The following is a 57,671-nucleotide window of genomic DNA, read 5'->3' on the forward strand; positions in this document are numbered from 1 at the left end:
GTACGACATCACCACCAACCTGCCGCCCGGCGCCAGCACTTCAGCTGCCTGGGTAAGGAAATCCTTCAGGGCTTCCAATTCCTGATTTACCTCTATCCGCAAAGCCTGAAAAACCTGCGCCAGGTATTTATTTTCTTTACCGCGGGGAATTAACCCCGAGATGGCATTTTTTAAATCTGCAACCGTATTTATCGGCGTGTTTAACCGTGCAGTTGCAACAGTACGGGCGAGCGATTTTGCATTTTGTATCTCGCCGTAAATACCGAAGATGCGATGCAGATCTGCTTCTTCGTAGTTGTTTACCACTTCTTTAGCCGTCAGGCTATCGGCCTGGTTCATCCGCATATCCAGCTCTGCATCAAAGCGGATAGAAAAACCGCGGTCGGGCTGATCGAACTGGTAAGACGAAACCCCCAGGTCTGCCAGGATACCATCTACCGGAACAGCGCCATGTAGACGGCAGAAGTTTTTGAGGTAACGAAAGTTCTGATCTACAAAAACAAAGCGCTCATCCTCAATGATATTCCGCTGCGCGTCTGCATCCTGGTCAAAAGCCAGCAACCTGCCTTTAGCGCCCAAATACTTCATAATCTCGCGCGAATGACCGCCGCCGCCAAAGGTTACATCTACATAAGTACCATCAGGGCGAATATTCAACCCCTCGATGCACTCCCGCAGCATTACCGGAACGTGATAGTTAGTCATCATTCCTCCTTCCTAAACCACCCATTACCTCTTCGGCCAGGTTGGCAAAGTTTTCCGGCTCGGCATCCATCTGCTCGTCATAAGCTTTCTGATCCCACACCTCTATCTTATTAAACTGGCAAGCCAGTACCACTTCACTACCAATGCCCGCATATTCCAGCAAGGCCTTCGGCAACAGGATGCGGCTGTTGCTATCCAACGTCAGCTCTGTAGCACCACGGGTAAAGTAGCGGATAAACTCACGCGTACGTTTCTCGTACTGGTTTAGCTTGCTTAGATCGTCTATGATTGCGTTCCACTCTTTGCGGGTATAGATCACTAAATGCTTTTCAAAGCCACGATTGATCACAAGGCCCTCACGCTCAGCTTCTGGAAGCTGTTTCTTGAGGCCCGAAGGGATCATCATCCGCCCTTTGGCATCCAGTTTACACTCAAATTCTCCTAAAAAGTGGGACATCTATAGTCTTTCGGCAAAATTCCTATGTAAAAGTAAAACACATTTTCCACTTTGTACCACTTTTTCCCACCAAAAAGTTTTCAACAATTTTAACTAAACAGAAAAGCCCCACCGTTTCCCACAGTGAGGCTTGTACTTAGGTTTATTCAATACTTTTTAAAAAGGCAAAACGGCCTTTAAGCATATATTACGGCCCATATTATAAATTCCGGTGCGTCCGTTTGGCGACTGACTATAGTATTCGAAATACTTAAGGCGGTTTAAATGAGATTGGTACGGTGTATCAAAAATGTTATTGACCTGCAACATCAGCTGTAGGCAATGTTGCCTGGTATAACGTATTTCTGCACCGGCTGATAAATCGATCAGCGTATAACCTGCCGTGGCTGTCTCGGTATTATTTAAAGCCAAAAAACGGTTTTGAGCGCCGTTAAAATCAGCTTCTGCTTTAAACTTAAAAGAATTAACCCACCCCTGTTTTAGCTTAAACTCCTGCTGAATACTACTAAGCAAACGAAAAGGGGGAATAAGTGGGAGAAACTCGCCCTGTATACCTGCCCCTTTATAACGCACGCTTCTGTTGAACCCATAATTGATAGTAAAAGCATTATCAAAGGAAAAGCCTGCCATTCCCTCGGGAATGATACTTAGCGTAGCTTCCAGGCCATATAATTGTGCCCGAGATTGCTGGTATTGGTAGGTTTTGTTACCCTGCGCATCGGTGATGGAGTTACCAGAGGCATCTGTAAGCTGGGTAAGATAGATGTAATTAGTTATGTTATTATTGAATACACTTAAAGAAGCCGATACGTATTGGTTGGAGAACTCGCCCCCCAGGTCTTCCTGCAAAGAAAACTCGGGCTCGAAGCTGCGGTTACCCAGGTAGACAATGTGCGCACCGGGGTCTAATCCGTTTGACGCATATTCCGTAATACTTGGCGCACGGTAACCACGGGCGATATTAGCCTTCAGGCTCAGTTGCTCGCTTACTTTATAGGTAGTACCCAGGCTTAAAGAAACGCCGTTGAATTGCTGATCGATCGTAGGGAATTGCAGGTAAGCATTATTTATATTTCCAGCCACACGGCGACTAAAACCCGTTACAGGATCGGTGGCTGTATAAAAATCTTTACCGCGTAAAAAGCGTTGATCGTATCTCAGGCCTCCGCCTACCGTCCATCGCTCATAGCTCCATTTTAAAAAGGCATACGCCCCGGCATCGAACAAACGGTAATCCGGGATCGGGAAGTCGGTTGCATCTTTGCTTTTATTATCCTGGTACATCCCATTGATTCCCGTCGAAAGCATGGTATTGTTAAAGAGCGGGACGTTATAATTAAAGGCATAATTGACGGTGTTCAGCCTCACATACATGCCGGCCTGATCTGGTTGCGTTGGGTGATTATACTCGCGGCGGATATTCTGCTGAAAGGCCACTGAGAAATCGATATCCCCTGCCCCTATCGAATATTGGTTTTTAGTATAAACACGGTAATGTTGAATATGCTGATGCAGCGGACTCAGCTGATAACTGTTCAGGATATTTTCCGGGACGATTGGCCGTTTCGTCACATCATCTGCTGCGCCTTCTGCTACCTGGTAGGTAAACCGGCGGGCAAGTGAATCACGGCTGCCATCGGGTATGCCCTGAAGGTTATTATATAAGGTAAGGTTGAGAGAGGAATAACCTTTTGCGGAGCTATACTTAACAGTACCCAACGCATTCATCTCCCTGAAGCCGGTATTATAAACCCGCCCGTCGATCTGGTTAGTATAATTTCTTGCTATGCGGTAAGAAGCAGCCGCAACGTAGCTCCACCTTCCCGAACGGTAAGTTAAACGCATCCCGTTACCGATAAGCCCGTTGTTGCTCTGGTATTCGCCAAAATATTTGCCGCGCAAACCACTATCGGCAACGCCAGCGGGAATTAAACCCACCACCCCTGCCAGCGCATCAGAACCATAGATCAAACTTGATGGCCCTTTAACCACTTCTGCCCGGACAATGTGATAGGCATCTACTTCTATCCCATGCTCGTCTCCCCACTGCTGCCCTTCCTGCCGTATACCGTCATATAAGGTAAGCACCCTGTTATACCCCAAGCCGCGGATAAATGGTTTGGAGATATTCGGCCCGGTTTTAACGGCATTCAAGCCCGGAACGCTTTTTACCAATACATCTACGATGTTACTTTCAGCAGCCTGTTCTATCTTTTTAGTGGATACCCCTACCACCGGGATGGGGTTTTCTCTTGCCAGCGTTGCCCGCGATACGCCGGTAACCACCACTTCATTAAGATGGCTTTTTACAGGTTCAAGTTTAAGGGTATAGAATTTCTTTTCGCGCATGAGCTTTAATGTATCTGAACGATAACCAATACAAGACGCTATTAGCACAGAGTTAAAAGCCTGCTCCGTCAACTTTAAGCTAAACCTTCCCTTACTTTCGGTTGTGGTTCCGTGCGGATGCCCTTTTACCGCGACGGTACCAAAAGCAATGGGCTGGTTAGTTTGCTTATCCAGGATAACTCCGGCAATTTCTAAGTACTGAGCCCATAAAACGTTACTATTAGCAAAAAGAAACAAAACAAGCAACACCAAACGTAAATGAATAACCATAAACATTTTTTAAGATTAACAATATTAATAAAATTAGGTATACCTAATTTTATTCTACAAAGTAAACAATGTTTATGTTTGTAAGGAATTAAAATTTCGAATGCAGACTTTATCTGAAGAGAACTACCTGAAGGCGATTTACCGGCTATCGCAACAAGGCGATAAAAAGATTACCCCGACAGCCGTCGCCGAACAGTTGAATAATAATCCGGCGTCGGTAATTGACATGATCAAGAAGCTGACCGATAAACAGCTGATCAGTTATGATAAGCGTAAGGGTATCAACCTAACTAAGAAAGGCGCTGATGTGGCAACTTTGGTTGTCCGCAAGCACCGGCTTTGGGAAGTTTTCCTGCTGGATAAACTAGGTTATCGCTGGGACGAAATCCATGACATCGCTGAAGAACTGGAACATATCAGCGATGATACCCTGGCAGACCGGTTGGATAAGTTTCTGGGGTTCCCGGAGTATGACCCTCACGGCGACCCTATCCCTAAAGCGAATGGTAAAATGCCGGAAAGCTATACCCTAACGCTATCAGCTGCACCGGTCGGCACGGTTTGCCGTGTGGCCGCAGTTAGGGACACCAGTGCAGAGTTTCTCCGATACCTTCATAAACTGAACATTAGTATCGGCACTGTTCTGGAAGTGAAAGAGAAGATTTCTTTTGATGATTCTATTATACTAGGTATTAATAACGAAAACGAGACTGCTGTTTCCAGTAAATTCGGTGAAAATATTCTGATCAGGATTTAATGCAATCCGAAATATGGTGTTTCATTTGGTGAATTGAACCTCGGCAGGGCCGGATAATTTTTCAATATGGCAACGGCACCCTCCGGCGATTTTAAAAGTGGTTGAAAGCGTTTGGCCTGAAGCCGGATTTTTTGCCGTTACGATGACTACGTCGCCATCCTGGGCGATATCTTTCAGGTTAGAATCATTCGCTACGGTATAATATCCTACATATCCTTGATTAGCCCCTGAGTAAGGTACCTTCGTTTTGGTACGCGCATTTACCGATGTAAAATCAGTTACAGCTGTGGCGTTCCCGTCCTTATCTAAGAATTTTACCGTTACACTCGCAAAGTTGAGGGTACAGGCCATCGGCTCGCAAGCGACTACCGGCTTAGTTTCGTTTTTATGGCAACCGGCAAATAATACTATAGCGATAAGTAGAAAGAAATAGGTTTTCATCTTTAAGGTTTATTATTCATACGCGGGTTTTACAAAAAGCGCTACAAGCATTTGTAAGTATTTAATATCTTCATCCCCACATGATTATTATTATTCAATGCAAAGACCAGGTGGGCCTTGTTGCGGGCATTACTAATGTAATGGCCAGGTTTGCGCTTAATATTGTTTCCCTGGGCGAGCATGTGGATAAAAGCAACAACCGCTTTTTCATCCGCCTGAATGTAGAACCCACCGCCGATGCCAATGCATTAAAACAGGAGCTTCAGCACGTCTTGCCTGACGATGCAGAAATTGCCATTAACCCACTTCCGGAAAAGAAAATCGTTGTCCTGGTGACCAAAGAATACCATTGCCTGGCCGATATCCTGATCAGGAATTACTTCAGTACACTTGGCGCACAGGTACAGGCGGTGATCGGCAATTACGACGTACTGGCCGACGTTTGCCGACGCTTTGACGTCCCCTTCTACCACATCAGCCATGAAGGGAAGGAAAAACCAGTATTTGAAGAAGAAATTAAACAGGCCATCGACAACTACCAGCCAGATTACCTGGTACTGGCCAAATTTATGCGGATACTTTCACCTGATTTTGTTGCCAGCTATCCTTTACAGATCATCAACATCCATCACTCGTTCCTTCCTGCCTTTATCGGAGCCAACCCTTATCGCCAAGCCTATGAACGCGGCGTAAAACTGATCGGTGCGACGGCACATTTCGTGACCAATCAACTGGACGAAGGGCCGATCATCACCCAGCAGATCATCCCTATCAACCATGCGCTGAATGTAACCGACCTGACTAAAGCGGGAAAGGAAATAGAAACTGCTGTACTGGCAAGGGCATTACAACTGGTGTTTGACGACCGTGTACTGGTATTCCAGAACAAAACGGTAGTTTTTGACTGATGATGATTGATCATCTGTATTTGCAGATTAACCTATATTTGAATGCGAAGCCTCGTTGCTTCAGGAATTATTAAGATTTAAGAAATTGGAAGAAATACCTGCTTTACCTAAATTAAATAGCGAAGAAATACGTGTACTGGGTGCGCTGATGGAAAAAAGCCGTACCACACCCGATTATTACCCCATGACGTTGAACGCACTGGTAGCCGCGTGCAACCAGAAGTCCGCACGGAAACCGGTGGTAGATTATGATGAGGATACCGTAATTAAAACACTGGACACCCTAAAACGCAAAGGACTGATCTCGACAGCAACAGGCGGGTCGAGCCGGGCGACTAAGTACAAGCACAATTTTGCGATCGTATACCCGCTAATCCCTTCAGAACTGGCAATTATTTGCCTGCTGCTACTCCGCGGGCCGCAAACCCCTGGCGAGTTAAATACAAACTCTGGTAGGCTATATGAATTTGAAACGCTGGAAGACCTGCAACAAACGCTGAACAAATTAAGCAGCGAAGAGCAACCTTATATTCTTCAATTACCGAAACGACCGGGGCAGAAAGAGGCGCGCTATATGCACCTTTTAGGCGAAAGCCTTGAAATACCTGAGGACGATGAACCGGTAGAAAGACCAGGAAACAACTCTGGCTTGGAAACGCGCGTAGTCCAGTTAGAAACAGAAGTAGCGCTACTGCGCGAGCAAATGGATAAGCTGTTGAAGGAGTTGTTAGGATAAGCAATGGCAGAAAATATTGAAATTACCATTGCGACCATCGCCGATCTCGCAGATTTAGAGGTGATCTTCTCGCTCTATAGAAGTTTTTACGGAATGCCTCATGACAAAGAGGCTGCGATTGATTTTCTAAAGGAGCGCATACAGCAACAGGAGTCGATCATATTTTTAGCCAGAAAAAACAGCGCAATTGTTGGGTTCACCCAGCTTTTCCCAACTTTTTCTTCTGCTTCGTTGAAAAAGGTTTTTATCCTGAACGACCTGTATGTACTGGAAGAGGAAAGAAACCAGGGAATTGCCCGGCTTCTAATCAATAGATCTATAGAGGAAGCGAAATATGCAGGTTGTGTAAGAATATCGCTAAGCACAGCGAAAGATAACCCGGCGCAGTTGCTTTACGAAAAGATAGGCTTTAAAGAAAGCGGCTTTAAATTCTATAATTATACGATATAAAAGGATAGGGTTGAGACAGCCGTAATACTTATAACTTGCTAAATCGGCCATTAGCTACTTTCTTTAAGCCGTTAAAATAACGCAACTAAATTAAGCTCGTCGCTGGCAACGTAGTTTAACCCCTCCTAAATCCTCCCCGATAGGGAGGACTTTTTTTCCCTCTCCGTTGGAGAGGGTTAGGGAGAGGTCCTCCCCAGAATACAACAATTTGGAACGCTCACGTTTGTTCGTTGCTATAGTTTTCTTTTTCTAACGTCGGCTTGATTTTTGAACACTTTGTCTTAAGATAAAAGCGACTATATCAACCTTTCCGCTTTACTGTATCTTCACATACATTACGTAATGCGGGCCGATGCCCGGTATATCAAATTCGTCGGAGATAATTTCGAATCCAAGGTTAAGGTAAAAGGTGGCTGCTTTTTTACGCGCATTACACCAGATGTAATTTGCCTTTTGGCCACGCAGATAAGTGATGGCGAAATTTACAAGTTGATTGCCGATTCCTTTTCCGCGATGGCTTTCTATGGTAGCCATTCCGCGCAATTGGTAACCCAGGCCTTCGAAGTTCCCATAACCTTTAATGTAAAAGGAAGCAATGCAAGCCAACTGCTCGCCGGCAAAGTAACCCAGGTGAAAAGAACCTTCGTCCGTATCGCCTGCCCACCGGCACTCATCAAGCATAAGTTTCCCTTCGCGTAACACTTCGTTACGAACAGGTAATACGTCGTCGGCGGTTATAAATTTTATCATGCTTCTTGCCTATCTATTCTTGAATCCCTTATCCGTTCAACCAAATCTGCCAGCCTGCTCGAATAGCCCCACTCGTTATCATACCAGCCCACAACCTTGGTTAGTCCGCCTACTACCGAGGTAAGTTGTGCATCAAAAATACAGCTATGCGGGTTATCAAGAATATCGGTCGACACAATGGGGTCTTCCGTGTATTCGAGTACCGTTTTCATTTCATTTTCAGCAGCAGCCTTAAACGCCGCGTTAATTTCTTCAACAGTGGCGTCTTTTTTCAACCGGCAGGTAAAATCTGTAAGTGAACCATTTAAAACGGGGACGCGAATCCCGGCGCCGCCAAGTTTGCCTTCCAAATGCGGGAATATCGTGGTAATGGCTTTAGCTGCACCCGTAGTGGTAGGAATAATAGATGCCGAAGCCGCACGGGCACGGCGTAAATCTTTATGCGGCGCATCGTGCAGGTTCTGGTCGCCTGTCATAGAATGGACGGTGGTAATGTAGCCTTCCATCACGCCCCAATGGTCGTCCAATATATTTACCATTGCAGCTACGTTGTTGGTGGTGCAGGATGCGTTGGAAAGAACCGGCGCAGCAAGATCTATCTCCTGATCGTTAACCCCTAATACCACGGTAGGTACCTCTTTTCCGCCCGGCGCAGAAAGGATCACCTGCTTGGCACCGGCCTGCAAATGCAATTGCCCTCCTGCTAAAGAGGCATACTTTCCGGTCGATTCAATCACCAGGTCTATCGCTAATTCTTTCCATGGCAGGTTAGATGGCTCGCGCTCATTCAGCACCTGTATCTGCTCGCCGTTGATGAACAGATTTTGTTCATCATGGGTAACGGTACCCTTAAAACCACGGTGTACGCTATCATATTTAAACAGATGCGCCAGTGTGGCGGTATCTGTAATATCATTAATGGCAACAACCGTAATACCGGGCTTTGCCAGGATGTTTCGAAGGAAGATACGGCCGATACGACCGAACCCGTTAATAGCTATCCTCATGGCAATAAAATAAGGCTGCAAAGCTAAGTAAAAAGCATAAACTTGACGGGGGCGGTATGTCATCCGCGCTCCATCAATAATTATTTTAATTTTGCAACCATCTAACCCCGGATGAATGACACTGACTGAAAAACAACTTCCGCGTATTGTACTTACCCTGCTGATCTTACTTACGCTGATCGCAGGCATTGTCACTTACCTGCGACCGATGGCCATTTTCCCCGACCCAAGTTGGGGCTTCCAGGTAATGAAAGCCATGGAACACGGGCACGGTTTTAATATGAAGGTGGTACCAGACCAGCAGGATATCAACGAAAATTACGCCGAATTCCTCAGCTGGTGGTCGCCGGGGCAATACCTGGTACCTTACGTTTTCCGTACCTTATTTCATTTAAATATCGGCCAGGCCAGTGCGGTTACCATTTTGGTATGTGAAATTTTGGGCCTGCTTGGGTTTTATAGTTTCTTCAGAAAAGCAGGCTTTTCCCGCAATATTTCTGCAATCAGCATTGCTTTTATTGCCTCGCAGCTTTTTTATGTGTCGCCCTATGTATTCTACAATGGCGGCGAAGTACTGTTGTTTGGCTTTATGGGCTGGTTCCTGTACGGCTGTCTCAGCTTTAGCAAGGCGAACGACTGGCGGCTGCTGCTCTTTATTTTACTAAGCGGGCTAATGGGCTTCTGCTGTAAATCGTCTTTCATGTGGATGTTTGGCGCGGCCCTATGTTTTCTGTGGATAAACATTTCTTTACCAGAAAAGAAGCCGGTTAAATGGATCGTAAACGGCATTTGGCTGGGCATACCGGCAGTAGCTGCGGTTGCCGTAATTTACCTGGGCTACCTTTCGCGCGGGTTGACGCCTGCTTCCGGCAATAACCCGTTAAAGCTGCTTTGGGAAACGTTTGGTTATCCGCTGGCTTCGCCGCTATTATCCGGATTTTCTATTGACGAACTTACGTTAGGTTTGCTCTATCACCCGGATGGGCCGATGTTCAGCTACGCTGTTTCGGTATTGATCATTGTACTGCTGGCCGCGCTTAGCGTTGCGATCTTCATCGCCATATTAAAGAAAGTACCGTATCAATCTTACAAAACACTGCTTACGGTATTCTACGTGGCGGCGGTATTGTTCTTTGGCTATTCGTATTTAAAGCAACTGGCTATCTCTTATGAAGGCCGGCACTTCCGCATCATCGGCCTGATCTTTATTCCTGGTGTGATCTACCTGGTGAGCCGCTTAAAGATTGGCTATCGCGTTTTGTTCGGCTTGTTATGGGCTGGCTTATTAATAGCCAGCCTGAAATATGTGTCGACGGGATACCGCGTGAACAGGGATGAAAATTCGCACGGAGTAAGTGGGATTACCCAACAATTCCTGGATCAGAAATCGCTGAACACACTGATCAACTTAGACCGTACACATACCAACGCGATATTTGTATTCACCAGCCCTGATCTGGGCCTTGAAGTGGAGCACAACAGGTATATCACGATTGATCCTGTACCTGTCGACCTGAAGTATAGCCTGATGGATAACCTGCATTGCGGACACGGCGGACCGTTGTATATTTTCCTACCTGCAGATTGTGAAGGTAAACGAGCTGAAACTATCCTGAAGTGTTTTGAGGACTATCACAACTTCAAGGAAACGAAAATCACCGGCGATTACATCATGTATTCCGCCGATTAAACAGCTCGGTTAATTTCTTTCCAAAGCAGGTCTTTTAATTCTAAAATACCTTTTTGCGCAATTGAAGAGATAAACACCGACGGGATATGCGCAGGGATCTCGGCTTTCATTTCCTGCTGTAATTCGTCGTCCAGCAGATCTGTTTTGGTAATGGCCAGTACACGTGGCTTGTGCATCAGTTCCGGGTTATACTCCTCCAGTTCGTTCAGCAGGATCTCGTATTCCTGTTTAATAGTGCGGTTGGTATCGGCGGGTATCATAAACAACAATACTGAGTTACGCTCGATATGGCGAAGGAAACGGAAACCTAATCCCTTACCCTTTGAAGCGCCTTCGATAATACCAGGGATATCTGCCATCACGAATGATTTATTGTCGCGATAAGAAACTATACCCAAGTTGGGAACAATGGTTGTAAAAGCGTAATCGGCAATTTCGGGTTTCGCGGCAGACACTACAGAAAGCAAAGTAGATTTACCCGCGTTTGGAAATCCTACCAGACCTACATCGGCCAGCAACTTCAGTTCCAGGATATTCCATTCTTCTTTACCAGATTCGCCCGGTTGGGCAAAGCGCGGTGTTTGCTGCGTAGACGATTTAAAGTGCCAGTTGCCTAAGCCGCCACGACCGCCATCTGTAAGAATTTTGGTTTCGCCATCCTGCGTAATTTCGAAAATCACCTCGTTTGTTTCGGCATTTTTGGCGATGGTACCCAACGGTACTTCCAGTATCTCGTCGCGGCCGGTCTTGCCGGTTTTTAAGGCGCTGCCGCCAGACTCTCCGTCCCCTGCGATCACGTGCTTTCGGTATTTCAAATGCAGCAGTGTCCATAACTGCGCGTTTCCTTTAACAATCACATGTCCGCCGCGACCGCCGTCGCCGCCATCCGGGCCGCCTTTTGCTGTATGCTTATCGCGGTGTAAATGCGCAGAACCTGCCCCGCCTTTACCAGAACGGCAGCAGATTTTTACATAATCAACAAAATTTGAACCCTGAGACATATCTTTTTAATTTCGGATTTCGAATCTTCAATTTCGGATTTACCCTGATCTCTGACACGAATCAACTTTTTAATTTCGGATTTCGAAGCCTGTCTTTGTTAAACAAACTCCTTTATTAAACTAAAAACCCCTAAACATAGTTTTAGAGGTCTTATTTGCCGTTATAAGCGGCATCGTATTTTTAAAACTTAACAGCTGTTATTTCTCAATAACCTTGCAGATGCTATCAAAAATTTCTTCGATAGAACCAATGCCGTTAATGCTGGTAAATTTATGCTGCGCTTTATAGAAGTCTGCCACCGGAGCGGTTTTCTCATTGTATTCGCGGATGCGTTTGCGGATCACATCCGGGTTTGCATCGTCCGGACGGCCAGAGCTTTGACCGCGTAATAAAAGGCGATGCTCCAGTTCCTCGTCATTCACCTCCAGGGCGATCATGCACGAAATTTTAGAACCTTTGCTTTCTAATAAAGTATCAAGCGCTTCTGCTTGTGCTACGGTACGCGGGAAACCATCGAAAATAAAACCTTTGGCGTCTTTGTTGCTGTCCAGCTTATTGCTGATCATCCCGATTACCACTTCATCCGGAACAAGCAGGCCCTGATCCATCAGTTTCTTAGCCTCCAGGCCAAGCGCTGTACCGTTTGCAATTTCGCTACGGAGAAGATCACCGGTTGAGAGGTGTATCAGACCGAACTTTTCGATGATGTTTTGCGATTGTGTTCCCTTGCCGGCTCCGGGAGGGCCAAACAATACCAAGTTTAGCATGCGTTGATCTAAAAGTTAAAAAGCCTTTCTGCACATAGACGGAAAGGCTTAATTTTTAATGTGGACTTGAAGGGAGTCGAACCCCTAACCTTCTGATCCGTAGTCAGATGCTCTATCCAATTAAGCTACAAGTCCGGACCTTAAATCTTTCAGTTGTTCTGCCGTGGCGTCGCTTCCGAAAGGGAATGCAAAAGTAGTAATTTATTTGAAAGTTGCGAAACAACTCCAAAAAAAATTTAATGTTTTTTCTGAAAAAGATATTTAACATCCTTTAAATCTGCATACTAATTTGCGCGGCTTTCTGCCAATTTCAATGCCTGATACGCGTTTACAATACCGCCGGTACGGCAAAGATCAGCAAAAGCGATGTGCTTTATTTTACCCTTCCGTTCGATATCCACGTTGTGATTCACCTTTACAACAGAAGCTATGATAATCTCTTTTACCTGTACGGCAGTTAGTTTCGGATAATACGAGCGGATAAGCGCCGCTAACCCGGCCACTACAGGCGAAGCCATGCTGGTTCCCCCATATTCTACATAAGCAGAACCCGGAACGGTAGAATTGATCTTTATCCCCGGTGCAAAAACATCCACGGTTTGCTTGCCATAATTGGAAAAGTCGGCCTTTAAGGTTTGATCATCCCTGAATCCGGATGCACCTACCGTTAACCAAGCATCCGCATGGCCCCCATCGTTGTAAAACGGGGTAGGATAATTTGCTTTCTTATCCAGGTCTTCATTGTCGTTACCCGCTGCATGCACCAGTAACACATCTTTGCTCATGGCGTATTTAATGGCTTCATCTACCACTGCCTTATCTGTGCAATAAGGCCTGCCGAAACTCATGTTAATCACTTTGGCGCCATTATCCACCGCATACCTGATGGCGTTGGCAATGTCTTTATCTCGTTCGTCGCCGTTGGGTACACAATTGACAGACATGATCTGTACGTTGTTTGCCACACCCTTAACACCGATGCCGTTATCGCGGCTCGCGCCGATAATCCCGGCCACATGCGTCCCGTGCGTGGTAGTCGGCCCGTTTACGGTAGGGTTGCCATAGTAATGTTCGTTGCTGTTGTTATAATCATCGCCAACAATATCGCGCGAATCATAATCCAGGTTAAGGTGGTAATTAATTTCCTCATTACAGAATTTAATGGGGTCTATAATAGATTGCGCATAGAATTCCTTAAAGTTCTTTGCCTTGGGCAATTCGCGCATGGTCACCATCTTAACCTGCGCTTCCATGGGGTTGTCGGGAATAAAATCGGCAAAGTCTTCTAAAGTCGGTTCCTGCTTGCCTATTTTTTTAAAGACACGCTCATATACTGTTTTTACCTTCGTATAAAGATCGAGGTTCTTACGGGCATCTTCCAGCTTATCGTTCAGCTCGCGCGAAAGCTTTTGCTGCTGGTGATACTTAGCTAGCTCGTCTTTGCTAAGTTTAGTCGTATCAGCGTAGGCATACTTATACCAGTCTTTTTTCAGGATGCGGGTAATCTCCAGGTTATCAAACTCTACATTCCCCTTTTTCGACCCTAAGAAATTCCATCCGTTCACGTCGTCGGCATAACCATTATGGTCATCATCTATGCCATTCCCCGCTATTTCTTTTGTGTTAACCCAAATCACGTTTTTCAGGTCTTCATGATTAATATCAACACCACCATCCAGCACGGCCACAATCACCGGTACCGGCTTTTTATCTTTCAGTAATTCGTTATAAGCCTTTTCTGTGCTGATGCCAAACATGCCATCGGCCTGCAAGTCCAGGTTTTGCCAGTTGGCTTTTGGTCGGACGGGCTGGGCGATAGCAGAAATGGAAAACAGCAGCGGCAGGCAGAGGCCAATGACTTTTTTTAGCGAAGGAGTAATATTCAAAACTTTTGCGGTTAACGAAATTAAGCAGGTATGGTAAAGTATCAAGTATACAGCATGCCTTTGAAATACAAAAGCACCTGTAATCTGCTAAAGATTAAAACAGGTGCTTTTTCAAATTTTATGTTGTTTATTTTACAATTTCGGCAATTGCTTCGAAGTTTGGCAGGTCGCCTGCTGATTCCAGTACTTCGGCGTAGATCACGTTCTGCTCTTCGTCAATTACAAAAGCAGCACGTTTAGAAACGCCTTTCAGCCCGAACACAAACTCGTTATAAATGGCACCGTATGCGGTAGAAACTTCTTTATTAAAGTCTGACAGCAGCGGGAATTGGTAGTTATTCTCTTCTTTAAACTTGGCCAGGGTAAAAGGCGAATCGACAGAGATCCCTAAAATTTGAGCATTCAGCCCGTCGTAATAACCAAAGCTATCGCGCATGGTGCATAGCTGTGTGGTGCATACACCGGTAAACGCCATCGGAAAAAAGTGGATAACTACTTTCTTGCCCTTAAAGTCTGCCAAGGAAACTTCTTTCAGTTCTGATGATACCAGGGTAAATTGCGGTGCTGGTTGTCCTGTTTGTAATGCCATGGATTGAATTAGTAATTTTAAATACTTAACGTTTATAAGATCGGTTACGATATAAAGCGTCGAAAGATAGATAAAATGAACAGAAGAATAAACCTCATCAGCCTGGTGGTGCACGATTATGACGAAGCCATTAACTTTTACACCTCCAGGCTGGGATTTAAACTGGTAGAAGATACGCCGCTTACGGAAAACAAGCGATGGGTGCGTATAGCCCCCACCCCGGATGCAAACTTCTGCCTGTTGCTGGCAAAGGCGGCGGACGACCAACAGCAAAGCCGTGTGGGTAACCAAACCGGAGGCAGAGTTTTTTTGTTCCTGGAAACAGATAATTTCCAAAGAGATTATCAACTGTATAAAAATAATGGAATCAAATTCGTGCGGGAGCCGAAACAGGAACCTTACGGCGTAGTAGCTGTTTTTGAAGACCTGTATGGCAACCTTTGGGATTTGATCCAACCAAATGAATAACGAATGAAAGCAGTAATTATAACGCAACCCGGCGGACCGGAAGTTTTGCAATTGCAGGAACGCCCCAAACCTCTCCCTGCAGAACATGAGGTGCTGATTAAAGTAGCCGCCGCTGCCATCAATCGCCCGGACGTAGCCCAGCGCAAAGGCAACTACCCTCCCCCTGCTGGCGCCCCTGTTGACATACCAGGGTTAGACATTGCCGGTACCGTTGCAGTAGTGGGCAGCAAAGTAACCCGTTGGAAGGTTGGCGACCAAGTTTGCGCCCTGGTAAGCGGCGGCGGTTATGCAGAGTATTGTACCGCGCCGGAAGGGCAGTGTTTACCCGTCCCCACCAACCTGACGATGATTGAAGCAGCTTCGCTCCCCGAAACATTCTTTACCGTGTGGAGCAACGTGTTCGACCGCGGCCAACTGCAGCCCGGGGAAAGCCTGCTGGTACATGGCGGCAGCAGCGGTATTGGGGTAACGGCGATACAACTGGCCAAAGCGTTGGGAAGTACCGTCTACACCACGGCGGGCAGCGATGAGAAATGCACCTTTTGTGAGCATATCGGCGCAAATAAAGCGGTCAACTATAACACCCAAAACTTTAAGGAGGTATTAACTGAAGCTACGGCGAACAAAGGTGTAAACGTGATACTGGACATGATCGGCGGTAATTACACGGCCGACAACCTGCAACTGCTTGCTGAAGACGGAAGGTTGGTTTTGATCAATACCATGAAAGGCAAAGATGTACAGGTAGATCTGTCTTTAGTAATGCGGAAGCGACTAACCATCACTGGCTCGACACTCCGTAACCGCGATGTGGATTTCAAAGCAGCCATTGCCCGCAACCTGGAAGAAAAGGTATGGCCGCTGCTGGCCTCGAACGCGATCCGCCCGGTAGTTTATGAAACCTTCCCTGCCGCGCAAGCCGCAGAAGCCCATGCCCTGATGGAAAGCAGCAAGCATATCGGGAAGATCGTGCTGACGTTTTAATATCTAGTCATTTGTCATTATTTCATTGGTCATTCATCATTGAGTCATTTGTCTTTGGTTATTCGTCTTTAATATTCTTGCTTACTATATAACTCAAAACGAAAAAAACCACCCGAAGGTGGCTCTGCTATATTTTAGTAAGCTTCTTAGTCTGCAGTCAATCACCGGTGCCCCAATGAAATAATGACTAAGAACAATGACAAACTTAATTCGGGAATTTTACGCTGCGGTATTGTGCAACGTTTGCCAGCGGAACGGTTGCATTGTACTGAGCATTTAATGCCTTGATGAATTGGTTCGCCACAATGGCATACCCCCTTGGCGTAAGGTGGACACCGTCAAGAGAGAACAAGCCACCACTGATGAACTTTGCATTCAAATTGACACCATCTACCACCAGGCCATTTTTAGCAATATCATTAAAGAAGGTATACATGTCTGCCACGGCAATACCTTTTGATGCCGCTACCGATTTAATGGTGTTATTGTAATACGTTACGTAATCTTTCACTATAGCTACCTCATTGGCATCCAGCACGTATTGGTTATCAATCGGGGTAAGTGGCGTTAAGCCATAAGGCAGGTTACCTGCAGAGGCAACCGGCTGACCGATCTTTGACGTTGGGAAGGTAAGCGTGATCAAGTCGTTTGCAGTAGCCGGGCGCGCTGCATAAGCCGTACCTGTTGGATCTGCGTTACTTTTCGCGTTGATATAAATGGCCTGGGCAGCGGGGTTAGCTTTCTGCACGTTCGCCAGTATTAAAGCCGGAGTTACGGTGTTAAAGTAAGGGATAGAGGTAACATCCGGAATGGTTGCACAAACACCTTTAGCGCCGTTAGCCGTCATGCGGGTAAGCAATAAGGTGTATAATTGTGCAAATGTGGCTTTATCAGTCAGCACATCACCTGCACCGCCAGATGTAGCATAGCCTAAAGCGTCGTTATTACCTAACCAGTTCGTAAAGAATGTAAAAGGCTTGGCAGTTACGAAATCGAGGTAACTGGTGGTATTGGTTCCCGCATTGCCCGGAAGCAAGCGTTCGAAATAGCCGTTAAGGTTACCGTAAGTATTCAGCGTAATGTGCAATAACTTAATGCCGGGAACGCCGTAGTTATTGATATCGCCGGTGTATTTGGTATAGGTAGTTACATTGCCAAAACTCGGAATATTCACCACGCCTCTTATGGCCAGGTTACTAGTTACCGGTGCTGTAACAGGCGAGCCGTTTTGGTCGAACCCGGTGAGGGTTATATAGCCAGAGCCATTAGCCTGGTCTGCACTGAACAACGGCTGGGTAAAAGTCCCGCCGCCCGCACCCTGCATTTGTTTGGCAATGATGGAAGGGTAAGAGTTCTGCTGCCCATCCAGGTATAAACCACCGTCGGCATAACCAGCGGTAAGTGAGTTACCAACGGCAACGTAGCGGCTAAAATCAGCAGAGCCATGGGTAGGCTCAGTGGTTTTAACTTCAGTTTTACAAGCAGCAAAAGCCGAAACGGCAGCAGCTGCAAGAAATATATTTTTAATCTTATTCATGATGATTTTCGATCTTTAAGTACTACCAGTGGTAAGAAAGTGAAACGCCGGGGATGTAAACGTTTGATCTGAAAGTGCCCGAAAGCTGGCTTTCAATATTGGTTTGCTTACGTGCGAACAAATGTTCAAACTCGAACGACAGATCCAGGTCTAACCTGTTTGCCAAAGTATAACCAAGACCGCCTGTCAGGTAGTAGCGCTTGGCATCCGGCACTTCAGGAGTTACATAACCGTTGCGTGCAGCAGCAGAAGCTACACCGCCCCCCGCACGGATGGCCCATTTATTTACCGGGCGGTATTCCGTACCGGCTCTAAGGCTAAACGCATCACGATATTGCCTGGGTGAATAAGTATCCTGTAGTGCCGAAGTGTTTTTCGCATAATCAAACTCCAGCGCTTTGTAAACATGCCACGAAACCAGGTTGGCATCAAAGGCAACAGTCCATTTCTTTGACGGATAAAAGCCTAAACCCAATGTGGTTGTTGCTGGCAGTGGTAAGCTTGCCGAAAAGGTGTTTGGCTGAGGGAAACTGGCTTGCAGTGAACCCGGAACGGTAAAAAAGGCATCACCATTGTTGATAGTAGTTTTCACCTTAGAACGGTACGAAAGCCCTACGGTAACGCCTGATTCGGTTTTTACATAAACACCTGCATTCCATCCGTAACCTTTGCCAGAGCCTTTCAGTTCTGCCTGGCCATCTTGTCCGCTGGCATTGGCAAGCGGGATGGCGCGGCTCAGATCAACTTCGCCGTGGTTATACACAAAACCACCACCGATACTGATAAAATCAGCCAGTTTAATACTGATGGTTGGCTGGAAGTAAATAGCCTTCAGATTAAGGCTTTCCACCACGTATTTACCTTCCCAGTTATTACCCCAGTTGGTGAGGCCGCCGAATGGCGTATAAACACCCAGGCCAACTTTCCAGAAAGAAGCTTTTGGTCCCCAAACCGCGTATGCAGAAAACGGGGTGCCTACTTCGTTTGAGGTACGATAAATATCGTTTGTTCCGGCAGGGTTGAATGCCGATTTAAATAACAGCGGACTGATACCCGCCTGGATAGAGTTTTGCGACAGCATGGCTACCGCACCGGGGTTAAAAAATACCGAAGCACCATCTTGCGCCAGGCCGGTACCGGTATGCCCCATGCCTATTTGCTTTTGCCCCGCAAGGTTCACCTGGAAACCCTGGGCAAATGTCGCTACAGGCAGAAAAGTCACTAAAAAAAGTAGAATTCTTCTCATACATTGATAATTAGGGGGAGTTGTTTAAAAATTGGGTGACAAACCTAACCAATTAGTGTTAATATTTCTTAACAATTTGTAAAAAAATTTAACTCAAAAATCTTTGGATTAGGTATTTAAAAAATCCGTTACAAAAGTTAACTTTGCGCTCTAAATTTATACTGCGCAAGTAGCGCACTGTAAGTGAGTTAGTTTTAAATTCTTTTAATTACCAGGTTATATATGCCAAACATTGGAAAAATATCACAGATCATCGGTCCGGTAGTTGACGTAAGCTTTGGCGATGATGCACATCTTCCCAGAATTTACGACGCGTTGGAGATCACCCGCGAAAACGGCCAAAAAGTTGTTTTAGAAGTACAACAGCACTTAGGTGAAGACCGTGTGCGGGCTATCGCGATGGACTCTACAGATGGTTTGTTACGGGGAATGCCGGTTGTTGATTTAGCATCGCCGATCAGAATGCCTATCGGTGAAGATATCAAAGGCCGTGTATTTAACGTAGTTGGTGAAGCTATTGACGGTATCAACCAATTAGATACCACCAACGGTCGCCCTATCCACAACACCCCTCCAAGATTTGAGGATCTTTCTACCGAAACAGAAGTATTGTTTACCGGTATCAAGGTAATCGACTTGTTAGAACCTTATGCAAAAGGTGGCAAAATCGGTCTGTTTGGTGGTGCCGGTGTAGGTAAAACTGTATTAATCCAGGAACTGATCAACAACATCGCAAAAGCATACTCTGGTTTATCAGTGTTTGCCGGTGTAGGTGAGCGTACCCGCGAAGGTAACGACTTACTGCGCGAGATGATCGAGTCTGGCATTATCACTTACGGTGAAGAATTTATGCACTCTATGGAGCAAGGCGGATGGGATCTTTCTAAAGTAGACAAAGAAGTACTGAAAGACTCTAAAGCGACCTTCGTGTTCGGACAAATGAACGAGCCGCCGGGTGCACGTGCACGCGTTGCCCTTTCTGGTTTAACCATTGCTGAATATTTCCGCGACGGTGATGGCGAAGGCAAAGGCCGCGACATCCTGTTCTTCATCGATAACATCTTCCGTTTCACCCAGGCAGGTTCTGAAGTATCTGCGTTGTTAGGCCGTATGCCTTCAGCGGTAGGTTACCAGCCAACCCTGGCTACCGAGATGGGTATGATGCAAGAGCGTATTACTTCAACCAAACGTGGTTCTATTACCTCTGTACAGGCAGTATACGTACCTGCAGATGACTTAACCGACCCTGCGCCGGCTACAACTTTCGCCCACTTGGACGCAACTACCGTACTTTCACGTAAAATTTCTGAGTTAGGTATCTATCCTGCGGTTGACCCTCTGGATTCTACCTCACGTATTTTAAGCCCTGCTGTTCTTGGCGACGAGCACTACAACACTGCTCAACGCGTAAAAGAGATCCTGCAGCGTTATAAAGAACTTCAGGACATCATCGCTATCCTTGGTATGGACGAGCTTTCTGAAGAAGATAAGTTAACTGTAAGCCGCGCCCGTCGTGTTCAGCGTTTCTTATCTCAGCCATTCCACGTTGCCGAGCAGTTCACCGGCTTGAAAGGCGTACTGGTTGACATTAAAGAAACCATCAAAGGCTTCAACATGATTATGGACGGCGAAGTTGACCAGTATCCGGAAGCTGCTTTCAACCTGGTAGGTAGCATTGAAGACGCTATCGAAAAAGGTAAAAAACTATTAGCGGAAGCCAACGCTTAATTAATAGAAACAAGAGTCAAGAATCAAGAGCCAGGACATAAGTCACGCTTTTATTCCGGACTTTAAAACATAAGTTTAAATAGAGCAAAGAATCAAAGATCAAAGTAACTGAAAAGTGCTCTTGATTCTTGATTCTTGGCTCTTGACTCTCAAACAAATGCTATTAGAAATCTTAACTCCCGATAATAAAGTGTACGAAGGCGAAGTAACCTCGGTTACCGTACCCGGCACTATGGGTTCGTTTGAAATATTAAACAACCACGCACCGATCATCTCTACGCTCGAAGACGGTAAACTTACTGTTCGCGCTGCAGGTAAACACGATGTATTTTTAATTAAGGGTGGTGTGGTTGAAGTGCTTAACAACAAAGTGATGGTACTTGCCGAAGGCATTACCCACCGTTAAGCCATAGAAATATTTTCTGTAAGAAAGCCTTTCTGGTACGCCAGGAAGGCTTTTCTTGTTTAAAGCGGGGATGAGTCCTTCATGATACTATATTGAGTTTAAACGCGAATAACGAGCGCGACAAGCTTCTTTGTGTATTTTAAACACCTTTTTCATTTATCCGTTTCCAATTACAGATTTATTTACCAGATTTGGGGCGATTTACTTTACCAACACATAAAATGAAAACAATAGATCAAGTAAATTTTTCGGGCAAAAAAGCGCTGATCCGCGTAGACTTCAATGTGCCCCTTGATGCAGACTTTAATATTACCGACGATAACCGTATGACTGCGGCTTTGCCAACTATTCAAAAGATTTTGAAAGAAGGCGGTGCAGTGATCCTGATGTCGCACCTGGGCAGACCAAAAGACGGCCCGACAGATAAATATTCACTGAAACACGTGGTAAAGCACCTGTCAGACCTATTAGGCCAGCAGGTAGAGTTCGCTAATGACTGCATCGGTCAGGAAGCGATCGATAAGGCTAAGAACTTACACCCGGGCGAAGTGCTGCTGCTGGAAAACCTTCGTTTCTATAAAGAGGAAGAAAAAGGCGATACAGCTTTCGCAGAAAAACTGGCTCAATTGGGCGATGTTTATGTGAACGATGCTTTCGGTACCGCACACCGCGCACATGCCTCTACCGCCATTATCGCACAGTTTTTCCCGAACGCCAAATACTTTGGCTACCTGATGGCCGGCGAATTAGCCAATGCCGAAAAAGTACTGAACGGCGCAGCAAAACCTTTTACTGCCATTATGGGCGGTGCGAAGGTATCAGACAAGATTGAACTGATCGAGCGTTTGCTGGAGAAGGTAGATAACCTGATCATTGGTGGCGGTATGGCTTATACCTTCGCTAAAGCACAAGGTGGTACCATTGGTAAATCATTATTGGAGGCTGATAAGCAAGACCTGGCGTTGAACTTATTAGAAAAAGCTAAAGCAAAAGGCGTGAACCTGTTGCTGCCAACTGATACTATTATTGCAGACGACTTTAACAACGACGCGAAAACAGGCGTAGCGCCGACTGATAATATCCCTGACGACTGGCAAGGCCTGGACATCGGCCCGGAAACCCGCGCTGCTTTTGCTAAAGTGATCGAAGAATCTAAAACCGTTTTATGGAACGGCCCGATGGGGGTATTCGAGATGGAAAGCTTTGACAAGGGTACTAAAGCGGTAGCTGATGCAGTAGTTAAAGCAACACAGAATGGCGCCTTTACGCTGATCGGTGGTGGCGACTCTGCTGCTGCAGTAGCTAAATTCGGCCTTACTAACGATGTAAGCTACGTGTCTACCGGTGGTGGTGCGTTGTTAGAATACATGGAAGGTAAAGAACTGCCAGGCGTTAAAGCCATCAACGAATAATTTAAATTTTACTTTTAATACGTTTGAAAGGCTCTTCTGATTTCTCAGAAGAGCCTTTCTATTTCATGCATATCTCGCTAAACATGGTGACTGGCTGGCAAAAGCCAGTCGGCCATGCCTGCCACGTTCGCCACATTTACCGGCCTGCCATAGGTTTTCTAACTTTTAGGTCAGTATTACCGCCATAAAAATGGCAGTAACCTGAACTCGCATTCGGCGTAGGACCTCTGCACTCGCACGCATTACAAAGACGGAGGGACGTTAAATTCGCTCTCCTTTTGAAGAGGATTAGGGAGAGGTCCACCGACAAGTTTTCCTTTCCTACTTCTTTTGCACTCGCACGCATTACAAATGCGCGCGATGGTGTAGTTAAACCTTATGACTATATAACTCCCCTCTCTTTGGGGTAACTATATATAAGTTGGGACAAGGATGGTGATAAAAAAAGCCTCTAATGAGGCTTTTTTATTTCTTCTTATTGTTTAGCTGCTTGTTAGCCCGCTTTAATTCTTTAGTGACATCGCCAAGTCGCCTCTCAACTGGTAAATCTTCAGGGTTTAACCCGGTATTCTCTTTTACCATTTTTCTTATATCAGATCCAACTTTGTTATGTACTTGAATAGCATGGTTTTCATTGAAGATGTTAAGTTGTTTTAGCTTCTCTTCTGTTAGTGCTATTCTAAACAGATTTGCGGACAACTCAGTTTTGCCCATATAATCGTAAAGATTTTCTGTTGGCTTAATGCCTTTTTTAGCCGTAAGCTTTTTGATGCCTGTGTTATACAGTCCCCTATATCCAGCATCCATAAAAAAGGCGTAATTTACAACTCCGGATGCTTTCGCTGTAGAAGTTAAAGACTTGTTGCCGTCCTTAATCTCTTCACGTGTAAGTAAACGCTCTACATCATTAGCGCCGGAAAGCATTAAGTTTATTTGTTCTGCCTGTTTTGCAAAATATACTTGCGCTGCCGCTACCTCCGGCTTTTTTGTATCGCCGTTCATTGCTATCATATAGCATGCGAAGCGAGTAAGCTTATAGTCTGTAATATGATTGCCATCTACTATCCTTTCGGCTTTTATAAAATTGTCGTGGCAATCAATATTTATTGACAGGCAAGCGGTCATAGCCCTGTTAATAGGCTTTGTAAATGCTTGTAAAGTAGGATATCCCATCATCTTCATAAAATCACTAGCCCACCAATAAGTTATTCCATTTTGGTGGCTAAAATCTTCAAAAGAGAGAGATTGGCTTGTTTCCTGTGGGTGATCCTTGCTATCTGTCATTACTTTAAATATACGCAAAAATAACCATAATCTTAGCAACTATTTTGCTTTTTTTTGATCTGTTTTTGTTTCCACAGCCATTTTTATAATTTGTGTAAAGTCCCGTCGAACTTTACCTTTCCCTCATACTTTTCAGCGCGTGGCTTTGGTTCTGCTTTTTTCTTATATTCGACTTAAAACTTTCCCTATGCGTAAACTCCTCTCCGTTTTATTCTTATTAATTTCTGCCTTCGCCTTTGCACAACCCGGTTCTGCCGATGCCCAGTATGTGAAGGATAACTACGAAAAGTTTGAGTACCAGATACCCATGCGGGATGGTAAGAAGCTATTTACCTCGGTGTATGTACCCAAAGACCATAGCAAGCAGTACCCCATCATGATGGATCGCACCTGTTATAGTGTGGCACCTTATGGCACCGATAAATACAAGACTTCATTAGGTCCTTCTCCCCTGTTCCTGCACGATGGCTACATCTTTGTTTACCAGGATGTACGCGGCCGCTGGATGAGTGAGGGTATCTACGAGGAAATGACGCCGGAGAAAGAAACGCACGCTACCAACAAAGATGTGGACGAAGGCACGGACACCTATGACACCATCGACTGGTTGATCAAGAACATTCCGAATAACAATGGCAAGGTAGGTGTTTGGGGAATATCTTATCCGGGTTTCTACACCACAACGGCATTACTGAGCCGTCACCCTGCGCTCGCAGCCGCTTCGCCACAGGCACCCATTGCAGACCTTTGGCGAGATGACGGCTGGCATAATGGCGCTTTCTTCCTGGTAGCCAACTTTGGCTTCTATCCGGGCTTTACCAACCGCCAGGATGATAAACCAACCCAACGCAGGGGTAAAGTGTTTGATCCGGGAACAGAAGACGGCTACGACTTTTTTATGAAGATGGGGCCGATGAAAAATACCAACGATAAGTATTATAAGGATACCATCAGGCTTTGGAACGAAATGCTGGAACACCCGGACTATGACCAGCATTGGAAAGACCGCAACGTGTTGTATCATTTGCATGATATTAAAACGCCAACCCTGGTAACCGGCGGCTGGTACGATGCCGAAGATTTGTATGGCGCAATCAATACTTACAAAACCTTAGTTAAAAACAACCCCAATACGCCCGTTTATTTTGCAATGGGCCCATGGGTACATGGGGGTTGGTCGCGCGGTAACGGTGATCACCTCGGCGATGTAGATTTTGAGCAGAATACTGCGCCATATTACAGGGAGAAGATCGAATTCGCTTTCTTCCAACATTATCTTAAAGGTTCGCCCTTAGATCTGCCTAAAGTTTCGGTTTTTCAAACCGGTGTGAATCAATGGAAAACTTATAATACCTGGCCCGCGCCTGAAGCAAAGGAAAAGAACCTGTACCTGCTACCTGGTGGCAAATTAGGCTTTGCAGCACCTTCAACTGATAAAAACGCTGTTAAAGAATTTGTGTCCGATCCGTCGAATCCTGTTCCTTTCCTGAACCGGAAAAGCATGGATATGGACCGCGATTACATGACGGCCGATCAACGTTTTGTCACCTCACGTCCTGACGTGCTGAGCTGGCAAAGCGATGTGCTGAAAGAAGACATGACCATTGCCGGTAATATCTGGGCGAATTTAAAGGTATCGACTACAGGTACCGATGCTGACTGGATTGTAAAGGTAATAGATGTTTACCCGGACACCGCTAAAAATAACCGTTGGTCGGCCAAGGAAGTAAATATGGCCGGTTATCAGCAAATGGTTCGTAGCGAAGCCATGCGTGGGAAGTACCGGAATAACATTTCAAAACCCGAACCTTTTGTACCCGGAAAGGTAACACCAGTAAATTTCGAACTTCAGGATATCCTGCACACCTTTAAAAAGGGCCATCGGATAATGGTGCAGGTACAAAGCACCTGGTTCCCACTGGTAGACCGCAACCCGCAGAAGTTTACCAATATTATGAAAGCCGGTGAGCAGGATTTTCAAAAGGAAACACATAAGATATACACCTCTAAGCAATACCCCAGCTTTTTAAAAGTAAGGGTGATACAATAGCAATAAAAAGCCGCTTCTCAGAATACTTGGAAGCGGCTTTTTCAATAGTCAGCTATTTTCTGCTCAATATCCTCTGGCTATACCAGGTACTCAAACAGTGTCTGGTCGCGGTTAATTTCTATCACATCAAAACGATGCTCTTCCATGCGCTTCAGTAAGGCTGGATAGTCTTCTGCATCTTTTAGTTCGATACCTACTAAAGCCGGGCCGCTTTCGCGCTCAGTTTTCTTGATAAACTCGAAACGGGTAATGTCATCACCGGGGCCAAGCACACTGCTTACAAATAACTTTAATGCTCCGGGCCGTTGAGGGAATCGGACGATGAAATAATGCTTCAGGCCTTCGTACAGCAACGATTGCTCTTTAATGTCCTGCATACGGTCAATATCATTGTTACCACCGCTTACCACACAAACTACCTTTTTGCCTTTGATCTTGTCTTTTACAAAATCCAGTGCCGCTACAGATAACGCTCCGGCTGGCTCTACCACAATAGCATCCTCGTTATACAGCTTTAATATGGCCGAGCATACCTTCCCTTCCGGGATCAGCAGCATGTCGTCCAGAATATCGCGGGATAGTTCGAAAGTGAGGTGGCCGATCCGCTTTACAGCCGCGCCATCAACAAAACGATTGATCTTTGGCAACGTAACCGGTTCGCCCGCTTCCAAAGCTTTAAACATAGAAGGCGCGCCTTCCGGCTCTACGCCGATAACTGAGATGTGATGGTTATGTTGTTTCAGGTAGTTACCCACTCCCGCAGCCAGTCCGCCACCACCGATGGGTACTATTACCACATCCAGGTCTGGCAGGTCTTCCAGTATCTCTACCCCTACGGTACCCTGCCCTTCGATGATCCGTTCGTTATCAAAAGGCGGAATAAACGTCATTTGGTGAGCTTCTGTGTAAGCCAGCGCTTCGCGCAAACAATCGTCGAAAGTATCGCCAACCAGCACAATTTCGATATTGCCGTTGCCGAACATCTCGGTCTGTTTCACCTTTTGTTTCGGTGTGATCTCGGGCATGAAAATTACCCCTTTTGTCCCCAGCCTTTTGCAAGAGAATGCAACACCCTGGGCATGGTTACCCGCACTGGCACAAACCACGCCCCTGCTTAACTCTTCCTGGTTAAGCTGGCTGATCATGTTGTAGGCACCTCTTAACTTATAAGAACGTACCACCTGCAGGTCTTCGCGCTTCAGGTAAATTTCACACCCGTAACGTTCTGATAAACGCGCGTTATATTCTAAAGGCGTACGGCGCACAACATCTTTCAGTCGCGCGGCAGCCGAAGTAAAATCAAGTATATGTTTGGTAGCTGTTTCCATTATTGCACCTTAGCCAACTGACCGACCATTAAGCCTTTCAAATCTTCATCATCAATATTCAATTTACTATCGGCAAGGGTCAGGAAGCGGGCGTAAGCATCGGCCAGTTCTTCTTTATTTAAAGTGTAGCCTAATCTTTCTAAATGGAACTTCAAAGCGTGGCGGCCGCTGCGGGCAGTCAGTACGATACTCGCACTTGGGAAACCTACGTCTTCGGGGCGAATGATCTCGTAATTCTCGCGGTTCTTCAGGAAGCCATCCTGGTGGATACCAGAACTATGGGCGAAAGCATTGGCGCCAACGATCGCCTTATTAGGCTGCACCGGCATACGCATCTGCGTGCTCACCATACGGCTTAATTCATAGAACTGTTTTGTATTGATATTGGTATGCAGGCCCAAATCGTGATGCGTTTTCAGGATCATCACCACTTCTTCGATAGAAGTATTTCCCGCACGTTCACCGATACCGTTAATGGTACCTTCTATCTGGCGGGCACCGTTCTGTAAACCGGCGACAGAGTTGGCCGTAGCCAAACCTAAATCGTTATGGCAATGAACAGAAATGATCGCCTTGTCAATATTTTTTACGTTTTCTTTCAGGAAACGAATCTTGCTGCCGTACTGGTCTGGTAAACAATAACCGTTAGTATCCGGAATGTTGACGACAGTTGCACCAGCCGCGATGACGGACTCTACCATCAAAGCCAGATAATGAATATCGGCACGACCAGCATCCTCGGCGTAAAACTCAATATCTTCTACAAACTTCTTGGCGTATTTCACCGCAGCTACAGCACGTTCCAGAATTTCTTCGCGGGTGCTGTTGAACTTGGTGCGGATGTGCATATCCGAAGAGCCAATACCCGTGTGGATACGCGGATGCTTGGCATACTTCAGCGCCTCGGCGGCAGCGTCAATATCTTTTTGATGGGCGCGGGTAAGCGCACAAACGGTAGGGTTGGTAACAGCTTTAGCTATTTCTACCACACTTTGAAAATCCCCGGGGCTGGATGCCGGGAAGCCTGCTTCAATAATGTCTATGCCCAGCGACTCCAGTTCGCGGGCAATTTCTATCTTTTCAGGGGTAGTTAACTGGCAGCCTGGTACCTGCTCACCATCACGCAAGGTGGTGTCAAATACATAAACGCGGTTTGGATCGTGTAACATATGTTTTAGATTTTAGATGTGAGATACGAGATTTGAGACGTTTTCGTCACCTACCTCAACTCACCATATTTATTATTTTCTATATTTTAACTTATCATTAGATATGGTCTCAAATCTCATATCTAACATCTCATATCTCTTTAACTGCTATAAATCTTAATCTCTTATAATCGGCGTACCACTGGCCGTTTTCTTCGTAATCAGGACGAAGAATTTCGGTGATCTCTGCCAGCATCTGTTGTTTATCCTGCCCAGGCACGCCTTCAAAATAAATGGCGCCGAACATTTCTATCCATTTGGACACACCCTGATCGCCATCCTGTAAAGGTGTCTTACGATCAAAGTGCGAAGCGAAAACCACCCGGAAGCCGTGAGACTCTAACCAGCTGGCATATTCGCCTGTTGAAGGGAAATACCACTGGTTGATCTCTGCCTTTTCGTGGTAACCGTATTTCTTTAATGTATCCTTCGTCGCCTTGATCAATTTCTGCACATTTCCTTTGCCACCCATTTCGGCCACAAAGCGGCCGCCAGGTTTCAGACTGTTGAATACAGACTGCATCATGCCATCCTGGTTTTTCACCCAGTGCAGGGCAGCATTAGAAAAAACAGCGTCAAACTCACCTTCTAATTGAAAGTCACCCGCATCTGCCACTTCAAACTGTACATCCGGATAGTTTTTCCTGGCTTGTGCAATCATCTCTGGCGAGTAATCAGTACCGACAACTTCGGCACCTTGATTCTTGATCTGTTGCGTAAGGTAACCTGTACCGCAACCCACATCGTGAATGCGCTCACCGGGTTTTACATCCAGCAATTCGAGCACATTTTCGCCAAATTGAAAGACGAATGCGTGTTTCTGATCATATAAATCTGCGTTCCAGTTCATGTGGCGACCTCTCCCTAACCCTCTCCAGAGGAGAGGGAATTTTTGTCATTTTATCAAGTTAAACCTACTTCTCTCCCTCCCTTAGGGAGGGTTGGGTGGGCTATTTTAAATATTCCAGCACCTTCTGCCCCATAGCAGTGGTACCCAATATTTTTGCCTTATCTGTATGCGCGTCGGCAATATCACCTGTGCGGTAACCTGCTTTCAATGCTTTGTCAATGGCATCAGTAATCTTTTTGGCTTCTTCTTTCAGCCCAAAGCTGATCTCGAGCATTAAAGCCACAGAAAGAATGGAAGCCAGCGGATTAGCCTTATCCTGCCCGGCAATGTCATGTGCAGAACCATGGATAGGCTCAAAGAAACCGGTACCATCACCTACTGAAGCAGATGCGAGCATACCCATAGAGCCCGCAATTTGCGAAGCTTCATCCGTTAAGATATCACCGAACAAATTAGCCGTAAGCACCACGTCGAATTTCTTAGGGTTCTTCACCAGTTGCATCGCGGCGTTATCGATGAACATATGCTCGGTCTCTACATCCGGGTATTGTTTTGCCAGTTCCTGTACCACTTCGCGCCAAAGGCGTGAAGCTTCCAAAACATTGGCTTTATCAACAGAACACAGGCGCTTGCTGCGTGCGCGTGCCGCTTCAAAAGCTTTATGGGCAATACGCTCTACTTCATAACGGTGATAGATCATTAAATCCGAAGCGCTGTTTCTGTCTTCGCTACGTTTCTTTTCACCAAAGTATACATCTCCGGTTAACTCACGGAAAAACAGGATATCCGTACCACGTAATACTTCCGGCTTAAGGCTCGATGCGTCCAGCAGTTCATCGAACAGCATGATCGGACGCAGGTTAGCATATAAGCCCAGTTCTTTACGAATCTTTAACAATCCCTGCTCCGGGCGAACCTTTGCAGATGGATCATTATCATATTTAATGTGCCCGATGGCACCGAATAAAATAGCATCGCTTGCCTTAGCTTTCTCCAGTGTTTCGTCCGGCAGCGGATTACCTGTAGCTTCGATCGCCGCGTGGCCCATCAAGGCCTCGTCAAACGTAAACTCGTGACCGCCTTGTTTGCCAATTTCTTCTAAAACAGCCTTGCCCCAAGTTGTCACCTCGGGCCCAATGCCATCACCAGGGATAACTAATATGTGTTTCTTCATTATTTCAGTTGTCAGTTTTAAGTTGCCAGTTGCGTGTTTTTGCCACATGGCACTCGCAACTCATTACACGCACCTCACTTTATCTCCTTGCTTCAAATTCTTCTACCTTCGCTTTATTGCTCAGGATATAGTCGATATCGTCATACCCGTTAATCAGGCAAGCCTTTTTGTACGGGTTGATCTCAAAGCTTTCCTGCTCACCTGTACTTACAATTTTAATGAACTGCTCTTCCAGGTTAATCTCTATCTGCGCATGATGATCGCGGTAGATCTCATCAAAAAGCTTCGCCAGAAATTCGTCGCTTACCTGTACCGGCAGTAAACCATTGTTAAGGGCGTTACCTTTAAAAATATCGGCAAAGAAGCTGCTTACTACGGCCTCGAAACCATAATCTGAAATAGCCCAGGCGGCATGCTCGCGGCTACTACCGCAACCAAAGTTTTTTCCTGCTACTAGAACTTTACCAGCGTAGGTAGGATTATTCAGTACAAAATCCTGCTTCGGCTGATCTTCACTATCAAAGCGCCAGTCGCGGAACAGGTTGTTACCAAAACCTTCGCGGGTAGTGGCTTTTAAAAACCTCGCCGGGATGATCTGGTCGGTATCGATATTTTCAATCGGCAGCGGTACTGCCGGTGAAATAATGTGTTTGAATATTTTAGTACTCATGTTGTTTACTCTCATTTAGTCGTCATTGCGAGGAACGAAGTAATTTGTGCCTCACCCCAACCCTCTCCTCCGGAGAAGGAGTTAAAGTCTCCCCTTTGGGGAGATTTAGAGGGGCTTACAGATTGCCGCGCTTCGCTCGCAATGACATCATCAGCCTACTAATTCCTCTTCTGGCAACAACTCCCTTACGTCTACAATACGGCCTGTTACAGCGGCAGCAGCAGCGGTAAGCGGACTGGCCAGAATGGTGCGTGAATTTGGTCCCTGGCGGCCTTCGAAGTTTCTGTTTGATGTAGAAACACAATATTTACCAGCTGGGATTTTATCTTCATTCATTCCCAGGCAAGCGCTGCAACCCGGTTCTCTTAACGGAATACCTGCTGCTGCAAATACCTGATCCAGTCCTTCGCGGATGGCTTGCTCCTGCACTTGTTTAGAGCCGGGTACAATCCATACCTCTACGCCTTCGGCTTTTTTCTTTCCTTTCAGGAATTGGGCTACCTGGCGCAAATCTTCAATCCGCGAGTTAGTACAGCTGCCGATAAATACATAATCGATCGCCTTGCCTAACAAAGTATCATTATCATGCAAGCCCATGTAATTTAAGGCTTTTGCATAAGAGGTTTGCTCGGTAGGATCAACATCAACCGTATTTGGCACGTGCTGCGTAACACCAATGCCCATACCGGGATTAGTACCGTAGGTCACCATTGGCTCAATATCTTCAGCTTTAAAGCTTAAAACGCTGTCAAAAACAGCATCTTCGTCTGAATATAAAGTTTGCCAGTAAGCAACCGCTTTATCCCACTCCTCGCCTTTCGGTGCAAACTCGCGACCTTTTACGTAGTTGATGGTCGTTTCGTCAGGAGCGATCAAGCCGCCGCGTGCACCCATCTCGATACTCATGTTACAGATGGTCATGCGACCTTCCATGCTTAAAGACCGAATGGTATCGCCGGCATATTCTACAAAATAACCTGTACCACCAGCAGCAGAAATCTGCGAAATGATGTACAGGATAATATCTTTAGCGCCCACGCCTTTCTGTAGCTTGCCGTTCACCTCAATCTTCATCCTTTTAGGGCGAGATTGCAGTAAACATTGCGTAGCCATTACCTGCTCTACCTGCGAGGTACCTATACCGAATGCAATTGCACCGAAGGCACCGTGTGTAGAAGTATGACTATCGCCGCAAACATACGTGCAGCCGGGACGGGTAATTCCAAGTTCTGGACCAATCACGTGCACAATACCCTGATAAGGGTGGCCTAAGCCATAAAGTTCGATGCCGAACTCTGCGCAGTTTCTGGTAAGCATATCTACCTGGTAACGGGAAAGCTCTTCCTTAATAGGCAGGTGCTGGTCCCAGGTAGGTACGTTATGATCGGCCGTGGCAACCGTTTGCTTTGGCCTGAAAACAGGCAAACCCCGCTTACGCAAGCCATCAAAAGCCTGCGGGCTGGTTACCTCGTGAATAAAATGGGTATCGATGTATAAAATATCCGGAAACCCTTCCTTGCTGCTCACCACGTGAGCATCCCAAATTTTATCGAAAAGGGTAGCCCCACCCCGACCCTCCCCTGTAGGGAGGGAGACCTTATTTTCTACAATATTTTCTGCCATCTCTAAAATCAATTATAATAACCAACTAAAAGTCCTCCCCTTCTGGGGAGGATTTAGGAGGGGCTTCTTTTAGCTAATGCTTTCTACCGCCTGGTTTTCAGGGCGAAGGCTGCGTACGGTTTTACCTGCTTGCCATAATTCACTTTCGCGAAGTTCTTTCAGTTCTTCGTTCAGTTTTTCGCGGTAATCAGGCTGGCTGTTAGAGTCGATAGAACGTTGTGATTCTTTACCAGTGGCTACACTTTCGTACAATTCTTCGAAAACAGGTTTAGTAGCATCACGGAATTTTTTCCACCAGTCTAACGCACCACGCTGTGCAGTGGTAGAACAGTTAGCATACATCCAATCCATACCGTTTTCTGCAACTAACGGCATTAAAGATTGGGTTAATTCTTCTACAGTTTCGTTAAACGCTTCTGATGGCGAGTGGCCTTTGCTGCGTAATACATCATACTGTGCAGCGAAGATACCCTGGATACAACCCATCAGTGTGCCGCGCTCGCCGGTTAAGTCGCTGAATACTTCTTTCTTGAAATCTGTTTCGAACAGGTAACCAGAACCTACTGCGATACCTAATGCTACTACACGATCCCATGCTTTACCGGTTGCATCCTGATAGATAGCGAAGCTTGAATTTAAGCCGCGACCTTGCAGGAACATACGGCGAAGTGAAGTACCTGAACCTTTAGGCGCTACCAGGAATACGTCAACATCTGCCGGAGGAACGATACCGGTTTGCTCGTTAAAAGTGATACCGAAACCGTGAGAGAAGTATAATGCTTTACCTGCAGTTAAATGCTTTTGAACAGTTGGCCATAATTCAATCTGCGCAGCGTCACTAAGCAGGTAGCAAATGATGGTTCCTTTTTCAAGTGCTTCTTCAATTTCGAACAGGGTTTCGCCAGGTACAAAGCCGTCTGCTACAGCTTTATCCCAGGTTTTAGAGTTTTTACGTTGACCAACAATTACGTTAATGCCATTGTCTTTTTGGTTAAGCGCCTGGCCCGGGCCTTGCACACCGTAACCAATAACGGCTACTGTTTCGTTACGTAATACTTCCTGTGCCTTTGAAAGCGGAAATTCATCGCGGGTTACTACATTTTCTTCAGTACCGCCGAAATTTAATTTTGCCATTGTTTTTTATTGTTAATGATTACACCGGTTTATCATCCTGAACTTATCAAAGGATTGATTACACCGGTTAAAGTTGATTACTTGTTTATTTTATGTTGCCTCACCCCATTCCCCTCTCCCGAGGGAGAGGGGCTTTTAAGGCTACTTTATAATATTTTAACTATTCCCCCTTTAGGGGGTTAGGGGGCTTACATCGTAAACACCTTTTGCCCCTGGTTCAGGTATTCATTCTCGATGACGTCTTCACCAGGCTCGCGGCGCTCGAATTCGCGTAATTTAGAGTTGAACCCTTCGCTGTCTTTAATAATCGCCACACGTGCGCTACGTACAAACTCGATGAGGCCGAAAGGCTGCAATACTTTGATCAGGTTGTCGGTTTCTTCGCGGTGACCGGTGGTTTCAAACACGATATAATCTTTACGGATCACTACCGCACGGGCGCCATTTTCGCGCAGCAGACGTTCCACCTGCACCTTTTCTGCAATTACATCTGCCGGTACTTTGTAAAGCGCCATTTCCTGCCAGATTACATCTGCATTGGTATGATAGTACACTTTCAATACCTCTACCTGCTTTTCAATCTGGCGGCAAAGTTTGCGAACCACATCTTCAGTCTCGGTGATCACAATATTAAAACGGTGGATGCTATCGATCTCTGAAGGTGAAGTGTTAAGGCTGTCGATATTAATTTTACGACGGGTAAAGATGATGGCGATGCGATTAAGCAAGCCAATCTGGTTTTCTGTATATACGGTGATATTAAATTCCTGCTTAACGGCCCCTCCCTGGCCCTCCCCCAAGGGGAGGGAAGTTGAAGCTTGTGTCTTTTGAATTTCCATTTCTTCTATATTTTAGCCCTCCCTTTGGGAGGGTGGGGTGGGCACTATTTTAATCTGATTTCGCTTACACTACAACCTTGAGGTACCATCGGGAACACGTTGTTCTCTTTAGTCACCATTACTTCCAGCAGGAAAGATCCTTTGTGGTTTAGCATGGCTTCCAGCGCGCCTTTTAAATCGGCACGGTCTGAAATGCTTTTACCTGCAATACCGTAACCTTCTGCTACCTTAACAAAATCAGGGCTTTGTATATCTACGAATGAGTAGCGACGCTCGTTAAACAGTTCTTGCCACTGGCGAACCATGCCTAAGAACTGGTTATTCAGAATCAGGATTTTTACATCTACACCACTTTGCATAATGGTGCCCAATTCCTGTATAGTCATCTGGAAACCGCCATCACCAATTACCGCTACCACGGTACGATCCGGCGTACCAAATTTTGCACCAATTGCAGCCGGAAGGGCAAAGCCCATGGTTCCTAAACCACCACTGGTTACGTTGCTACGGGTTTTGTTCAGTTTGGCATAGCGGCAGGCCACCATCTGGTGCTGGCCCACGTCGGTCACAATAACCGCCTCGCCGTTGGTTAAAGTATTCAGCGTATCAATTACTTCGCCCATGGTCATTTCACCAGTCTGCGGATGAAGTTCTTTATCAATAACCGCTTCGTTTTCCTGGCGGGTAAATTCGTTAAAGCGTGCCAACCATTCTGTATGCTGCTTCTGCTCCACCGCAGCAGTTAACAACGGCAACGTTTCTTTACAATCGCCCCAAACAGGTACGGTTGTTTTCACGTTCTTATCGATTTCTGCGGGGTCGATATCCAGGTGGATAATTTTAGCCTGCTTTGCATATTTGTCTAAGCGACCGGTTACACGGTCGTCAAAACGCATGCCGATAGCAATCAATACATCACACTCGTTCGTCAGCACGTTCGGGCCATAGTTACCATGCATACCCAGCATACCTACGTTCAGCGGGTGGTCTGACGGAATAGCGCCTGCTCCTAAAATGGTCCATGCAGATGGAATGCCTGATTTTTCTACAAAAGCTTTAAACTCCTGCTCTGCACTTCCCAGCAAAACACCTTGGCCCCAAAGTATAAATGGCTTCTCTGCTTTGTTAATCAGCTCTGCCGCTTCCTTGATGTATTTCTCGCGAACGATCGGTTTCGGACGATAGCTGCGGATATGGTTACAAGGGGTATATCCTTTAAATTGGAATTTCTGGATCTGCGCATTCTTGGTAATGTCGATCAGCACCGGACCAGGGCGACCGGTACGTGCGATATAAAACGCCTTAGCAATAGCTTCCGGAATTTCGTTTGCATCGGTAACCTGGTAGTTCCATTTGGTAACCGGGGTAGTAATGTTGATCACGTCAGTCTCCTGGAAGGCATCGGTACCTAACAAGTGCGCAAACACCTGGCCGGTGATACAAACTAAAGGAGTACTATCTATCTGTGCGTCTGCTAAACCGGTTACCAGGTTAGTTGCGCCCGGACCGCTAGTAGCAAACACCACACCTACTTTACCAGAGGTGCGCGCATAACCCTGCCCGGCGTGGATACCGCCCTGCTCGTGGCGGACCAAAATATGATTCAGCTTATCATTGTAATCATACAGTGCATCGTAGACCGGCATAATAGCGCCGCCCGGATATCCGAAGACGACGTCGACGCCCTCTGCAATAAGCGCCTCTAATAAGGCTGCCGATCCCGTAAGCTCTACTGCTGCCTGCTGTTCAGGCGCAGCTTCTAACTCCTGCTGTGCAATTGCTGTCTCGTTCATAAATTTGGCCTCTCCCTAACCCTCTCCTGGAGGAGAGGGAATTTTATTTGTTGATTTTATTTCTTTCGGACTTACTAACTTTCGGACTTGCCGACTTATTACTTATTCTCCGTCTGTTATGCAGCCTTCTGCTGCTGTGCTTACACTTTTAGCGTATTTATATAGAACACCTTTTTTCGCTTTCAATTCTGGCTGAACCCAGGCTGCTTTTCTTGCCGCCAGTTCTTCGTCGCTGATCATTACGTTAATGGTGTTATTAATCGCGTCGATCTCAATGCGATCATCATCCTTAACAATGGCAATGTTTCCTCCGTCATAAGCTTCCGGGGTGATGTGGCCTACCACGAAACCGTGCGTTCCGCCACTGAAACGGCCATCAGTAATTAACGCTACAGAGCTACCTAAGCCTGCGCCGAAGATAGCAGAGGTTGGTTTCAGCATTTCCGGCATACCCGGAGCACCTTTCGGCCCCACATTGCGGATTACTACCACATCACCGGCTCTCACACGGCCACTTTGGATACCGTGGATCAGTTCAAATTCTCCGTCGAATACTCTTGCCGGGCCTTCGAAACGTTCGCCCTCTTTACCGGTGATCTTCGCTACAGAACCGCCTGTTGCCAGGTTTCCGTACAGGATCTGCAAGTGCCCGGTAGCTTTTATCGGCTGCTCAACCGGGAAAATGATTTTCTGGGTATCGAAATCAAGGTCTGGTGCGTCGGCTAAGTTTTCTGCCAGTGTTTTACCGGTTACGGTCAAACACTCGCCATGTAACCAGCCTAACTTTAACAGATATTTCATTACCGCCGGTACACCGCCAATTTTGTGCAGGTCTTCCATCATGTACTTACCGCTTGGCTTCATATCGGCTAACAGCGGGGTACGGTTAGAAAGCTCCTGGAAATCATCTTGTGTCAACGGAACGTTAACGCTCTTGGCTATTGCCAACAGGTGTAATACCGCGTTGGTGGAACCGCCCATTACCATAATGGTGATAATAGCATTCTCGAATGCCTCGCGGGTCATGATATCTGAAGGTTTGATGTCCTTCTCTAATAAATGGTAGATCGCTTTACCCGCTTCTACACATTCTTGTTTCTTTTCTTCGCTGGTAGCAGGGTTTGAAGATGAGTAAGGTAAACTCATGCCCAATGCTTCGATAGCCGCAGCCATGGTGTTAGCGGTATAGATACCACCGCAGGCACCTGCACCGGGGCAAGCATTTTTCACCACGCCCATAAAGTCTACATCATCAATAGTACCGGCGATTTTTTTACCTAAAGCCTCAAATGCCGATACTATGTTCAGGTCTTCGCCTTTCCAGTGGCCTGGCTTAATAGTACCGCCATATACCATAATAGACGGACGGTTTAAACGCCCCATCGCAATTAACGAACCCGGCATGTTCTTATCACAACCAGGTACGGTGATCAGGCCGTCGTAATACTGGGCGCCGCAAACGGCTTCAATAGAATCGGCAATAATATCCCGGCTTACTAATGAATAACGCATCCCTTCGGTTCCATTACTCATACCGTCGCTCACACCAATGGTATTAAAGATCAGGCCCACCTGGTTATTTTGCCATGTACTTTCTTTGATGATCTTGGCCAGATCATTCAGGTGCATGTTACAGGTGTTACCATCATACCCCATACTGGCAATGCCTACCTGGGGCTTTTTCATATCATCGTCTGTTAAACCAATACCGTAAAGCATTGCCTGGGCAGCCGGTTGGGTGGGGTCTGCAGTCAGCGTTTTGCTATAGCGGTTTAACTCGGTAGTAACAGTATCGGTAGTGGTATTCATAACTTAAATAATAGCGATTTGTATAAGTTTAAATCGGTATTTGTAAGTTAGAGAGATACTAAAGTGGAAGCAATAGCACGAAGAAAAAAAATAAAATTAGAATTTTATTCTGAAATTTTTATTAAAAATGATATTTATTCTGATTTATATATAAAAAACAAAATAAAATAACTGAAGCTGTATACCAAATATGAAATTGGTATACGGTATATAAGCTATGCATGCATAGTATGAAGTGGAAATTCCGACGTAAAAATGCCGATGCATCAGATTTTTGTCATTATTTTCATGACAAAGCTCCCTACTTTTAATAAACCAAATAACGGGTAAGCTGGATATTCAGTTTCTTACCAACGGGATATTTATCCAACTCAAAATTCAACATTTTTAAAGTAACGTCGCCCTGGGTTAAAAACACTTCTTCAAACGCACCTTTAAATAAGGTATCGGTTACTTCCCACTTTTTTGGCGTAAAGCTATTAACCACTTTTATCCATTGCGGATAGATCACCACCTTACTGTAGTTGGTCCGGATGTTTAGCAGTTTAGCCTGTTCGCTGCTCACCACATTACAATTAGCCAGCAAACCTGCGGTATAGAAATTCTTGGGTTGATTATATACTTCTACCGGGTGCCCGGTTTCTACCAACTCGCCATTTCGGAGTACCACTAATTCGTCGGCCATAGAAAGTACCTCTGTAGGGTCATGCGAAACAATCACTACCGTCAGCCCTTCCTCTTTCACTACCCGGCGGATATCCTCCTGCAACCCTTCGCGAAAGCTGGTATCTACCTGGTTAAACGGTTCATCCAAAAACAAAACCTCCGGCTTTTTTACCAGGGCCCGGGCAATAGCCACGCGCTGCTTCTCGCCGCCGCTTAACAGGGTTACATTTTTTTCTGAAAGGTGCATCAGGTTCATTTGCTTCACGGCCTGCGCGGTCAGCTTTTGCTTCGCTACCAGATCTGTATTCGGCAGCAGAGAGGCAATGTTATCCCAGATACTGGCATGCGGATTCAAGTCGTTGGTATCCTGCGTTACCATTTTCATCTTATCATGGCCGGGGATCAGCTTTTCTTCCGGCCCGATGATCCTCTCGCCTTTGAAGGTTACCTCGCCTTCCTGCGGCGATAATAACCCGTAAAGGATCCGCAGCAGCGTACTTTTGCCGCTACCGCTTTCGCCAATAATAGCGGTGATCTGCTTCGGCTTAATTTCCAGATCTACATAGCGTACGCCGGTGCCGTGTTTTCCCTGGAAGATTTTAGTAACCCCTGAAGCTTTTAAAAAAGGTGCTGCTGACATTCAGGCAAAGATACATAAAAACAAAGGCCGCAAAATGCGGCCTAAGCGATATGAATAGATTAAGAAAAATCTTAGAAACCAAACATAAACCCGAATGAAAAGTTTTTAAGGCCTTTTTGTGCCGGGCTGTTTTCAAACATATCGTTGAAGTAATATTTAGCGAACAAACCTGCACCACCGTACCCGATGCGGGCAAAAGCGCCATAGCGAAGTTTGGTAAAGTGGTAATCATCATTGAACTTTTGCTTACCATTTTCTTCGCTGATCTGTTTAACGCGACCATTCAACAACAGACCAATATCCGGACCGGCTACGAAGTGGAAGCGTTTGCCCCTGCTATCTTCTTTAGAACGGAAATCGAACGAAAGCGGGATGCGCAGGTAGCTGGATGAGAAACGGTTCTTTTCGTAATCGATATTATCCTGGCGGTATGTCAGCACCGGCTCATTAGGTAGTATGGTGATGTTATCACGAAGGCGGATATGTGTCCAGTCGAAACCACCTGAAAGGTAGATCTTGAATCCACTGGTGAAACGGTAACCAAATTGAAACACATCAAAACCTACGTTACTGGTTTTCCAGCTTCTGTAGCGCAGGAACTGGTTATTCGGCGATAAGGTAAAGCTGCCATTATCAACCAGTGTTGCCAAACCAATATCAAACCGGGCAAAAGTAAGGCCGAATGAGAAGCCGGGTGCTTTGCTATGCTGATGAATGGTGGTATCCCTGTGGCGATTAATGCTAAACTCTTTACGATCTTCATTATGGCCGAAGGAAATCTTAAACCCCTTTTTTTGGGTACTATCTGAAGTAGTTTTGGTTGAATCGGCTTTGCTTTGGGCAAAGGCGCCACTGGCTGCCGCACATACCAGCGCAGTGAATAATATACGTTTCATAATTGTGTTGTATTTATGTTGGAGGAATTATTTCTCTTTTTTTACTTTCACCAACCCCAGGTTCACACCTGTGATCGTTGCTTCATCGTCGTCTGTATTGGTAAATTCTATCAGTTTATCCTGTCGTTTATCTACTTTGGCAACTACCACGTTAATCAGGTCGCCAAAGCTGCGTATGCCATGCCTTTTAGTTTGCTTAGCCGTTTTTGTTTCATTCACCTGCGCAACCTGTACATTTTTCTTGCTGGTCGCAAAATCATCTGCTGTATTTACTTCAGGTTTCGCCGGGGCAAGTGGTTCATCAGGCACCACTGCTGTAGCTTGCTTTACCGGCTCGGCTGGTTGCGTTACAGCCGCCAGTTGCTGGTCCGATTGATCAGGTGTATCGTCGCGCTGTTGATCGACAGTTGTTTTCGGTTGCTGAACCTTCACTTTCGTTTCCTTAATAGCATGAGTCAGGCTTTTTGTTTTAACCGGAACGCTGTAAGCAATAGAAGCGCTCTTTGAATCTTCTGCTGCCTTGGCAACAGTTGTTTCCTGAGTTTGAATTTCCGGAGCTACCTGTTCTGTTGGCTGAGGCAACACATTTTTCAGCCCGTTTTCTTCATCCGTTTTAACACCACGATGAACATTCGTATGATTTGCTGCCTGGTACTGATCCTGTTTATTGTCTTTCACCAGGAAGTATAGCCCGAATGCGCTTACCAGCACAACCGCTGCTGCGATACGGATAACAGGCATCAATGTCCTTTTTGATTTGGCGCCACCTATTTCAACGGTAATGCCTTTCCATACCCGCTCTGATGGCTCTACCTCGAAATCGGCAAGCTTCGAACGGAATAACTGGTCTATATCTTTATCCTGCATATTCATATTTTCTTCCTTCCATCTTAATAACCTGTTCTTTTAAAATTGCCCGCGCTCGCGAAAGCTGCGATTTTGAGGCTCCTTCTGTAATACCCATTATGTCTGCGATTTCTTTATGCGAATAGCCTTCAATCGCATAAAGGTTAAACACCATCCGGTAGCCGGGCGAAAGTTTTTGTATCAGCGCCATCAGATCCCTGGCATCCAGGTTGGCTGTTGCACTGGCATTTACAGCTTGTTCGGGTAACTCGTCCTGCTCTACCACCTGCATCATTTTGTGGTGCTTGCGGTAATACTCTATCGAGCTATGTACCATAATACGCCTTACCCACCCTTCGAAAGATCCCTCGCCGCGATAGTCGTTTATTTTCTGAAACACCCGCACAAAGCCATTCTGCAACATATCTTCAGCCTCCATTTTATCTACGGCGTAACGCATGCAAACACCCAGCATCTTACCCGCAAACTGCTTATAAAGCATTTCTTGTCCTTTCCGGCTTCCTGCCTTACAGTCCCTTATCAGGTCTTCGGTTGTAGGTTTATGTTTTAAAAACATCATTTGTAAGTAAGATGAAGGCCGGCCGAAAATGGTTGCAAGGATATTTAACTTTTTTTAACTTTTTCTAAAGATAGCGCGAACTATACTTTTTACGGGGTTATATTTACGCTTGATGAAAAAAATCCTGGTTATTCTTTTGAGCTTATTTGCGGCTTTTCAAGTACGAGCACAAGACAAAATTTACCTGCTGAAACCAGACCGCGTTTTCGATGGTGAGCAGATGCACCCAAATTGGGTGGTTCTGGTAAAAAGTAACCGCATTGAAGCTGCTGGTGAAGAAAGCAAAATTGCTGTACCAGCCGGTGCCGAGAAAATTGCCTTACAGGGTACCACCCTGATGCCAGGAATGATAGAAGGCCACTCGCACTTATTCCTTCATCCTTACAATGAAGTAAGTTGGAACGACCAGGTACTGACCGAGAGCCGTGCCGAGCGTACCGCAAGGGCCACTGCTCATGCCGCAGCGACACTGATGGCAGGCTTTACCACCGCCCGCGACTTAGGTACCGAAGGCGCCTCTTATGATGATGTGGGTTTGAAAGCTGCTATTGAAAAAGGTGTAGTCCCCGGCCCGCGTTTGTTGGTAGCCACCAAAGCGATAGTAGCTACAGGTAGCTACCAGCCAAAAAGTACGGTAACCGAAGCCATCATCCCTAAAGGTGCAGAAGAGGCCGACGGCGTAGAGGGAGTAACACACGCTGTTAGATCGCAGATTGGTTATGGCGCAGACGTCATTAAACTTTACGCCGATTACCGTTGGGGACTAAACAAACACCCGGAACCGACCTTTAGCATTGAAGAGTTAAAAGCGGCGGTAGAAACGGCCCATAACAGCTGACGTGAAGTGGTGGTACACTCTGCCACGACAGAAGGGATGCGACGGGCAATTATGGCCGGCGTAAATACCATAGAACACGGCGACGGCGGCACACCGGAACTATTTAAGCTGATGAAAGAAAAAAGCATTGCCTTATGCCCCACCCTCGCTGCAACGGAATCTATACTAACCTATAAAGGCTGGAACAAGGGCTCAGGTGCTGAACCTGACGAGGTTAAACACAAGCATTATATTTTCCAGGAAGCGCTAAAAGCCGGGGTTACTATCTTAATGGGTGGGGATGTAGGCGTGTTCGCCCACGGGGAAAACGCTAAAGAAATGCTACTGATGGTAGAATACGGCATGAAACCGATAGATGTGCTCCGCTCGGCTACGGCTGTAAATGCCAAAGTATTTGGCCTGAACGAACTGGGCCAGGTAAAGCCGGGCTTTTTAGCCGACCTGGTAGCGGTAACGGGTGACCCTTCTCAGGATATTAAAGCAGTTAAAAACGTAGAGTTAGTGATGAAAGATGGCGTATTGGTAAAGATCGATGGTATTTTAAACAGAATGGTGAAGTAAGCATTATCAGATTAAGCTATGAATATTAACCTTAACCCTTTTCCGGAATTAACAACAAAACGCCTGCTGTTGCGAAAGCTGGCACCACAAGATGCAGCTGAAATTTTCAGGCTGCGTTCTAACGAACAGGTGAACGCTTACCTCGATAGAGCCAGAGCCCAAACGATTGAGGATGCCCAAAACTTCATCCAAAAGATCGAGGCAATGCTTCGTCAGCAACACGGTGTCTATTGGGCAATCACGCTAAAGGATAACCCCTCATTAATCGGCACGATCTGTTTCTTTGGATTTGATCAGAATAATGATAGGGCAGAAATCGGTTATGAATTGCTCCCTGAATATAATGGGAAAGGAATGATGCAGGAGGCTTTGATTGGGGTAGTTACTTATGGTTTTAATGTAATGGAGCTAAAAGCGATTGTTGCTGAAACAAAAATTGACAATGCAAGTTCGATCAAACTTTTAGAACGAAGTGGGTTTGAGGTGGATGCTTCGTTCGAAGAAAGTGACTATAGGAAATATATCTTAAAGAATAGGTGAAACAAAAAAGACGCGAAGTATCGCGTCTCTACTCAAATGTCATCCTGAGCTTGTCGAAGGATCTGTATACTATTCCTTAAAAAAAAAGACGCGAGGTTTCGCGTCTCTACAATTCACTGGTCTCTGTTTCTAAGCCAGCTATTTTTTCCCTTTCAACCGGTAATACTTATAGATCTTCACCGCCGACATCAGGATCATTGAAAAAGCAACAATGCCCAACACACCGAAGATCCAGTTAATGGCGCTTTTGAGTACCACCAGGAAAACAATAGCAAAAAGGAAAATAGTAGCTACTTCGTTCCAGATACGCAGCTGGGTGGAAGTCCACTTATAAACGCCGTTACGCATTTGCTTCATGATACGCTGACAGATGTAATGGTACACCACCAGTCCGAGCACGAAAGTTAATTTAACGTGCATCCAGCCTTGTTTTAGCCAGGCGGGCATCAGAAAAAGCATCCAGATACCGAAGATCAGCGTCAAAAACATTGCAGGCGTAGAGATAATGTTCATCAGCTTGCGCTCCATGATCTCAAACTGATCCGACAGTACCTTTCGCTCCGTTTCCGGACGCTCCTGCGCTTCTACATGGTACACAAAAAGGCGCACAATATAGAACAGCCCCGCCATCCAACTAACGACGAAGATGATATGTAGTGCCTTTATGTAATTGTAGTATTCCATATATTCTTTAATAGCATAGCGAGGAGCGTAACGAAGCAATCTTGACCTCTCCCCAGCCCTCTCCAAAGGAGAGGGAGTTTACAGCCTCCCCTTTGGGAGATTTAGAGGGGTTGAGATTGCCACGACACTTCGTGCCTCGCAATTAACATATTACTTATTTTGATGACCGTTTTAAGCTACGCCGAAAATGTCATCCTGAGCTTGTCGAAGGATTGTTTAATATCCCAATAATCCCTTTAACAAAAATCAATATTTTAAAGCTGTCATTTCGAGACGCCAACGGCGGAGAGAAATCTTCTTCACCCGACAAAGCCTAAAGAAGAAGATCTCTCACGTTCGTTCGAGATGACATAAAAACTGAATGTCATTGCGAGGAGTGTAACGACGAAGCAATCTTGGCCTCTCCCCAGCCCTCTACAGAGGGGCGGGAGTTCTAAGCCCCATTGGTAGGGACTTAGATTGCCACGGCACTTTGTGTCTCGCAATGACAATATTACTTATTTTAATGACCGCTTTAAGCTATGCCGAAAATGTCGTCCTGAGCTTGTCGAAGGATTGTTCAGTATGTTAATAATCCTTTTAACAAGATCAGGGTGCTAATAATCAATATTTCAAAACTGTCATTTCGAGACGCCAACGGCGGAGAGAAATCTTCTTCATTTGACAAAGCACCGGGAAGAAGATCTCTCACGTTCGTTCGAGATGACATAAAAACTGAGTGTCATTGCGAGGAGTGTACCGACGAAGCAATCTTCTTACCTCCCTCCCCGCTCCAGAGGAGGGAGTTTAAAGTCCCATTTGTAGGGGCTAAGATTGCCACAACACTTCGTGTCTCGCAATGACCATCCTATTGTTCCCCCTTCAGGGGGTTAGGGGTTAGTACCTGTATTCTTTTATCACCTCTACGGCGTACTTCACGTTATCAAACGGGATATCCGGCATAATACCGTGGCCAAGGTTAAAGATATAACCACTCTGGCCGCGCATGCTGTCAAACAAGCGATGGATACGCTCTTTGATCACCTTTTTATCTGCATACAAAATGTGCGGATCCAGGTTACCCTGTACCGCTATACCTTGCGGTAAACGTTTCTTCATATCGGCAAGATCAACGTTCCAGTCGATCGAAATTACATCCGGTTTAGCTTCGGCCATCAATGGCGCAAATACCGAACTTCCTTTACAGAAAGAAATCACCGGGATATCTGTACGATTCAAATTGCTGATAATTTCAGCTATATAACGGTGCGAAAACTCTTTATAATCGTCCCACGCCAAAGCCTGCGCCCAGCTATCAAAAATCTGGACAGCATTCACGCCGGCTTCAATCTGCAGATTAAGGTATCCTGCGGTTACCTTTGCAATTTTAGCCAGTAATTGATGCGCTAGCTCTGGTTCGTTATGCAGCATTAATTTGGTCAGCTTAAAATCGCGGGATGAACCACCTTCAACCAAATAGCTCATTACGGTAAATGGAGCACCTGCAAAACCGATTAGCGGGATTTTTCCATTTAAACGTTGTTGTATCACCTTTATCGCATCGGCAACATATTGCAATTTGTGAACCACGTCAGTATCTAAAGCATCCACATCTGCCTGGGTACGCACCGGATTGGCAAATTTAGGACCAACGCCCTGGGTAAAACTTAACTGACCGCCCATTGCTTCGCCTGTTACCAAGATGTCTGAGAACAAAATAGCTGCATCGATATCCAATAAGTCCACAGGCAGCATCGTCACATCAGCGGCAATTTCAGGGGTTTTGCACATTTCCAGAAAGGAATACTTATTCTTAATATCCCAATACTCTTTCATAAAACGCCCCGCCTGGCGCATCATCCATACCGGCGGACGCTCTGTCTGTTCTGAAAATGCGGCTTTAGTAAATAATGAATCTTTCATAAAAAATGGCTGTTTTAATGCAGCCTTTATTTGGTTTGGTGATTTTTAAGTTCTTTATCCAGACGTTCCAATACGCTTTTCATCTTGGCAGTAGTTTTATCATAATGCTTATGAGCAAGCACCAGGTACACCCCGGCCTTCTCATAATTATGCTGCCTGATGCTGATATTCGCTACATGGGCCAGCGCCGCTACGTGATCATTTACAGAACGTAACGGATATTGTGCCGCTACCTCGTAATGCCTTTCAGCAGCATCATAATCCTGCCGCTGCAGGTTGATACCCCCCATCATAAATTCATAAAACCCTCGGCGCTTCTTACTCAGCAAATCCGGCTTGTTGATGGTCTTTAACAATTGTTCTGCCTTGTCGTAATTCTTGTCATGAAAATGTTTAGCGGCAATCACAATCGGGCCTTCTTTAAAGTAACCCCAGATCAACAACGCCGAAAACATTAACGCGACACCCGCCAACTGATAAACCTGCTCGTACACAAAAAATGCGAGCATCAACACAAAAATCCCTGCTATGATCAGCCTGGCCTGGTTAGTTAACATTAATGATGGTTAGTGTCCGTAAACTTATAACCCACACCGCGGATAGAATGGAAATATACCGGGTTTTTAGGATCTGGTTCGAAATACTTGCGGAACGTAAGAATAAAGTTATCTATCGTACGTGTCGACGGGTAAACGTCATAGTTCCATACGGTTTCCAGGATCTGCTCACGCGAAACAGCTTCATTACGGCGCTCGATCAGCAGCTTCAGCAGCATGGTTTCTTTTTTAGTCAGCGGGGTGATAGAACCATCTTCATTGATCAGTTCAAACGAGTTGAAATGAATAGTTTTATCGCCAATCTTATAGCTGTTAAACTCTTTCAGTTCGTCGCCTTTCAGGCTGCGCTTTACCAGGTTATTTACCCGCAAGATCAGTTCTTCCAGGTTGAAAGGTTTGGTCAGGTAGTCATCTGCACCTTTCTTTAAACCGGCAATTTTATCTTCATTGGTGTTTTTAGCCGTCAGGAACATGATCGGCACGTCAGAATTCTCTAACCGGATAGTTTCTGCTACTACAAAACCGTCAACTTCCGGCATCATCACGTCCAGGATAATCAGGTTGAAACGCTCTTCTTTAAAAATCTGAAGCGCTTTTTTACCATTATTGGCGGTAGTTACTTTATAGCCCTCTAATTCGAGGTTTAATTTGATGGCCTCGAGCAAATGCTCTTCATCTTCGGCCAGTAAGATTCTCTTTTTTGACATATGAACTTTTTTAGGTTATCCGAAAACAACTTCGAAAACGCTACCTGCAGGCCTGTTATCTTTTACCTGTATGCTGGCGTTGTGTTTATCCAAAACCTGTTTTACTATGTATAAACCTAATCCTGTCCCTTTTGTGTTTCGGGTATCCTCACTACCTACACGGTAAAACCGGTCGAAAATACGGTCTTTTTCCTGATCAGGTATCCCGATACCGTGATCGGCCACCATCAGGTAAACCTGACCGTCTTTTGTAAATAAGCGCACGTTAACCTCTGAGCATGGCTTGGAGTATTTAACGGCATTTTCGATCAAGTTAGTAACAACAGACGTTAATGCAAACTTATCCCCGGTTATTTCAATCTTCGGTTCAATCTCTGCATTGATCAGTTGTTGTGTAAAATCGCATTTATTGATCTGCAAACGGTTAACTACCCCGTCTACCAGTACGGAAAGATTAAAGCGTTCCTTAGGAAACGTGTATGACTGATTTTCAATTTTAGCAGCCATCAGCATATTTTCCACCATATCATTCAGCCGGTCAACATCCAGCAAACACTTACCCGTAAAATCAATGATCTGATCGTGGCTAAGCTTCCGCTTCTGGATCGTCTCCATATATAATTTAATGGAAGCCAGCGGCGATTTTAATTCGTGCGTTACAGACAACAGGAAATTACGCTTCTGCTCCTGTAAGCGACGCTCTTTATTGATAGACTTATGCAGGCTGATAGCGCCTACAACAAGCACCAGGATAAAAACAGAGCCTTCTCCAAGAATCATCCCAAACCGCTGTGGTTGCAGCCTGCTTAGCATATATCCCCACCAGAAAAGTTCTGCCAGGGCATAGATCATCAGGGCGTAGAAAATTACAAAAGGCTTTTTCATTTTATCGGTCTTTAAACACCAGATCTAAACTTTCAAAAATAGCACGTTTGGCCTTTTCAAGGTCTATCTTATTATGGGCAGCAGAAATAAAGCCTACCTCGTAGCCTGATGGCCCCAGGTAAATGCCGCGGTTAAGCAATTCGCGGTGCATTTTCTTGAATTTCTCCATGCTTGCCGGGTCTATTTCTTCTGCCGTGCGGACTGCCGCTTTATCTGTAAAAGCGAACCAGAAGATAGAACCAATAGAAAATACTTTAAATTTATAACTGCGAGCGGCAGCAAAACGGCGGATCGATTCTACAAACTCTTCTGTCTTGTTGTTCAGGTCGCGGTAGAAACCCATGCGCAATAATTCGCTTAACTGTGCAATACCTGCAGCCATTGCCACCGGGTTACCAGACAACGTACCCGCCTGGTAAACACTGCCCACCGGCGATATATGGTCCATAATTTCGGCAGAAGCGCCATAAGCGCCTACAGGCAAGCCACCACCGATAATTTTACCGTAGGTGATAATATCAGGTTTGATCTGGTAATAACCGGCCGCGCCTTCAAAACCCAAACGGAAGCCAGAGATCACCTCGTCAAAAATCAACAGCGTTCCGTTCTGTGTACAAATATCACGAAGGAACTGCAGGTATTCTTTTTCCTGAAGCAACAAACCGTTATTTGCCGGAACAGGTTCGATGATTACCGCTGCTATCTGATCTTTAAACTCTTCGAAAGCAGTTTTCAATGCTTCACGATCATTCAAAGAAACTACAATGGTTTCTTCTGCAAATGCTTTCGGGATACCTGCCGATGAAGTTTCGCCGAAAGTTACCAGTCCCGAACCTGCCTTAACCAATAGCGAATCGGAGTGACCGTGGTAGCAACCTTCAAACTTTAAAACTTTATCACGTTTGGTAACGCCACGCGCTAACCTGATTGCAGACATTACCGCCTCTGTGCCCGAGCTTACAAAACGGATCTTTTCAATAAACTTGTTATTCTTCAGGATCAGTTCGGCCAGTTCATTTTCCAATGCGGTTGGCGCACCGAAAGACATGCCGTGCTGGATGGTTTCAATCACCTTATCTTTAATCCGGGCGTTATTATGGCCCAGGATCAGTGGCCCCCATGAGCAGCAGAAGTCTATAAACTCGTTACCGTCCGCATCCCATAAATGGCTGCCGTCGCCTTTTTCAATAAAAAGCGGTGTTCCGTATACCGACTTAAATGCCCGTACCGGCGAATTTACCCCACCCGGAAAATAAGATTTAGCTTTCTCATACAAAGAAGCAGACTTTTCCCGGCTGATATCCGGCTTACCGGATGTATTTACCGGCATATCGCCTTCATTCCCTGCAAATATTTTTTTTATTGAATCGAACATGTTTTTGTGTTTCGAGTAATCAGTTACCAGTTTCCAGTATCAACTGCCCGGTAAGATCATTATTTTTTATCGTCTACTCCTAAGTACCCGCACCTCGTCACTGGCGCCTCGCACCTACCTTATAGCCACTTATTCAGTAATACTTCTTTAGCGTGGTAAGTTAAAATTGCTGTAGCACCCGCTCTACGAAGGCTGGTAAGCACTTCGGTTACGGCGCGTTGTTCATTTAACCAACCGTTGCGCACTGCGGCTTTTACCATGGCATATTCGCCGCTTACGTTGTAAGCTGCAATAGGCAGCTCGGTATTTTCTTTCAGCAAACGGATCACATCCAGGTATGGCAAGCCGGGCTTCACCATCAGGAAGTCTGCACCTTCTTCTTCGTCCAACCGTGCCTCTATCAATGCCTCCTGGATATTGGCCGGGTTCATCTGGTAGGTTTTCTTATCGCCAAACTTCGGCGCAGAATTCAACGCATCCCGAAACGGTCCGTAAAACGCACTGGCATATTTAGCCGTATATGACATAATTGAAACGTGAGCAAAGCCGTTTTCATCCAGTACATTGCGGATGTAGCCCACCCTGCCGTCCATCATATCCGAAGGGGCGATAATATCGGCACCCGCCTGCGCGTGTGCCAGCGCCATCTTCCCTAATACCTCTAAGGTTTCGTCGTTCAGGATAATGCCGTTATCTACAATACCATCATGACCATCGCTACTGTAGGGATCCATCGCTACGTCTGTAATAACGCAAGCTTCCGGGAAGTGCTTTTTCACTTCAGCGATAGCGCGCAAATAAAGGCTGCCTTCGCGATGACTTTCTGTTGCCAAGCGGTCTTTCAGTTGCTCTTCGATATTCGGGAACAGATCGAAAGATTTTAAACCCAGTTCCATGCAACTTTCCACCTCGCGAAGCAGGTTATCTATAGAATACCGGAAAATTCCCGGCATAGATGAAACTTCTGTTTTCTGATTACTGCCTTCTACAATAAACAACGGGAAGATGAGGTTAGCCGCACTTACATGCGTCTCTTGCACCATCTGCCTGATTACTTCGCTTTTTCTGTTTCTTCTGGGTCTTTGTAACATTTTTAGCTAATAGACCATAGTCAATAGACAATGGTAGTTTAAAATAGCAATGGTCTATCGACCATCAGCTATGGACTTTTACAAACCGAATACCGCTTCGGCTAAACCCACCTCGTCTGGTGAGAACGGCAGCGTATACGGTATATTATAATCTTCGAGGCGGCGGCCGGTAGATTTGCCTATGGCAATCACTTTTTGACCTACGTCTAACAAATTCTTTTCAAAATAACTCTCGGCGTTAGAAGGGCTGGTAAATACCAACACATCTGCCGAAGAGCCGTCTGCATCTTCATCTATTACGGTTTCATACACCGGCAGGTCTATCACTTTTGTATCTGCAGACATACCCTGCTGTATACTGCGTAGTGAGGCCTCTGCACCCGGGAACAATACTTTAGTACCATTGGCTACACGGGCAAACTCGCGCGCTACCTCTGCAGTATCGCCGCTCTGGCCCACGTACTCTGCAAAGTAACCCTGGCGGCGAAGCATCTCCTCTGAACCGGTGCCCATAACGCCGAACTTAACCGGCTGCGGGAATTGTGGTTCTAGTTTAAAAAAGTACTCCACGGCATTTTTGCTAGTGAAAAATACCCAATCAACATCTTTGAGGATATAGGAATCGAAACGGTTGATAACCGGGACGGTGCGGATAAGCGAACGTGCTTCTACTTCGATACCATGCCGCTCCAACGCCCGGCGGAAATAACTTTGCGCACTCAGTTCGCGCGAGATAAAAACACGGCTTACCAGTTTGCGGTCTTTGTTAAAGCTTTCTACTACCTGCTGTGCCAGTCCTTCTGCACTTGTGGCTTGCAGGAATAGCCTGTCCGGGAACTGCTCGCCCTCGTCCGCTTTTGCAGTGAATACCTGGTACACGCCTTCGTGCTTGCGGCAGTAACAGCCCAAAGGCAGGTGGCAGCCCCCACCGAACAACTTTAACACACTGCGCTCTACCGACAGCTGTTCGGCAACATCAGGGTTATGCAAATGCTGATGCAGCGTTTCAAATAAAGCAATATCACTTTCCCTGATCTGGATAGCCAGCACGCCTTGTGCCGGTGCAGGTATCAGTTCGGTTGGTGTTAATTCTTCTACGTGAAATTCGCTCAGATCCAAACCCAGACGTGCAACACCGGCTTTTGCCAGCATAATGGCGTCATAGTTTTCATCGCGAAGTTTCTGGATACGGGTATTTACGTTGCCGCGAAGATCGTCTATCTCCAGATCGGGCCTGTAGGCCAGTAACTGGGCTTTACGACGGTTGGATGAGGTGCCTACCAATCCGCCAAACTTAACAGACAGCTTCTGGTGAACATCTACACAGTCCTTCAGAATCAACAACAGTTCAGAGGGATCTTCCCGGTCTGAAACTGCTGCGATAATGAGTCCCGGCGGATTCTCTGTCGGCAGGTCTTTGTGCGAGTGCACTGCCAGATCTATTTTGCCTGCCAGTAATTCTTCTTCTATTTCTTTGGTGAAAAACCCTTTACCTTCCAGCTTATCAAAGCTCAGGTTCAGGATGCGGTCACCCTGTGTTTTAATGATTTTGAGTTCAGCAGTAACGCCTATCTCGGCCAGCCTGTCTTTAACATGATTAGCTTGCCATAATGCCAGCTCGCTGCCGCGCGTACCTATAATTAACTTTCTGTCCAAGGAGTAAAATTTTCAGTACAAATTTAATTTTTAAACCCATGTACCGCCAATTTTTATTGTATTGTGAAGATTTACTGACCAATACAATTTCCCAAACATCCGGATGCCGAAAAGTAGCTATAAAGCGGGCGCATGAAATTTTAGTTATTGTTGATCATGATCTCCTTGGCCATCACCATAGGAACGCTGATATACTTCTTTTCCATGTAGCTGATCACCTTCTCCAGGATATCGCGAGAATGCGGATCAAGGTTCTGCACTTCGTCTGCAAAAACAGAATTAAGGGCAGTCTGGCGGATCTCTTTGATCTTCTCCGGCACCTGGCGCATGGCCACTTCTATGCGGCGCTGTTTCAGTTGCGGGATAAACTCTGCAATGTTCTGCTCGATGATCTTTTCTGCATCGGCCAGTTCATGATAGCGTTCCTGAAGGTTTTTCTTGGCAATCTCGTTCAGCGAATGTACCTCGATAAAGTTTACAGGGTATAGCGCCAGCACAGCAGGGTCTGTATCATTAGGGATCGCTAAATCAACAATGGTCTTCTTGTCTGTTTCACCATTCAGCAATGAAGCGTAAACTTCAGGCGTGATCAATGGCTCTACAGAAGAGGTACAGGTGATGATAATATCAAAACCCTTTTTATAGGTTTTCAGCGCTTCCAGGTCATACGCTTCGCCTTTCAGGTCGGCGGCTAATTCCTGCGCTTTTGATAACGTACGGTTAAATACTGCAAAATTGCTGTACTTGTGTTTCTGAAGGTATTTAGAAATATTACGGTTGGTTTCGCCTGCACCAATAATCAGCACACGGGCATTGATGTATTGTTTCAGTTCTTTAAGCTTACGGTAAGCCAGCGAAACTACCGAAATGGGGTTTTTAGAGATATTGGTATGGGTATACACCTCTTTGGCAGCCTTTACAACGCAGTTCATCACCATACGCAGATAGTCGCCGGTGAGGCCTGCCGCACGGCAGCATTCGTAAGCTTTACGCACCTGGGCTAAAATTTCTTTCTCGCCCACCACCAGGCTTTCCAGCGAACAAGAGGTGCGCAGTAAGTGGTTTAAAGCATCCTGATCTTCATAAACAGAAGCGGCATTCAGAAAAACTTCGGTATAGCCAGGGCATAAGCCCATGTTCAATGCGTGGAAAAACTTACGGATAAAATCGCGGTCGACAGCTTGCGGTGTGGCCATTACAAACGCTACCCTGTTACAGGTGGCCAGGTAAAATATCTCGGGGATATCAAACTGCTGCTTTACATATTGAAGTTTATCGGTCAGATTCTCCTGGCAAATCACCAGCTTTCCCAGCTCCTTCAATTCAATCTGTTTGTGCGTAAATGCGATGACCTTAAGATACTTCAAGACTGTTTTTTATTTAACCCAACAAAATTACGTTCTCAACTTGCTTCGTATGTCAATACTTTGTCAAACCAAGTAATTTAGAACGGCTTTAAATAACGTTATATTCTTTGTCTAAAACCTGTAGTTTATAGCTACCTTGTTTTTAAACTGCTGCAAATATGCAAATCGGAAAAAAGATTTCGTTAGCATAAGTGTCATTTTTAGAAGTGACTAAGATCACTTTTTGAATAACTGCCGATTAACCATGAAAATCACCCGTTTAAAACTCTTCAGCCTATGTTTTATGTTTATTTTTTACCTGCTGGCTGGGCTTAATCACTTTATACACCCGGACGCATATCTCCAGATCATTCCCCGTTATATACCATTACGGCCAATTGCCAACGAGGTTGCCGGGGCAGCAGAAATTATTTTTGCCGTAATGTTATTATTCCGTTCTACCAGACGGCTTGGCGGAATTTTAATTATGCTGATGCTGGTCGCCTTTTTGCCGGTACATATCCAAATGCTGTTGGAAGCACCAATAAAACTGGCCTCATTTGTGGTAACGCCACTCATTGCCTGGGTAAGACTGTTATTTCAGCCGGTTTTGATCCTGTGGGCCTGGTGGGCTACAAAAAGCAGCGATTAACTTTTTCGCAACATTAATTTCAACCAAGCGTTAACTTCTGATAATATGATCAAGAACGAATCTTTTTCTATTACAGGCGCTAACGGCAGGTTGATGGCGGCCGATATTACCTACCATGAGGAGAGGCCCGGTGCACCGCTGATTATTTTCGTCCATGGTTTCAAAGGCTTTAAAGATTGGGGTACCCACGCGCTTGTAGCTCGTTTCTTTGCCGAGAATGGCTACCGGTTCCTGAAGTTTAATTTCTCGCACAACGGGGTTACAGAAAACCAACCAACGGAAATAACAGACCTGATTGCGTTTGGCGAAAACACACCAACCATAGAACTCGAAGATCTCCAACAAGTGATCAGCTTTGTAAAAAGCGGGGCGGCAATCCAAACCCCTTCACAAATCATCCTGTTAGGGCATAGTCTCGGTGGTGGTATCAGCATTATTACCGCTGCAGAAGATGCGCGCATTTCAGGCCTGATCACCATGGCTTCAGTATCTTCATTCAGAAATTTATGGCCCAAAGAAGCGGAAAAAGACTGGCACACCCGCGGCTTTATTTATATGACTGATAGCCGCACCGGCAATCAACTGCCGTTAAAAAGCACCCTGCTGGACGATCTGGATAAAAATTCGGCGCGTTTGAACATCCTGGCTAAAGCCGCATCTGTTAACCAACCCTGGTTAATTATACATGGCACTGCCGACCAAACTGTACCCATAAGTAACGCGCAGGACCTAAAGCGCATGCAGCCCAATGCCGAGTTAATAATTATGCCCAATACCGGGCACACCTTTGGCGCTGTGCACCCCTACCCCGGCATGGAACTACCTTTACAATTGTTGGACCTTTGTAAAAAAGGACTCAGATTTTTAAAGGACAATCTTTCTGTCCATATTTGAGGCAATGAGTTATAATGGCTTGAATGGCTCCCGAAAAGAACGAGCTAAATATCTGAATACCGTCCCAACGGACGAGGCCATGGGAAAGCTGTTCCCGATCCTGATCGAATCGATCACCAACAAAGCGGAGAATACGCCTAAAAAGCAACTGGGCCCTTTCAGAACAGATCCTAAAGTTTACCAGAATACACCGGCTTCGGGTTTGAGAATTACCTGGATGGGCCATTCCGGGATATTGATCGAAATTGACGGTAAGCGTATCCTTACAGACCCGGTATGGAGCGCGAGGGCATCTTTTACGCAAATGATCGGGCCGAAAAGGTTTTTCCCTGCTCCGCTCCCATTAGCTGAACTGCCCGAATTAGATGCGGTGCTGATTTCGCATGACCATTATGACCATTTAGATACCGCAACCATCCGTTTCTTTGCGGATAAACAAACGCCTTTCTTCTGCTCGCTCGGGGTAGGTTTTTATCTCGAAAAATGGGGAATAGCCAAAAGCCGCATTAGTGAGATGGATTGGGGCGATAAAGCCAGCATAGGCGATGTGCAACTTACGTCCTGCCCAACAAGGCATTTTTCTGGCAGGGGAATTACACACCGGAACGAGACCCTTTGGGCTGCCTTTGCCATCCGCGGGCCGAAACATAATATTTACTACGGGGCAGATTCCGGCTGGTTCAACGGCTTTGAAGAAATCGGTAATGCCTACGGCCCGTTTGATTTAACCATGCTGGAAATTGGCGCTTACGGAAAATACTGGCCTGATATTCACATGGGCCCTTTAAGCGCGGTTAATGCACATAAGGCCTTAAAAGGCAAAGTAATGATGCCGATACACTGGGGAACGTTTAACCTGGCACCCCACGCATGGTACGAACCTATTGAAAAACTACTCCCTCTTGCTGAGCGACAAAACCTTACCCTTTTTGTTCCGGAACCGGGCGCGCCTACAGAGGTTGACGGAGCGGCTTTTAATTCGGGATGGTGGCGAAAGTTTATGAGTGAGACAAAATAATTCAATTACTATTTAAATAAATCTATCTTTTTACCGCGCATTACAAATTTTTCTCTAACAGCAGTTGCTCGGCTGTTGCCGAGTGACGATTATTCAAGTAACTGTGGTGTGTCGTTCACAGTATTAAAGAGACACGAGGTGTCGTGCCTCTACAGAAACAGTAGAATATGTTCGAAGACAACCCTATAAAACGAAAAGGCCCCTTGCGGGGCCCTTGTCTTGTCTCTTGATTCTTGTTTCTGACTACACTGCGTCTGAAAGCGAGCTGAAAGTAAAGTCGCGGATTTTCATTGGCGGGATTAACGCACTTTGGAAAGATTCACCGCTTACTGTACGCTCGGGTTTGCCCAAAGCTTCCAGGTTATTCAGCATTATGACCGGGCTCTCGTTAAAACGGAAGTTTTTCACCGGGAACTTGATCTGGCCGTTTTCAATGTAGAAAGTGCCATCGCGGGTAAGGCCTGTATACAACAGCGTTTGCGGATCCACAGGGCGGATATACCATAAACGGGTAACCAGGATCCCCTTCTCTGTACTTTTGATCAGATCTTCGAGCGATGCATCGCCACCTTCCATAATCACACCGCTTGGACCAGGGACAGGCTTTACCCCTTTTTTCTGCGCCCAATAACGCGAATAGAAAAGATTTTTAATTACTCCTTTTTCAATCCAACTGATCTTCTCCTGCGGAAGCCCCTCGCCGCTCCATGTGCTGGTAGGCATTCGCGGATCCTGCGGGTCTGAATAAATGTTCACCCTCTCATCCAGCAATTTCTCACCCAACTTAGTACCGCCGCCTTTTTTACTTAAAAAGCTACGGCCTTCGTCTGCACTGCGCGCATCCAAACCACCGTAGAGATTTTCGAGTAATACCACGCCTGCAGCCGGTTCCAGTATCACGGTATATTTGCCAGGCTCTAATGCTTTGGCACCTGCCGAACCTGACGCCTTTTTACCGGCAATCTGGCTTAGCTTCAAGGTATCCATATCATTAAAATCTTCAAAATCGCGGCTGGCGTAACCAGAACCG

Annotated in this window: 52 protein-coding genes, 1 tRNA gene and 1 pseudogene (2 of these 54 running past the window's edge); 16 read left to right on the forward strand and 38 right to left on the reverse strand. The window is 45.8% G+C overall.

Translation table 11 applies throughout. The features are described from left to right. From rsmH to MUY27_RS06760, 3 genes are all read right to left on the reverse strand, one after another. Positions 1-708: the 5' portion of a 16S rRNA (cytosine(1402)-N(4))-methyltransferase RsmH gene (gene rsmH / locus MUY27_RS06750; RefSeq protein ID WP_245129229.1), read on the reverse strand. 198 nt of this gene lie to the left of the window's left edge; 708 of the gene's 906 nt are visible here — the first part of the coding sequence; its start codon is at positions 706-708; the stop codon falls past the left edge of the window. After that, entirely contained in the window at positions 698-1,162 is a 465-nt protein-coding gene (gene mraZ / locus MUY27_RS06755) for a division/cell wall cluster transcriptional repressor MraZ (protein WP_245129230.1), read from the reverse strand. Before mraZ ends, rsmH begins: the two co-directional genes overlap by 11 nt. A gap of 156 nt (positions 1,163-1,318) precedes the next feature. Further along, on the reverse strand, positions 1,319-3,781 hold the full coding sequence (locus MUY27_RS06760) for a TonB-dependent receptor (RefSeq protein WP_245129231.1): 2,463 nt from the start codon (positions 3,779-3,781) through the stop codon (positions 1,319-1,321). Between the two features lie 100 nt (positions 3,782-3,881). On the opposite strand from MUY27_RS06760, the gene MUY27_RS06765 reads away from it, so the two are divergent. Further along, positions 3,882-4,538 carry a metal-dependent transcriptional regulator gene (locus MUY27_RS06765; protein WP_245129232.1) on the forward strand — a complete coding sequence of 219 codons (657 nt, stop codon included), beginning with the start codon at positions 3,882-3,884 and terminating at the stop codon, positions 4,536-4,538. Between the two features lie 21 nt (positions 4,539-4,559). Here MUY27_RS06765 and MUY27_RS06770 read toward each other — a convergent pair whose 3' ends face one another. Further along, a complete protein-coding gene (locus MUY27_RS06770) occupies positions 4,560-4,979 on the reverse strand; it encodes a hypothetical protein (protein WP_245129233.1) in 420 nt (139 codons plus the stop codon). A gap of 80 nt (positions 4,980-5,059) precedes the next feature. Here MUY27_RS06770 and purU point away from each other — a divergent pair, with 80 nt between their 5' ends. The 3 genes from purU to MUY27_RS06785 all read left to right on the forward strand — a co-directional run bounded on the left by purU (position 5,060) and on the right by MUY27_RS06785 (position 7,073). Then, entirely contained in the window at positions 5,060-5,887 is an 828-nt protein-coding gene (purU, locus tag MUY27_RS06775; RefSeq protein ID WP_245129234.1) for a formyltetrahydrofolate deformylase, read from the forward strand. A gap of 85 nt (positions 5,888-5,972) precedes the next feature. Next, positions 5,973-6,623 carry a YceH family protein gene (locus MUY27_RS06780; RefSeq protein WP_245129235.1) on the forward strand — a complete coding sequence of 217 codons (651 nt, stop codon included), beginning with the start codon at positions 5,973-5,975 and terminating at the stop codon, positions 6,621-6,623. A gap of 3 nt (positions 6,624-6,626) precedes the next feature. Beyond that, entirely contained in the window at positions 6,627-7,073 is a 447-nt protein-coding gene (locus MUY27_RS06785; protein WP_245129236.1) for a GNAT family N-acetyltransferase, read from the forward strand. 315 nt (positions 7,074-7,388) lie between these two features. Here the strand turns inward: MUY27_RS06785 and MUY27_RS06790 are convergent, their stop codons facing one another. Together MUY27_RS06790 and gap are read right to left on the reverse strand one after the other, a co-directional pair. After that, positions 7,389-7,823, reverse strand: coding sequence for a GNAT family N-acetyltransferase (locus MUY27_RS06790; protein ID WP_245129237.1), 435 nt, complete (start codon positions 7,821-7,823; stop codon positions 7,389-7,391). Next, the gene (gene gap / locus MUY27_RS06795; RefSeq protein ID WP_245129238.1) at positions 7,820-8,830 is read right to left on the reverse strand and encodes a type I glyceraldehyde-3-phosphate dehydrogenase; all 1,011 of its coding nucleotides are present in this window, start codon (positions 8,828-8,830) and stop codon (positions 7,820-7,822) included. Before gap ends, MUY27_RS06790 begins: the two co-directional genes overlap by 4 nt. A gap of 115 nt (positions 8,831-8,945) precedes the next feature. On the opposite strand from gap, the gene MUY27_RS06800 reads away from it, so the two are divergent. Continuing rightward, entirely contained in the window at positions 8,946-10,520 is a 1,575-nt protein-coding gene (locus MUY27_RS06800) for a hypothetical protein (protein ID WP_245129239.1), read from the forward strand. Here MUY27_RS06800 and obgE read toward each other — a convergent pair. The 5 genes from obgE to MUY27_RS06825 all read right to left on the reverse strand — a co-directional run bounded on the left by obgE (position 10,517) and on the right by MUY27_RS06825 (position 14,764). Continuing rightward, positions 10,517-11,521, reverse strand: a complete 1,005-nt coding sequence (gene obgE / locus MUY27_RS06805; RefSeq protein ID WP_245129240.1) for a GTPase ObgE — start codon at positions 11,519-11,521, stop codon at positions 10,517-10,519. The genes MUY27_RS06800 and obgE overlap by 4 nt on opposite strands. 198 nt (positions 11,522-11,719) lie before the next feature. Next, positions 11,720-12,289, reverse strand: coding sequence for an adenylate kinase (locus MUY27_RS06810; protein ID WP_245129241.1), 570 nt, complete (start codon positions 12,287-12,289; stop codon positions 11,720-11,722). Between the two features lie 61 nt (positions 12,290-12,350). After that, positions 12,351-12,424: transfer RNA gene (locus tag MUY27_RS06815), tRNA-Arg, on the reverse strand. A gap of 149 nt (positions 12,425-12,573) precedes the next feature. Further along, complete coding sequence (locus tag MUY27_RS06820; protein WP_245129242.1) at positions 12,574-14,175, reverse strand: S8 family peptidase; 1,602 nt, start codon at positions 14,173-14,175, stop codon at positions 12,574-12,576. Positions 14,176-14,302: 127 nt separating this feature from the next. Then, positions 14,303-14,764, reverse strand: coding sequence for a redoxin domain-containing protein (locus tag MUY27_RS06825; protein ID WP_245129243.1), 462 nt, complete (start codon positions 14,762-14,764; stop codon positions 14,303-14,305). 75 nt (positions 14,765-14,839) lie between these two features. Here MUY27_RS06825 and MUY27_RS06830 point away from each other — a divergent pair, with 75 nt between their 5' ends. Continuing rightward, the gene (locus tag MUY27_RS06830) at positions 14,840-15,232 is read left to right on the forward strand and encodes a VOC family protein (RefSeq protein WP_245129244.1); all 393 of its coding nucleotides are present in this window, start codon (positions 14,840-14,842) and stop codon (positions 15,230-15,232) included. Between the two features lie 3 nt (positions 15,233-15,235). Then, on the forward strand, positions 15,236-16,216 hold the full coding sequence (locus MUY27_RS06835; protein ID WP_245129245.1) for an NAD(P)H-quinone oxidoreductase: 981 nt from the start codon (positions 15,236-15,238) through the stop codon (positions 16,214-16,216). Between the two features lie 205 nt (positions 16,217-16,421). Here the strand turns inward: MUY27_RS06835 and MUY27_RS06840 are convergent, their stop codons facing one another. Further along, entirely contained in the window at positions 16,422-17,753 is a 1,332-nt protein-coding gene (locus tag MUY27_RS06840) for an SGNH/GDSL hydrolase family protein (protein ID WP_245129246.1), read from the reverse strand. Between the two features lie 22 nt (positions 17,754-17,775). Continuing rightward, complete coding sequence (locus MUY27_RS06845; protein ID WP_245129247.1) at positions 17,776-18,999, reverse strand: OmpP1/FadL family transporter; 1,224 nt, start codon at positions 18,997-18,999, stop codon at positions 17,776-17,778. A 222-nt stretch (positions 19,000-19,221) separates the two neighbouring features. On the opposite strand from MUY27_RS06845, the gene atpD reads away from it, so the two are divergent. The 3 genes from atpD to MUY27_RS06860 all read left to right on the forward strand — a co-directional run bounded on the left by atpD (position 19,222) and on the right by MUY27_RS06860 (position 22,545). Continuing rightward, positions 19,222-20,727, forward strand: a complete 1,506-nt coding sequence (gene atpD / locus MUY27_RS06850) for a F0F1 ATP synthase subunit beta (RefSeq protein ID WP_245129248.1) — start codon at positions 19,222-19,224, stop codon at positions 20,725-20,727. Between the two features lie 157 nt (positions 20,728-20,884). Next, complete coding sequence (gene atpC / locus MUY27_RS06855; RefSeq protein WP_245129249.1) at positions 20,885-21,133, forward strand: ATP synthase F1 subunit epsilon; 249 nt, start codon at positions 20,885-20,887, stop codon at positions 21,131-21,133. 221 nt (positions 21,134-21,354) lie between these two features. Then, positions 21,355-22,545, forward strand: coding sequence for a phosphoglycerate kinase (locus tag MUY27_RS06860; RefSeq protein WP_245129250.1), 1,191 nt, complete (start codon positions 21,355-21,357; stop codon positions 22,543-22,545). 465 nt (positions 22,546-23,010) lie between these two features. Here the strand turns inward: MUY27_RS06860 and MUY27_RS06865 are convergent, their stop codons facing one another. After that, positions 23,011-23,829 (reverse strand): BRO family protein, encoded by an 819-nt coding sequence (locus MUY27_RS06865; protein WP_245129251.1) that lies wholly within the window; start codon positions 23,827-23,829, stop codon positions 23,011-23,013. 187 nt (positions 23,830-24,016) lie between these two features. Here MUY27_RS06865 and MUY27_RS06870 point away from each other — a divergent pair, with 187 nt between their 5' ends. After that, entirely contained in the window at positions 24,017-25,879 is a 1,863-nt protein-coding gene (locus tag MUY27_RS06870; protein ID WP_245129252.1) for a CocE/NonD family hydrolase, read from the forward strand. Between the two features lie 77 nt (positions 25,880-25,956). Here the strand turns inward: MUY27_RS06870 and ilvA are convergent, their stop codons facing one another. The 14 genes from ilvA to MUY27_RS06940 all read right to left on the reverse strand — a co-directional run bounded on the left by ilvA (position 25,957) and on the right by MUY27_RS06940 (position 41,932). Beyond that, entirely contained in the window at positions 25,957-27,207 is a 1,251-nt protein-coding gene (gene ilvA, locus MUY27_RS06875) for a threonine ammonia-lyase IlvA (protein WP_245129253.1), read from the reverse strand. Then, on the reverse strand, positions 27,207-28,376 hold the full coding sequence (locus tag MUY27_RS06880; RefSeq protein ID WP_245129254.1) for a 2-isopropylmalate synthase: 1,170 nt from the start codon (positions 28,374-28,376) through the stop codon (positions 27,207-27,209). Before MUY27_RS06880 ends, ilvA begins: the two co-directional genes overlap by 1 nt. 130 nt (positions 28,377-28,506) lie before the next feature. Next, the gene (locus tag MUY27_RS06885) at positions 28,507-29,265 is read right to left on the reverse strand and encodes a class I SAM-dependent methyltransferase (RefSeq protein ID WP_245129255.1); all 759 of its coding nucleotides are present in this window, start codon (positions 29,263-29,265) and stop codon (positions 28,507-28,509) included. 100 nt (positions 29,266-29,365) lie between these two features. Continuing rightward, positions 29,366-30,439 carry a 3-isopropylmalate dehydrogenase gene (leuB, locus tag MUY27_RS06890; RefSeq protein ID WP_245129256.1) on the reverse strand — a complete coding sequence of 358 codons (1,074 nt, stop codon included), beginning with the start codon at positions 30,437-30,439 and terminating at the stop codon, positions 29,366-29,368. A gap of 79 nt (positions 30,440-30,518) precedes the next feature. Continuing rightward, positions 30,519-31,109 carry a 3-isopropylmalate dehydratase small subunit gene (gene leuD / locus MUY27_RS06895; RefSeq protein WP_245129257.1) on the reverse strand — a complete coding sequence of 197 codons (591 nt, stop codon included), beginning with the start codon at positions 31,107-31,109 and terminating at the stop codon, positions 30,519-30,521. A gap of 150 nt (positions 31,110-31,259) precedes the next feature. After that, the gene (gene leuC, locus MUY27_RS06900) at positions 31,260-32,732 is read right to left on the reverse strand and encodes a 3-isopropylmalate dehydratase large subunit (RefSeq protein ID WP_245129258.1); all 1,473 of its coding nucleotides are present in this window, start codon (positions 32,730-32,732) and stop codon (positions 31,260-31,262) included. A gap of 69 nt (positions 32,733-32,801) precedes the next feature. After that, positions 32,802-33,866 (reverse strand): ketol-acid reductoisomerase, encoded by a 1,065-nt coding sequence (ilvC, locus tag MUY27_RS06905; protein ID WP_245129259.1) that lies wholly within the window; start codon positions 33,864-33,866, stop codon positions 32,802-32,804. Positions 33,867-34,054: 188 nt separating this feature from the next. Continuing rightward, a complete protein-coding gene (ilvN, locus tag MUY27_RS06910) occupies positions 34,055-34,705 on the reverse strand; it encodes an acetolactate synthase small subunit (protein ID WP_245129260.1) in 651 nt (216 codons plus the stop codon). 44 nt (positions 34,706-34,749) lie between these two features. Continuing rightward, positions 34,750-36,498 carry a biosynthetic-type acetolactate synthase large subunit gene (gene ilvB, locus MUY27_RS06915; RefSeq protein WP_245129261.1) on the reverse strand — a complete coding sequence of 583 codons (1,749 nt, stop codon included), beginning with the start codon at positions 36,496-36,498 and terminating at the stop codon, positions 34,750-34,752. Between the two features lie 102 nt (positions 36,499-36,600). Further along, positions 36,601-38,307 (reverse strand): dihydroxy-acid dehydratase, encoded by a 1,707-nt coding sequence (gene ilvD, locus MUY27_RS06920; protein WP_245129262.1) that lies wholly within the window; start codon positions 38,305-38,307, stop codon positions 36,601-36,603. A 307-nt stretch (positions 38,308-38,614) separates the two neighbouring features. Next, on the reverse strand, positions 38,615-39,613 hold the full coding sequence (locus MUY27_RS06925) for an ABC transporter ATP-binding protein (RefSeq protein WP_245129263.1): 999 nt from the start codon (positions 39,611-39,613) through the stop codon (positions 38,615-38,617). 71 nt (positions 39,614-39,684) lie between these two features. After that, positions 39,685-40,509: an outer membrane beta-barrel protein gene (locus MUY27_RS06930; protein ID WP_245129264.1), complete on the reverse strand. Its 825-nt coding sequence runs from the start codon at positions 40,507-40,509 to the stop codon at positions 39,685-39,687. Between the two features lie 27 nt (positions 40,510-40,536). Further along, positions 40,537-41,382, reverse strand: a complete 846-nt coding sequence (locus MUY27_RS06935; RefSeq protein ID WP_245129265.1) for a hypothetical protein — start codon at positions 41,380-41,382, stop codon at positions 40,537-40,539. Further along, on the reverse strand, positions 41,366-41,932 hold the full coding sequence (locus MUY27_RS06940; protein WP_245129319.1) for an RNA polymerase sigma factor: 567 nt from the start codon (positions 41,930-41,932) through the stop codon (positions 41,366-41,368). The genes MUY27_RS06935 and MUY27_RS06940 overlap by 17 nt, the downstream gene beginning before the upstream one ends. A 340-nt stretch (positions 41,933-42,272) precedes the next feature. Between MUY27_RS06940 and MUY27_RS06945 the strand changes: the two are divergent. Both MUY27_RS06945 and MUY27_RS06950 read left to right on the forward strand, forming a co-directional pair. After that, positions 42,273-43,334 (forward strand): annotated as a pseudogene (locus MUY27_RS06945) (metal-dependent hydrolase family protein). A gap of 18 nt (positions 43,335-43,352) precedes the next feature. Continuing rightward, a complete protein-coding gene (locus MUY27_RS06950; protein WP_245129266.1) occupies positions 43,353-43,874 on the forward strand; it encodes a GNAT family N-acetyltransferase in 522 nt (173 codons plus the stop codon). Between the two features lie 138 nt (positions 43,875-44,012). Here the strand turns inward: MUY27_RS06950 and hemJ are convergent, their stop codons facing one another. From hemJ to hemA, 9 genes are all read right to left on the reverse strand, one after another. After that, positions 44,013-44,558: a protoporphyrinogen oxidase HemJ gene (hemJ, locus tag MUY27_RS06955; RefSeq protein WP_245129267.1), complete on the reverse strand. Its 546-nt coding sequence runs from the start codon at positions 44,556-44,558 to the stop codon at positions 44,013-44,015. Positions 44,559-45,434: 876 nt separating this feature from the next. Beyond that, complete coding sequence (hemE, locus tag MUY27_RS06960) at positions 45,435-46,460, reverse strand: uroporphyrinogen decarboxylase (protein WP_245129268.1); 1,026 nt, start codon at positions 46,458-46,460, stop codon at positions 45,435-45,437. A gap of 26 nt (positions 46,461-46,486) precedes the next feature. Beyond that, positions 46,487-47,017, reverse strand: coding sequence for a tetratricopeptide repeat protein (locus MUY27_RS06965; RefSeq protein WP_245129269.1), 531 nt, complete (start codon positions 47,015-47,017; stop codon positions 46,487-46,489). Beyond that, positions 47,017-47,724 (reverse strand): response regulator transcription factor, encoded by a 708-nt coding sequence (locus tag MUY27_RS06970; protein ID WP_245129270.1) that lies wholly within the window; start codon positions 47,722-47,724, stop codon positions 47,017-47,019. Before MUY27_RS06970 ends, MUY27_RS06965 begins: the two co-directional genes overlap by 1 nt. Positions 47,725-47,739: 15 nt before the next feature. Then, positions 47,740-48,609 (reverse strand): sensor histidine kinase, encoded by an 870-nt coding sequence (locus MUY27_RS06975; protein WP_245129271.1) that lies wholly within the window; start codon positions 48,607-48,609, stop codon positions 47,740-47,742. 1 nt (position 48,610) lies between these two features. Continuing rightward, positions 48,611-49,984, reverse strand: coding sequence for a glutamate-1-semialdehyde 2,1-aminomutase (gene hemL, locus MUY27_RS06980; RefSeq protein ID WP_245129272.1), 1,374 nt, complete (start codon positions 49,982-49,984; stop codon positions 48,611-48,613). 119 nt (positions 49,985-50,103) lie between these two features. Continuing rightward, entirely contained in the window at positions 50,104-51,075 is a 972-nt protein-coding gene (hemB, locus tag MUY27_RS06985; RefSeq protein ID WP_245129273.1) for a porphobilinogen synthase, read from the reverse strand. Positions 51,076-51,153: 78 nt separating this feature from the next. Next, positions 51,154-52,731: a hydroxymethylbilane synthase gene (hemC, locus tag MUY27_RS06990; RefSeq protein ID WP_245129274.1), complete on the reverse strand. Its 1,578-nt coding sequence runs from the start codon at positions 52,729-52,731 to the stop codon at positions 51,154-51,156. A 140-nt stretch (positions 52,732-52,871) separates the two neighbouring features. Next, positions 52,872-54,098 carry a glutamyl-tRNA reductase gene (gene hemA, locus MUY27_RS06995; protein WP_245129275.1) on the reverse strand — a complete coding sequence of 409 codons (1,227 nt, stop codon included), beginning with the start codon at positions 54,096-54,098 and terminating at the stop codon, positions 52,872-52,874. 244 nt (positions 54,099-54,342) lie between these two features. Between hemA and MUY27_RS07000 the strand changes: the two genes are divergently transcribed. From MUY27_RS07000 to MUY27_RS07010, 3 genes are read left to right on the forward strand one after another with little or no spacing between them, the layout of a single operon-like run. Continuing rightward, the gene (locus MUY27_RS07000; RefSeq protein ID WP_245129276.1) at positions 54,343-54,729 is read left to right on the forward strand and encodes a DoxX family protein; all 387 of its coding nucleotides are present in this window, start codon (positions 54,343-54,345) and stop codon (positions 54,727-54,729) included. Between the two features lie 45 nt (positions 54,730-54,774). Further along, entirely contained in the window at positions 54,775-55,623 is an 849-nt protein-coding gene (locus tag MUY27_RS07005; protein WP_245129277.1) for an alpha/beta hydrolase, read from the forward strand. A 4-nt stretch (positions 55,624-55,627) separates the two neighbouring features. Continuing rightward, the gene (locus MUY27_RS07010; RefSeq protein ID WP_245129278.1) at positions 55,628-56,641 is read left to right on the forward strand and encodes an MBL fold metallo-hydrolase; all 1,014 of its coding nucleotides are present in this window, start codon (positions 55,628-55,630) and stop codon (positions 56,639-56,641) included. A gap of 243 nt (positions 56,642-56,884) precedes the next feature. Here MUY27_RS07010 and MUY27_RS07015 read toward each other — a convergent pair whose 3' ends face one another. After that, on the reverse strand, positions 56,885-57,671 hold the 3' portion of the coding sequence (locus MUY27_RS07015; protein ID WP_245129279.1) for a TldD/PmbA family protein. Its footprint extends 554 nt past the window's final position; 787 of the gene's 1,341 nt are visible here — the last part of the coding sequence; the start codon falls outside the window, past its right edge — the gene reads right to left on this strand; it ends in the stop codon at positions 56,885-56,887.

The organism is Mucilaginibacter straminoryzae, from assembly GCF_022953055.1.
GTDB lineage: Bacteria > Bacteroidota > Bacteroidia > Sphingobacteriales > Sphingobacteriaceae > Mucilaginibacter > Mucilaginibacter straminoryzae.

Bases quoted from the DNA above. Each gene is read 5' to 3' on its own strand.
- mraZ (WP_245129230.1), bottom strand. From the start codon at position 1,162: ATGTCCCACTTTTTAGGAGAATTTGAGTGTAAACTGGATGCCAAAGGG.
- MUY27_RS06760 (WP_245129231.1), bottom strand. From the start codon at position 3,781: ATGGTTATTCATTTACGTTTGGTGTTGCTTGTTTTGTTTCTTTTTGCT.
- MUY27_RS06765 (WP_245129232.1), top strand. From the start codon at position 3,882: ATGCAGACTTTATCTGAAGAGAACTACCTGAAGGCGATTTACCGGCTA.
- MUY27_RS06770 (WP_245129233.1), bottom strand. From the start codon at position 4,979: ATGAAAACCTATTTCTTTCTACTTATCGCTATAGTATTATTTGCCGGT.
- purU (WP_245129234.1), top strand. From the start codon at position 5,060: ATGATTATTATTATTCAATGCAAAGACCAGGTGGGCCTTGTTGCGGGC.
- MUY27_RS06785 (WP_245129236.1), top strand. From the start codon at position 6,627: ATGGCAGAAAATATTGAAATTACCATTGCGACCATCGCCGATCTCGCA.
- MUY27_RS06790 (WP_245129237.1), bottom strand. From the start codon at position 7,823: ATGATAAAATTTATAACCGCCGACGACGTATTACCTGTTCGTAACGAA.
- gap (WP_245129238.1), bottom strand. From the start codon at position 8,830: ATGAGGATAGCTATTAACGGGTTCGGTCGTATCGGCCGTATCTTCCTT.
- MUY27_RS06800 (WP_245129239.1), top strand. From the start codon at position 8,946: ATGACACTGACTGAAAAACAACTTCCGCGTATTGTACTTACCCTGCTG.
- obgE (WP_245129240.1), bottom strand. From the start codon at position 11,521: ATGTCTCAGGGTTCAAATTTTGTTGATTATGTAAAAATCTGCTGCCGT.
- MUY27_RS06810 (WP_245129241.1), bottom strand. From the start codon at position 12,289: ATGCTAAACTTGGTATTGTTTGGCCCTCCCGGAGCCGGCAAGGGAACA.
- MUY27_RS06825 (WP_245129243.1), bottom strand. From the start codon at position 14,764: ATGGCATTACAAACAGGACAACCAGCACCGCAATTTACCCTGGTATCA.
- MUY27_RS06830 (WP_245129244.1), top strand. From the start codon at position 14,840: ATGAACAGAAGAATAAACCTCATCAGCCTGGTGGTGCACGATTATGAC.
- MUY27_RS06835 (WP_245129245.1), top strand. From the start codon at position 15,236: ATGAAAGCAGTAATTATAACGCAACCCGGCGGACCGGAAGTTTTGCAA.
- MUY27_RS06840 (WP_245129246.1), bottom strand. From the start codon at position 17,753: ATGAATAAGATTAAAAATATATTTCTTGCAGCTGCTGCCGTTTCGGCT.
- MUY27_RS06845 (WP_245129247.1), bottom strand. From the start codon at position 18,999: ATGAGAAGAATTCTACTTTTTTTAGTGACTTTTCTGCCTGTAGCGACA.
- atpD (WP_245129248.1), top strand. From the start codon at position 19,222: ATGCCAAACATTGGAAAAATATCACAGATCATCGGTCCGGTAGTTGAC.
- atpC (WP_245129249.1), top strand. From the start codon at position 20,885: ATGCTATTAGAAATCTTAACTCCCGATAATAAAGTGTACGAAGGCGAA.
- MUY27_RS06860 (WP_245129250.1), top strand. From the start codon at position 21,355: ATGAAAACAATAGATCAAGTAAATTTTTCGGGCAAAAAAGCGCTGATC.
- MUY27_RS06865 (WP_245129251.1), bottom strand. From the start codon at position 23,829: ATGACAGATAGCAAGGATCACCCACAGGAAACAAGCCAATCTCTCTCT.
- MUY27_RS06870 (WP_245129252.1), top strand. From the start codon at position 24,017: ATGCGTAAACTCCTCTCCGTTTTATTCTTATTAATTTCTGCCTTCGCC.
- ilvA (WP_245129253.1), bottom strand. From the start codon at position 27,207: ATGGAAACAGCTACCAAACATATACTTGATTTTACTTCGGCTGCCGCG.
- MUY27_RS06880 (WP_245129254.1), bottom strand. From the start codon at position 28,376: ATGTTACACGATCCAAACCGCGTTTATGTATTTGACACCACCTTGCGT.
- MUY27_RS06885 (WP_245129255.1), bottom strand. From the start codon at position 29,265: ATGAACTGGAACGCAGATTTATATGATCAGAAACACGCATTCGTCTTT.
- leuB (WP_245129256.1), bottom strand. From the start codon at position 30,439: ATGAAGAAACACATATTAGTTATCCCTGGTGATGGCATTGGGCCCGAG.
- leuD (WP_245129257.1), bottom strand. From the start codon at position 31,109: ATGAGTACTAAAATATTCAAACACATTATTTCACCGGCAGTACCGCTG.
- leuC (WP_245129258.1), bottom strand. From the start codon at position 32,732: ATGGCAGAAAATATTGTAGAAAATAAGGTCTCCCTCCCTACAGGGGAG.
- ilvC (WP_245129259.1), bottom strand. From the start codon at position 33,866: ATGGCAAAATTAAATTTCGGCGGTACTGAAGAAAATGTAGTAACCCGC.
- ilvN (WP_245129260.1), bottom strand. From the start codon at position 34,705: ATGGAAATTCAAAAGACACAAGCTTCAACTTCCCTCCCCTTGGGGGAG.
- ilvB (WP_245129261.1), bottom strand. From the start codon at position 36,498: ATGAACGAGACAGCAATTGCACAGCAGGAGTTAGAAGCTGCGCCTGAA.
- ilvD (WP_245129262.1), bottom strand. From the start codon at position 38,307: ATGAATACCACTACCGATACTGTTACTACCGAGTTAAACCGCTATAGC.
- MUY27_RS06925 (WP_245129263.1), bottom strand. From the start codon at position 39,613: ATGTCAGCAGCACCTTTTTTAAAAGCTTCAGGGGTTACTAAAATCTTC.
- MUY27_RS06930 (WP_245129264.1), bottom strand. From the start codon at position 40,509: ATGAAACGTATATTATTCACTGCGCTGGTATGTGCGGCAGCCAGTGGC.
- MUY27_RS06935 (WP_245129265.1), bottom strand. From the start codon at position 41,382: ATGAATATGCAGGATAAAGATATAGACCAGTTATTCCGTTCGAAGCTT.
- MUY27_RS06940 (WP_245129319.1), bottom strand. From the start codon at position 41,932: ATGTTTTTAAAACATAAACCTACAACCGAAGACCTGATAAGGGACTGT.
- MUY27_RS06950 (WP_245129266.1), top strand. From the start codon at position 43,353: ATGAATATTAACCTTAACCCTTTTCCGGAATTAACAACAAAACGCCTG.
- hemJ (WP_245129267.1), bottom strand. From the start codon at position 44,558: ATGGAATACTACAATTACATAAAGGCACTACATATCATCTTCGTCGTT.
- hemE (WP_245129268.1), bottom strand. From the start codon at position 46,460: ATGAAAGATTCATTATTTACTAAAGCCGCATTTTCAGAACAGACAGAG.
- MUY27_RS06965 (WP_245129269.1), bottom strand. From the start codon at position 47,017: ATGTTAACTAACCAGGCCAGGCTGATCATAGCAGGGATTTTTGTGTTG.
- MUY27_RS06970 (WP_245129270.1), bottom strand. From the start codon at position 47,724: ATGTCAAAAAAGAGAATCTTACTGGCCGAAGATGAAGAGCATTTGCTC.
- MUY27_RS06975 (WP_245129271.1), bottom strand. From the start codon at position 48,609: ATGAAAAAGCCTTTTGTAATTTTCTACGCCCTGATGATCTATGCCCTG.
- hemL (WP_245129272.1), bottom strand. From the start codon at position 49,984: ATGTTCGATTCAATAAAAAAAATATTTGCAGGGAATGAAGGCGATATG.
- hemB (WP_245129273.1), bottom strand. From the start codon at position 51,075: ATGTTACAAAGACCCAGAAGAAACAGAAAAAGCGAAGTAATCAGGCAG.
- MUY27_RS07000 (WP_245129276.1), top strand. From the start codon at position 54,343: ATGAAAATCACCCGTTTAAAACTCTTCAGCCTATGTTTTATGTTTATT.
- MUY27_RS07005 (WP_245129277.1), top strand. From the start codon at position 54,775: ATGATCAAGAACGAATCTTTTTCTATTACAGGCGCTAACGGCAGGTTG.
- MUY27_RS07010 (WP_245129278.1), top strand. From the start codon at position 55,628: ATGAGTTATAATGGCTTGAATGGCTCCCGAAAAGAACGAGCTAAATAT.